Origin of the sequence: Candidatus Pantoea gossypiicola (assembly GCF_008632075.1) — a bacterium.
Classification (GTDB): domain Bacteria; phylum Pseudomonadota; class Gammaproteobacteria; order Enterobacterales; family Enterobacteriaceae; genus Pantoea; species Pantoea gossypiicola.
Map to the genome: position 1 here is coordinate 57,672 of NZ_VWVM01000015.1, position 57,232 is coordinate 114,903.

General features: G+C 55.7%; 55 protein-coding genes (2 of these 55 only partly in view). 32 read left to right on the forward strand and 23 right to left on the reverse strand.

The window, feature by feature from the left end; genetic code table 11:
- From thpR to panD, 9 genes are all read left to right on the forward strand, one after another.
- On the forward strand, window positions 1-268 hold the final stretch of the coding sequence (gene thpR, locus F3I20_RS17720) for an RNA 2',3'-cyclic phosphodiesterase (RefSeq protein ID WP_150010735.1). It extends 290 nt beyond the left edge of the window; only the last 268 of its 558 coding nucleotides appear in the window; the start codon falls outside the window, past its left edge; the stop codon is at window positions 266-268.
- Window positions 246-950, forward strand: a complete 705-nt coding sequence (gene sfsA / locus F3I20_RS17725) for a DNA/RNA nuclease SfsA (protein ID WP_150010737.1) — start codon at window positions 246-248, stop codon at window positions 948-950. Before thpR ends, sfsA begins: the two co-directional genes overlap by 23 nt.
- A gap of 247 nt (window positions 951-1,197) precedes the next feature.
- A complete protein-coding gene (gene dksA / locus F3I20_RS17730) occupies window positions 1,198-1,653 on the forward strand; it encodes an RNA polymerase-binding protein DksA (protein WP_008925615.1) in 456 nt (151 codons plus the stop codon).
- 73 nt (window positions 1,654-1,726) lie between these two features.
- Window positions 1,727-2,605 carry a tRNA glutamyl-Q(34) synthetase GluQRS gene (gene gluQRS / locus F3I20_RS17735; RefSeq protein ID WP_150010741.1) on the forward strand — a complete coding sequence of 293 codons (879 nt, stop codon included), beginning with the start codon at window positions 1,727-1,729 and terminating at the stop codon, window positions 2,603-2,605.
- An 86-nt stretch (window positions 2,606-2,691) separates the two neighbouring features.
- Window positions 2,692-4,110 (forward strand): polynucleotide adenylyltransferase PcnB, encoded by a 1,419-nt coding sequence (pcnB, locus tag F3I20_RS17740; protein WP_218832235.1) that lies wholly within the window; start codon window positions 2,692-2,694, stop codon window positions 4,108-4,110.
- Window positions 4,107-4,592 (forward strand): 2-amino-4-hydroxy-6-hydroxymethyldihydropteridine diphosphokinase, encoded by a 486-nt coding sequence (gene folK / locus F3I20_RS17745; RefSeq protein WP_150037660.1) that lies wholly within the window; start codon window positions 4,107-4,109, stop codon window positions 4,590-4,592. The genes pcnB and folK overlap by 4 nt, the downstream gene beginning before the upstream one ends.
- Window positions 4,593-4,675: 83 nt before the next feature.
- Window positions 4,676-5,470, forward strand: a complete 795-nt coding sequence (panB, locus tag F3I20_RS17750) for a 3-methyl-2-oxobutanoate hydroxymethyltransferase (RefSeq protein WP_150037659.1) — start codon at window positions 4,676-4,678, stop codon at window positions 5,468-5,470.
- Window positions 5,471-5,485: 15 nt separating this feature from the next.
- Window positions 5,486-6,340, forward strand: a complete 855-nt coding sequence (gene panC / locus F3I20_RS17755; protein WP_150037658.1) for a pantoate--beta-alanine ligase — start codon at window positions 5,486-5,488, stop codon at window positions 6,338-6,340.
- Window positions 6,341-6,387: 47 nt separating this feature from the next.
- A complete protein-coding gene (gene panD / locus F3I20_RS17760; protein ID WP_013356815.1) occupies window positions 6,388-6,768 on the forward strand; it encodes an aspartate 1-decarboxylase in 381 nt (126 codons plus the stop codon).
- A 126-nt stretch (window positions 6,769-6,894) separates the two neighbouring features.
- Here panD and F3I20_RS17765 read toward each other — a convergent pair whose 3' ends face one another.
- On the reverse strand, window positions 6,895-7,665 hold the full coding sequence (locus F3I20_RS17765; protein WP_150010749.1) for an ABC transporter permease: 771 nt from the start codon (window positions 7,663-7,665) through the stop codon (window positions 6,895-6,897).
- Complete coding sequence (locus tag F3I20_RS17770; protein WP_150010751.1) at window positions 7,662-8,591, reverse strand: ABC transporter ATP-binding protein; 930 nt, start codon at window positions 8,589-8,591, stop codon at window positions 7,662-7,664. Before F3I20_RS17770 ends, F3I20_RS17765 begins: the two co-directional genes overlap by 4 nt.
- 108 nt (window positions 8,592-8,699) lie before the next feature.
- Between F3I20_RS17770 and can the strand changes: the two genes are divergently transcribed.
- Entirely contained in the window at window positions 8,700-9,356 is a 657-nt protein-coding gene (gene can, locus F3I20_RS17775; RefSeq protein ID WP_033784496.1) for a carbonate dehydratase, read from the forward strand.
- Window positions 9,357-9,437: 81 nt separating this feature from the next.
- Here the strand turns inward: can and hpt are convergent, their stop codons facing one another.
- Complete coding sequence (hpt, locus tag F3I20_RS17780; RefSeq protein WP_105099563.1) at window positions 9,438-9,974, reverse strand: hypoxanthine phosphoribosyltransferase; 537 nt, start codon at window positions 9,972-9,974, stop codon at window positions 9,438-9,440.
- A 235-nt stretch (window positions 9,975-10,209) separates the two neighbouring features.
- Between hpt and F3I20_RS17785 the strand changes: the two genes are divergently transcribed.
- The gene (locus F3I20_RS17785) at window positions 10,210-11,493 is read left to right on the forward strand and encodes a cystathionine gamma-synthase family protein (RefSeq protein ID WP_150037657.1); all 1,284 of its coding nucleotides are present in this window, start codon (window positions 10,210-10,212) and stop codon (window positions 11,491-11,493) included.
- Here F3I20_RS17785 and cueO read toward each other — a convergent pair whose 3' ends face one another.
- The gene (cueO, locus tag F3I20_RS17790; protein WP_150059928.1) at window positions 11,494-13,089 is read right to left on the reverse strand and encodes a multicopper oxidase CueO; all 1,596 of its coding nucleotides are present in this window, start codon (window positions 13,087-13,089) and stop codon (window positions 11,494-11,496) included.
- Window positions 13,090-13,270: 181 nt separating this feature from the next.
- On the opposite strand from cueO, the gene F3I20_RS17795 reads away from it, so the two are divergent.
- From F3I20_RS17795 to F3I20_RS17810, 4 genes are all read left to right on the forward strand, one after another.
- Window positions 13,271-13,618, forward strand: coding sequence for a YacC family pilotin-like protein (locus F3I20_RS17795; protein WP_150010759.1), 348 nt, complete (start codon window positions 13,271-13,273; stop codon window positions 13,616-13,618).
- Between the two features lie 102 nt (window positions 13,619-13,720).
- The gene (gene speE / locus F3I20_RS17800) at window positions 13,721-14,584 is read left to right on the forward strand and encodes a polyamine aminopropyltransferase (protein ID WP_150037655.1); all 864 of its coding nucleotides are present in this window, start codon (window positions 13,721-13,723) and stop codon (window positions 14,582-14,584) included.
- Window positions 14,585-14,612: 28 nt separating this feature from the next.
- A complete protein-coding gene (gene speD, locus F3I20_RS17805) occupies window positions 14,613-15,422 on the forward strand; it encodes an adenosylmethionine decarboxylase (protein ID WP_150037654.1) in 810 nt (269 codons plus the stop codon).
- A gap of 175 nt (window positions 15,423-15,597) precedes the next feature.
- Window positions 15,598-16,890 carry a glycoside hydrolase family 28 protein gene (locus tag F3I20_RS17810; protein WP_150037653.1) on the forward strand — a complete coding sequence of 431 codons (1,293 nt, stop codon included), beginning with the start codon at window positions 15,598-15,600 and terminating at the stop codon, window positions 16,888-16,890.
- Window positions 16,891-16,970: 80 nt separating this feature from the next.
- Here the strand turns inward: F3I20_RS17810 and F3I20_RS17815 are convergent, their stop codons facing one another.
- The 3 genes from F3I20_RS17815 to dtnK are packed head-to-tail and all read right to left on the reverse strand — an operon-like array spanning window position 16,971 to window position 19,974.
- Window positions 16,971-17,735: a DeoR/GlpR family DNA-binding transcription regulator gene (locus F3I20_RS17815; protein WP_150010765.1), complete on the reverse strand. Its 765-nt coding sequence runs from the start codon at window positions 17,733-17,735 to the stop codon at window positions 16,971-16,973.
- 6 nt (window positions 17,736-17,741) lie between these two features.
- Window positions 17,742-18,722 carry a D-threonate 4-phosphate dehydrogenase gene (locus tag F3I20_RS17820; protein WP_150010767.1) on the reverse strand — a complete coding sequence of 327 codons (981 nt, stop codon included), beginning with the start codon at window positions 18,720-18,722 and terminating at the stop codon, window positions 17,742-17,744.
- Window positions 18,715-19,974, reverse strand: a complete 1,260-nt coding sequence (dtnK, locus tag F3I20_RS17825) for a D-threonate kinase (protein WP_150053498.1) — start codon at window positions 19,972-19,974, stop codon at window positions 18,715-18,717. The genes F3I20_RS17820 and dtnK overlap by 8 nt, the downstream gene beginning before the upstream one ends.
- A 187-nt stretch (window positions 19,975-20,161) precedes the next feature.
- Between dtnK and F3I20_RS17830 the strand changes: the two genes are divergently transcribed.
- The 5 genes from F3I20_RS17830 to F3I20_RS17850 all read left to right on the forward strand — a co-directional run bounded on the left by F3I20_RS17830 (window position 20,162) and on the right by F3I20_RS17850 (window position 25,579).
- A complete protein-coding gene (locus F3I20_RS17830; protein ID WP_150037651.1) occupies window positions 20,162-21,310 on the forward strand; it encodes an iron-containing alcohol dehydrogenase in 1,149 nt (382 codons plus the stop codon).
- An 11-nt stretch (window positions 21,311-21,321) separates the two neighbouring features.
- Window positions 21,322-22,206, forward strand: coding sequence for a dihydrodipicolinate synthase family protein (locus tag F3I20_RS17835; protein ID WP_150010773.1), 885 nt, complete (start codon window positions 21,322-21,324; stop codon window positions 22,204-22,206).
- A gap of 79 nt (window positions 22,207-22,285) precedes the next feature.
- Window positions 22,286-23,701: a sodium:solute symporter family protein gene (locus F3I20_RS17840; RefSeq protein ID WP_150037650.1), complete on the forward strand. Its 1,416-nt coding sequence runs from the start codon at window positions 22,286-22,288 to the stop codon at window positions 23,699-23,701.
- Window position 23,702: 1 nt separating this feature from the next.
- Window positions 23,703-24,899 (forward strand): sialidase family protein, encoded by a 1,197-nt coding sequence (locus tag F3I20_RS17845; RefSeq protein WP_150037649.1) that lies wholly within the window; start codon window positions 23,703-23,705, stop codon window positions 24,897-24,899.
- 8 nt (window positions 24,900-24,907) lie between these two features.
- Entirely contained in the window at window positions 24,908-25,579 is a 672-nt protein-coding gene (locus F3I20_RS17850; protein ID WP_190286171.1) for an SDR family NAD(P)-dependent oxidoreductase, read from the forward strand.
- Between the two features lie 36 nt (window positions 25,580-25,615).
- Here the strand turns inward: F3I20_RS17850 and yacL are convergent, their stop codons facing one another.
- The 4 genes from yacL to F3I20_RS17870 all read right to left on the reverse strand — a co-directional run bounded on the left by yacL (window position 25,616) and on the right by F3I20_RS17870 (window position 30,659).
- Window positions 25,616-25,993, reverse strand: a complete 378-nt coding sequence (yacL, locus tag F3I20_RS17855; RefSeq protein WP_013356797.1) for a protein YacL — start codon at window positions 25,991-25,993, stop codon at window positions 25,616-25,618.
- Between the two features lie 188 nt (window positions 25,994-26,181).
- Entirely contained in the window at window positions 26,182-28,779 is a 2,598-nt protein-coding gene (gene acnB, locus F3I20_RS17860) for a bifunctional aconitate hydratase 2/2-methylisocitrate dehydratase (protein WP_150010779.1), read from the reverse strand.
- Between the two features lie 425 nt (window positions 28,780-29,204).
- A complete protein-coding gene (locus tag F3I20_RS17865) occupies window positions 29,205-30,062 on the reverse strand; it encodes an MBL fold metallo-hydrolase (protein WP_150037647.1) in 858 nt (285 codons plus the stop codon).
- Window positions 30,063-30,149: 87 nt separating this feature from the next.
- Complete coding sequence (locus F3I20_RS17870) at window positions 30,150-30,659, reverse strand: phenolic acid decarboxylase (protein ID WP_010253965.1); 510 nt, start codon at window positions 30,657-30,659, stop codon at window positions 30,150-30,152.
- 105 nt (window positions 30,660-30,764) lie between these two features.
- Between F3I20_RS17870 and F3I20_RS17875 the strand changes: the two genes are divergently transcribed.
- Entirely contained in the window at window positions 30,765-31,667 is a 903-nt protein-coding gene (locus F3I20_RS17875) for a LysR family transcriptional regulator (protein WP_150037646.1), read from the forward strand.
- A gap of 162 nt (window positions 31,668-31,829) precedes the next feature.
- Here F3I20_RS17875 and F3I20_RS17880 read toward each other — a convergent pair whose 3' ends face one another.
- The 5 genes from F3I20_RS17880 to pdhR form a co-directional block, all read right to left on the reverse strand.
- The gene (locus tag F3I20_RS17880) at window positions 31,830-32,111 is read right to left on the reverse strand and encodes a type II toxin-antitoxin system HicB family antitoxin (protein WP_150037645.1); all 282 of its coding nucleotides are present in this window, start codon (window positions 32,109-32,111) and stop codon (window positions 31,830-31,832) included.
- A gap of 491 nt (window positions 32,112-32,602) precedes the next feature.
- A complete protein-coding gene (gene lpdA / locus F3I20_RS17885) occupies window positions 32,603-34,027 on the reverse strand; it encodes a dihydrolipoyl dehydrogenase (RefSeq protein ID WP_150011007.1) in 1,425 nt (474 codons plus the stop codon).
- A 160-nt stretch (window positions 34,028-34,187) separates the two neighbouring features.
- The gene (gene aceF, locus F3I20_RS17890) at window positions 34,188-36,092 is read right to left on the reverse strand and encodes a pyruvate dehydrogenase complex dihydrolipoyllysine-residue acetyltransferase (protein ID WP_150010787.1); all 1,905 of its coding nucleotides are present in this window, start codon (window positions 36,090-36,092) and stop codon (window positions 34,188-34,190) included.
- Between the two features lie 14 nt (window positions 36,093-36,106).
- Window positions 36,107-38,773: a pyruvate dehydrogenase (acetyl-transferring), homodimeric type gene (gene aceE, locus F3I20_RS17895; RefSeq protein ID WP_013356789.1), complete on the reverse strand. Its 2,667-nt coding sequence runs from the start codon at window positions 38,771-38,773 to the stop codon at window positions 36,107-36,109.
- A 101-nt stretch (window positions 38,774-38,874) separates the two neighbouring features.
- A complete protein-coding gene (pdhR, locus tag F3I20_RS17900) occupies window positions 38,875-39,639 on the reverse strand; it encodes a pyruvate dehydrogenase complex transcriptional repressor PdhR (RefSeq protein WP_033781878.1) in 765 nt (254 codons plus the stop codon).
- A 516-nt stretch (window positions 39,640-40,155) separates the two neighbouring features.
- Here pdhR and aroP point away from each other — a divergent pair.
- The 4 genes from aroP to F3I20_RS17925 all read left to right on the forward strand — a co-directional run bounded on the left by aroP (window position 40,156) and on the right by F3I20_RS17925 (window position 44,428).
- Window positions 40,156-41,511 carry an aromatic amino acid transporter AroP gene (gene aroP, locus F3I20_RS17905; protein WP_150010789.1) on the forward strand — a complete coding sequence of 452 codons (1,356 nt, stop codon included), beginning with the start codon at window positions 40,156-40,158 and terminating at the stop codon, window positions 41,509-41,511.
- A 173-nt stretch (window positions 41,512-41,684) separates the two neighbouring features.
- Window positions 41,685-41,882 (forward strand): hypothetical protein, encoded by a 198-nt coding sequence (locus tag F3I20_RS17915; protein ID WP_150010791.1) that lies wholly within the window; start codon window positions 41,685-41,687, stop codon window positions 41,880-41,882.
- Window positions 41,883-42,059: 177 nt separating this feature from the next.
- Window positions 42,060-43,472, forward strand: coding sequence for a glycoside-pentoside-hexuronide (GPH):cation symporter (locus F3I20_RS17920; RefSeq protein ID WP_150010793.1), 1,413 nt, complete (start codon window positions 42,060-42,062; stop codon window positions 43,470-43,472).
- Entirely contained in the window at window positions 43,469-44,428 is a 960-nt protein-coding gene (locus F3I20_RS17925; protein ID WP_150037644.1) for a glycoside hydrolase family 43 protein, read from the forward strand. The genes F3I20_RS17920 and F3I20_RS17925 overlap by 4 nt, the downstream gene beginning before the upstream one ends.
- On the opposite strand, the gene ampE is transcribed toward F3I20_RS17925, so the two are convergent.
- Entirely contained in the window at window positions 44,410-45,264 is an 855-nt protein-coding gene (ampE, locus tag F3I20_RS17930) for a beta-lactamase regulator AmpE (RefSeq protein ID WP_150037643.1), read from the reverse strand. The genes F3I20_RS17925 and ampE overlap by 19 nt on opposite strands.
- A 16-nt stretch (window positions 45,265-45,280) precedes the next feature.
- Window positions 45,281-45,832: a 1,6-anhydro-N-acetylmuramyl-L-alanine amidase AmpD gene (ampD, locus tag F3I20_RS17935; protein ID WP_033731574.1), complete on the reverse strand. Its 552-nt coding sequence runs from the start codon at window positions 45,830-45,832 to the stop codon at window positions 45,281-45,283.
- Window positions 45,833-46,029: 197 nt separating this feature from the next.
- On the opposite strand from ampD, the gene nadC reads away from it, so the two are divergent.
- The 4 genes from nadC (at window position 46,030) to hofC (ending at window position 50,118) form a co-directional block, all read left to right on the forward strand.
- A complete protein-coding gene (gene nadC, locus F3I20_RS17940) occupies window positions 46,030-46,926 on the forward strand; it encodes a carboxylating nicotinate-nucleotide diphosphorylase (protein WP_150011009.1) in 897 nt (298 codons plus the stop codon).
- Between the two features lie 172 nt (window positions 46,927-47,098).
- On the forward strand, window positions 47,099-47,554 hold the full coding sequence (ppdD, locus tag F3I20_RS17945; RefSeq protein ID WP_150010799.1) for a prepilin peptidase-dependent pilin: 456 nt from the start codon (window positions 47,099-47,101) through the stop codon (window positions 47,552-47,554).
- Window positions 47,541-48,926: a type II secretion system protein GspE gene (gspE, locus tag F3I20_RS17950; protein ID WP_150010801.1), complete on the forward strand. Its 1,386-nt coding sequence runs from the start codon at window positions 47,541-47,543 to the stop codon at window positions 48,924-48,926. The genes ppdD and gspE overlap by 14 nt, the downstream gene beginning before the upstream one ends.
- Entirely contained in the window at window positions 48,919-50,118 is a 1,200-nt protein-coding gene (gene hofC, locus F3I20_RS17955) for a protein transport protein HofC (RefSeq protein WP_150037642.1), read from the forward strand. The genes gspE and hofC overlap by 8 nt, the downstream gene beginning before the upstream one ends.
- 26 nt (window positions 50,119-50,144) lie before the next feature.
- Here hofC and F3I20_RS17960 read toward each other — a convergent pair whose 3' ends face one another.
- A complete protein-coding gene (locus tag F3I20_RS17960) occupies window positions 50,145-51,185 on the reverse strand; it encodes a GMP reductase (protein ID WP_150037641.1) in 1,041 nt (346 codons plus the stop codon).
- Between the two features lie 234 nt (window positions 51,186-51,419).
- Between F3I20_RS17960 and coaE the strand changes: the two genes are divergently transcribed.
- Genes coaE through yacG form a run of 3 tightly spaced genes read left to right on the forward strand, consistent with a single transcriptional unit; the run spans window position 51,420 to window position 52,982 of the window.
- Complete coding sequence (gene coaE / locus F3I20_RS17965) at window positions 51,420-52,028, forward strand: dephospho-CoA kinase (RefSeq protein ID WP_150037640.1); 609 nt, start codon at window positions 51,420-51,422, stop codon at window positions 52,026-52,028.
- Between the two features lie 4 nt (window positions 52,029-52,032).
- A complete protein-coding gene (gene zapD / locus F3I20_RS17970; protein ID WP_150010809.1) occupies window positions 52,033-52,776 on the forward strand; it encodes a cell division protein ZapD in 744 nt (247 codons plus the stop codon).
- An 8-nt stretch (window positions 52,777-52,784) separates the two neighbouring features.
- Window positions 52,785-52,982 (forward strand): DNA gyrase inhibitor YacG, encoded by a 198-nt coding sequence (yacG, locus tag F3I20_RS17975; RefSeq protein WP_009092117.1) that lies wholly within the window; start codon window positions 52,785-52,787, stop codon window positions 52,980-52,982.
- Between the two features lie 33 nt (window positions 52,983-53,015).
- Here yacG and mutT read toward each other — a convergent pair whose 3' ends face one another.
- The 4 genes from mutT to lpxC all read right to left on the reverse strand — a co-directional run.
- Window positions 53,016-53,411, reverse strand: a complete 396-nt coding sequence (gene mutT, locus F3I20_RS17980; RefSeq protein WP_009092119.1) for an 8-oxo-dGTP diphosphatase MutT — start codon at window positions 53,409-53,411, stop codon at window positions 53,016-53,018.
- A 142-nt stretch (window positions 53,412-53,553) separates the two neighbouring features.
- Complete coding sequence (gene secA / locus F3I20_RS17985) at window positions 53,554-56,256, reverse strand: preprotein translocase subunit SecA (protein WP_150010813.1); 2,703 nt, start codon at window positions 56,254-56,256, stop codon at window positions 53,554-53,556.
- A 73-nt stretch (window positions 56,257-56,329) separates the two neighbouring features.
- Complete coding sequence (gene secM / locus F3I20_RS17990; protein WP_369414038.1) at window positions 56,330-56,836, reverse strand: secA translation cis-regulator SecM; 507 nt, start codon at window positions 56,834-56,836, stop codon at window positions 56,330-56,332.
- 301 nt (window positions 56,837-57,137) lie between these two features.
- Window positions 57,138-57,232: the end of a UDP-3-O-acyl-N-acetylglucosamine deacetylase gene (lpxC, locus tag F3I20_RS17995; RefSeq protein WP_013356769.1), read on the reverse strand. 823 nt of this gene lie beyond the right edge of the window; 95 of the gene's 918 nt are visible here — the last part of the coding sequence; its start codon lies beyond the right edge, outside the window; the stop codon is at window positions 57,138-57,140.

Here is a 57,232-nt window from a genome sequence, read left to right on the forward strand (position 1 = left end):
CCTGCTTCAGCTCGCCAGCCTGCTGCGGGCGCAGGCCGCCCGACATGGCTGTTATCAAAGCCCACAGCCGTTTCATCCGCACATCACGCTGTTACGCCAGGCCATCCAGCCGGTTGCATTGCCACCACGCGGTTTTCACTGGCGTTTTCGCGTCTCCACCTTTTCACTGTTTGCCTCTGACTATGCCAGAGGGCGTACCCGCTATCGCGCGCTGGCCAGCTGGCCATTAACGTCTCAGGATCCGCATGCACTTCTCTCCGCCCCTTAAATCCGCCCGCCTGATCGTCCGTTACAAACGTTTCCTGGCCGATGTCGAGACGCCAGAGGGCGAAGTGCTGACGATCCACTGCGCCAACACCGGGGCCATGACCGGCTGCGCCACACCGGGCGATACCGTCTGGTATTCCACATCCGACAGCCTGACGCGCAAATATCCCCACAGCTGGGAGCTGACCGAAACGCAGCAGGGCCATTGGATCTGCGTAAATACCCTGCGTGCGAATCAGCTGGTGGCTGAAGCGCTGGACCAGGATCGGCTGCCATCGCTGGCCGGTTATTCGCATCGACAGGCGGAAGTGAAATATGGCAGTGAAAAAAGCAGAATTGATTTCCTGCTCAAAGCAGAGGCACGACGCAACTGCTATATTGAGGTGAAATCCGTAACCCTTTTACATGAAGGTAAAGGCTATTTTCCGGATGCGGTGACGGTTCGAGGACGAAAACATCTGCGCGAGCTGGCGACAGTGGCGGCAGAGGGTCATCGGGCCGTTTTGTTGTTTGCCGTTTTGCACTCGGGGATTGAGGACGTTTCTCCGGCACGTCACATTGATGCGGCGTATGCAGAACAACTGGCTCAGGCGCAACGGGAAGGTGTAGAGGTTTTAGCGTATCAGGCAGACTTATCGGCGGAGGGAATGTTTCTTAAATCGCCGATCAACGTAACCTTGTAATATCTTTTGCAATTTTATGTGGTAAGAATGTTCTGAACTAAGGGCTGATTACGCTGTTCCTCACAGGCTTGTCAAGGTGTGTTCATCAAGAATTGCCAACCCTGACTGCTTCTGTTATTTATAGCGGCCTGTTTTTTTCCCCAATGGGGGATCGATGTACCCCGCAGACGTCAGATGCAGGCCGGCAGCAACGCCCCTGCGGGACGTCAGTCAGAGGGTATAGTGCGTGTTATCCAGGAGAAGCAACATGCAAGAAGGTCAAAACCGTAAAACATCGTCCCTGAGTATTCTCGCTATCGCTGGCGTTGAGCCTTATCAGGTTAAGCCTGGCGAAGAGTATATGAACGACGCGCAGCTGACCCATTTTCGCAAGATTCTGGAAGCCTGGCGTAATCAATTGCGGGACGAAGTCGATCGTACCGTATCGCATATGCAGGATGAAGCCGCTAACTTCCCGGACCCGGTTGACCGTGCCGCGCAGGAAGAGGAGTTCAGCCTGGAGCTGCGTAACCGCGATCGCGAACGTAAACTGATTAAAAAGATCGAGAAGACACTGAAGAAAGTCGAAGACGACGACTTCGGTTATTGCGATTCCTGTGGCGTTGAGATTGGTATCCGCCGTCTCGAAGCACGTCCTACTGCCGATCTCTGTATCGACTGTAAGACGTTAGCAGAAATTCGTGAGAAACAAATGGCCGGCTGATGCCGCGTCCAGCCTGTTACCGCGCAGTGGAACAACGACTGTTTTGTCCACTGCGTGGTCACTTCTGAATCCTATGTCATCCTCCTGCATTGGTCGCTTCGCCCCTTCTCCCTCTGGTGAACTTCATTTTGGCTCGCTGATTGCTGCCCTGGGCAGTTACCTGAGCGCGCGCGCGCAAAACGGCATCTGGCGGGTGAGAATTGAAGATATCGATCCGCCGCGGGAAGTGCCAGGTGCCGCCAGCCGCATCCTGCATCAGCTGGAACACTACGGTTTGACATGGGATGGCGAGGTGCTGTGGCAGTCGCAACGTCATGAGGCCTACCGTGAGGCGCTGGCCTGGCTGCAGCAGCATCGTCAGAGCTATTTCTGCACCTGTCCCCGACGTCGCATTCAGGAGATTGGCGGTTTCTATGATGGTTACTGCCGTGAACGGCAACGTGGACCAGAGAATGCCGCGCTGCGTTTACGCCAGCATGCGCCGGTCTTTGCGTTTGATGACCGATTACGCGGGCGCGTAGAGGCGGACAGGCGTCTGGCACAGGAAGATTTTATTATTCACCGTCGCGATGGTCTGTTTGCCTACAACCTGGCGGTGGTCGTCGACGATCATTTTCAGGGCATTACCGAAGTGGTGCGCGGCGCAGATTTGATTGAACCGACGGTACGGCAGATTGCACTTTATCAGCAGTTTGGCTGGCCGGTGCCGGCCTGGCTGCATCTGCCGCTGGCGCTTAATCACGATGGCAATAAGTTATCGAAGCAGAATCACGCGCCTTCACTGCCCGATGGCGATGCCAGACCCCTGCTGGTAGCGGCATTGCGCTTCCTCGGACAGCCTGTTTCACGCGGCTGGCAGGACTTAACGCAGGACAAACTGCTGTCTGACGCGGTGTCACAGTGGAATATCGCTTTGATGCCGCAACAGAACGCCCTGAAACCGGATGCATAGACAACAGCATTCTCAAACGGTTCTCAACAGGCTATGATTAGCCGCTGATTTTACCTACACCCTTATTGCCACTGTCGAGGTGTCCCATTTTTACCCGAGTAGCTAATTTTTGCCGGAAAGTCCTGAAGCGTGATGAAGAGGAAGCCCCAGCAGAGGTTGAACCAGAGCGTCTGATGACCATCATCCCTCGTGAAAGCCATACCATCTCACGTAAAGACATCAGCGAAAATGCCCTCAAAGTGCTCTATCGCCTGAACAAAGCCGGTTATGAAGCCTATCTGGTAGGCGGTGGCGTGCGCGATTTGCTACTGGGGCAAAAACCCAAAGATTTCGACGTGACCACTAACGCCACGCCTGAGCAGATGCGCAAGCTGTTCCGCAACTGTCGCCTGGTCGGTCGCCGTTTCCGACTGGCACACGTGATGTTTGGCCCGGAAGTGATCGAAGTTGCCACCTTCCGTGGACATCATCAGGTTGAAGAGATTGCGGAAGATCGCAACAGTTCGCAGCGCGCCCAGAGCGGCATGCTGCTGCGCGACAATATCTTCGGCTCTATCGAGGATGATGCCCAGCGCCGCGATCTCACCATCAACAGCCTCTACTACAGCGTGGCTGATTTCAGCGTGCGCGACTACGTTGGCGGCATCAGCGATCTCGAACAGGGCATCATTCGCCTGATTGGCGATCCGGAAACCCGCTACCGCGAAGATCCGGTGCGCATGCTGCGCGTCGCGCGCTTTGCCGCCAAACTTAATATGAGCATTGCGCCGGAAACCGCCGAGCCGATTCCACGTCTGGCCTCGCTGCTGCGTGATATCCCGCCCGCGCGGCTGTTTGAAGAGTCCCTGAAGCTGTTGCAGGCGGGTTATGGCTACAGCACTTATCTGAAGCTGTGTGAATATCAGCTGTTCCAGCCGCTGTTCCCAACGCTGGCGCGCAACTTCACGGAAAACAGTGACAGCCACATGGAGCGGATGCTGGCACAGGTGCTGAAAAACACCGACAACCGCATTCATAACGACATGCGCGTGAATCCGGCGTTCCTGTTTGCGGCAATGTTCTGGTATCCGCAGCTTGAAGCGGCCGAACGCATTGCGCAGGAGAGTGGCCTGACCTACTTCGAAGCCTTTGCGATGGCGATGAACGATACGCTGGACGAAGCCTGCCGTGCGCTGGCGATTCCAAAACGTATTACCTCGCTGATCCGAGATATCTGGCTGCTGCAATTACGCATGTCACGCCGTCACGGTAAACGCGCCTGGAAACTGATGGAGCATCCGAAATTCCGCGCCGCATACGATCTGCTGGCGCTGCGGGCGGAAGTGGAGAACAACCCGGAGCTGCTGCGTCTGAGCCAGTGGTGGGGGGAATTTCAGGTGGCTGCGCCGCCGCATCAGAAAAACATGCTGAATAACCTGGGTGACGATCCGGTGCCGCGCAATAAATCGCGTCGTCCGCGCCGCCGCTCTTCCGCACCACGTCGTGACAATCAAAACGTGTCATGACACGGGTTTACCTCGCATTAGGCAGTAATCTGGCCGATCCGCTGCATCAGGTTGATGCAGCGCTGACGGCACTGGATGCATTACCGCAGACGCAACGCATCGCGACCTCGCCGTTCTACCGTACACCGCCTTATGGCCCGCCCGACCAGCCCGATTTTCTCAATGCCGCCGTGGCGCTGGAGACCAATCTCAGCGCTGAAGCCCTGCTTGACCATACCCAGCAGATTGAGCGGGATCATGGTCGGGTGCGTAAGGCGGAACGCTGGGGGCCGCGCACGCTGGATATCGATCTGATGCTGTTTGGCGACGCCGTAATCAACACTGAGCGGCTGATTGTGCCGCACTATGACCTGCTGAATCGCGCCTTTATGCTGGTGCCGCTGCTGGCGATTGCGCCCGATGCCCGTCTGCCCGATGGCCGCGCACTCAGCGCCGTTCTGGCCACCCTCGACAGTCGCAGCATCACGCTGTGGCATGGCTGATCAGACAAACGCACATCTCTGATTCCGCTCTTTCACGCTATCCAGTAAACTGCGCCCATCAGAATTCCTGAGTTGAGAGCGCCATGAAACCCACCACGATTTCACATCTGCGTCAGGCGAAAGCCAGCGGTAAAAAATTCGCGACGCTGACCGCCTACGATTTCAGTTTTGCCCGCCTGTTTGCTGATGAAGGCATTCAGGTGCTGCTGGTTGGTGATTCCTTAGGGATGACGGTGCAGGGGCACGACTCCACCCTGCCGGTCACGGTTAGCGACATCGCCTATCACACCGCCGCCGTGCGCCGTGGTGCGCCACAGGCCCTGCTGCTCGCCGACCTGCCCTTTATGAGTTATGCCACGCCAGATCAGACCTTTGAGAGTGCCGCACAGCTGATGCGTGCCGGTGCCAATATGGTGAAACTGGAAGGCGGCAGCTGGCTGGCTGAGACCGTACAGAGGCTGACCGAACGCGCCGTGCCGGTGTGCGGTCATCTTGGCCTGACCCCGCAATCGGTAAATATCTTTGGCGGCTATAAAGTGCAGGGGCGTGATGAGGCCGGTGCCGATCAGCTGCTGGCCGATGCGCTGGCGCTGGAAGCGGCAGGCGCACAGCTGATGGTGCTGGAGTGCGTGCCGGTGTCGCTGGCACAGCGGATCACCGAGGCGCTCACCATCCCGGTGATCGGCATCGGTGCCGGTAACGTCACCGATGGTCAGATTCTGGTGATGCATGACGCGCTGGGCGTGACCGGTGGTCACATTCCCAAATTTGCCAAAAATTTCCTGGCGGAGACCGGCGACGTTCGCGCGGCGATTCGCCACTATATCGCCGAAGTCGAGGCCGGAACCTATCCGGCGGCAGAGCACAGTTTCCAGTAATTCAGGAGAGTCACCGTGTTGATTATTGAAACGCTGCTGATGCTGCGCCAGGAAGTCCGCCGCTGGCGTCAGCAGGGTAAACGCATTGCGCTGGTGCCGACCATGGGCAACCTGCATGAAGGCCATCTGACGCTGGTGGATGAAGCCCGGTCGCGCGGCGACATCGTCATTGTCTCGATATTCGTCAATCCGATGCAGTTTGATCGTGCCGATGATTTAGCCCGCTACCCGCGCACCCTGCAGGAAGATTGTGAAAAGCTGAACCGTCACCAGGTTGACGTGGTCTTTGCCCCGTCACCGGCTGAAGTCTATCCGCAGGGCGCGCAGAATCAGACCTTTGTTGAAGTGCCGGTGCTCTCTTCCCTGCTGGAAGGGGCAACGCGTCCAGGCCATTTTCGCGGCGTGGCGACCATCGTCAGCAAACTGTTTAATCTGGTGCAGCCCGATATTGCCTGTTTCGGTGAAAAGGATTTTCAGCAGCTGGCTATCATTCGTAAAATGGTGGCTGATATGGGCTTCGACATTGAGATTGTTGGCGTGCCAACCGTGCGGGCCAAAGATGGCCTGGCGCTGAGTTCACGCAACGGCTACCTGACAGACGATGAGCGTCAGCTGGCCCCGGTGCTGAGCCAGGTGATGCATCAGATGGCTCAGCGACTTGAGAACGGCGAGCGTCACATTGAAGAGATCATCGAGGCCGCCAGCGAGTCTCTGCTGGCACAGGGATTGCGTCCTGATGGCCTGGCAATCTGTGATGCGGACACGCTGCAGCCGCTGACAGTGGACAGCCAGCGTGCGGTGGTGCTGATGGCCGCCTGGCTGGGTAAAGCCCGACTGATTGATAATCAAACTGTTGACCTGACGCTGTAACTACGCCCGCTGCAGGTTATTTTATTTCTCTGATAAGGTTTCTGGCTATGATTCGCACAGTTCTGCAAGGCAAATTGCACCGCGTAAAAGTGACGCAGGCGGACCTCAACTATGAAGGCTCCTGCGCTATCGATCAGGATTTCCTGGATGCTTCCGGCATTCTGCAATATGAAGCGATCGATATTTACAACGTCACTAACGGTCAGCGCTTTTCCACCTACGCTATCGCGGCTGAGCGTGGCTCGAAAATTATTTCGGTCAACGGTGCGGCTGCCCGCTGCGCCTGCGAAGGCGATATTTTAATTATCTGCTCATATGTGCAGGTAGAGGATGCCGTCGCGCGTCAGTGGCAGCCTAAGGTCGCCTATTTTGAAGGTGACAACCAGATGAAGCGTCTGGCGAAAGCGTTGCCGGTACAAATCGCCTGATTAATTGATCGCCTGACAAAAAAGGGCCGCCCTTAAAATGGGCGGCCCTTTTTATTTCTGCTTCTGCAATTAAACCACTAAAGCCACGCCCTTATCGCAGCGTGGCCCTTACCATTCAACCTATTGTCAGGTGCGCAGTCCGCGTCCGCGCTGAATCAGCGCATAGACCAGCCAGTAGAACACCAGAATAAAGGCCACCAGTACCGAGAGCGTAAACACCAGCGGCACATCATTAATGCCCAGGAAGCCATAACGGAATCCGCTAATCATATAAACAATTGGATTCAGTTTAGAGATAGCCTGCCAGATCGGCGGCAGCAGACTCAGCGAATAAAATACGCCGCCCAGATAGGTCAGTGGCGTCAGCACAAAGGTCGGGATCAGGCTGATATCGTCAAAGGTGCGCGCAAAGACGGCGTTGAGCAGACCGGCCAGTGAAAACAGAATCGCGGTCAGCAGCAGCGTAATCGCCACCATCGGCCAGGAGTGAACGTGGAACGGCACAAAGAACAGCGAAATAGCCGTTACCAGAATGCCGACGCAGATGCCACGCGCCACACCGCCGCCCACATAGCCGGCAATGATAATGTGGGTCGGCACGGGTGCAACGAGCAGCTCTTCAATGTTGCGCTGGAATTTGGCACTGAAGAAGGACGATGCCACATTGGCGTAGGCGTTGGTGATGACCGCCATCATGATCAATCCCGGCACGATAAACTGCATATAGCTGAAGCCGTGCATCTCACCAATGCGCGACCCGATCAGGTTGCCAAAGATGATGAAATAGAGCGTCATGGTGATGACCGGCGGCACCAGCGTCTGGATCCAGATACGGGCGAAACGGTTAACTTCTTTGGCCCAGATGCTTTTCAGTGCCACCCAGTACAAATGTGTCATGCTTTTGCTCCTGTTTTTCCCTGCGTCGTCAGGCCAACGAACAGCTCTTCCAGACGGTTGGCTTTATTGCGCATACTCAGCACCTGCACACCCTGCGCGCTCAACTGGCTGAAGACGCTGTTGAGGCCCTGCTCACGCAGCACTTCCACTTCCAGCGTTGAGGTATCGGTCAGCCGGTACTGGAACCCCTCCAGCTTTGGCAGCGGACTGCGCGGTGCCAGATCCAGGATAAAGGTTTCTGATTTGAGCTTGGACAGTAGCGCTTTCATCGAGGTGTTCTCCACCAGCTCACCGCTCTGGATAATGCCGATGTTGCGGCACAGCATCTCGGCTTCTTCCAGATAGTGGGTGGTGAGAATGATAGTCGTGCCTTTGGCATTGAGATCTTTCAGGAACACCCACATTGAACGCCGCAGTTCAATATCCACGCCAGCCGTCGGCTCATCCAGAATCAGCAGTTTTGGTTCGTGCATCAGTGCGCGGGCGATCATCAGGCGGCGCTTCATCCCGCCGGAGAGCATGCGCGCACGCTCAGTGCGTTTTCCCCACAGGTCGAGCTGCTTCAGATACTTTTCCGCCCGCTCATTGGCTTCACGACGCTCAACGCCGTAGTAACCCGCCTGATTCACGACGATCTGCATCACCGTCTCAAACGGGTTGAAGTTAAACTCCTGCGGCACCAGGCCGAGCTGGCGCTTGGCATTCACCACATCTTTTTCTAAATCGTAGCCAAACACCCGCACGCTACCTTCGGATTTATTGACCAGCGAACTGATAATCCCGATGGTGGTAGATTTACCGGCACCGTTTGGCCCCAGCAGTGCATAAAAGTCACCCGCTTCAACGTTAAGATCGATGCCCTTCAGCGCCTGCACGCCGCCGGGATAGGTCTTGGTCAGCCGGGAAAGTTCCAGTGCATAAGTCATTCTGCATCCATACCCTGTTTTGATGGCATTGCAATGCCGTTTAAATTTATCAGGCCCTGGCATATAGTACGCGCGCGCACTTTGCGCAGTAACCGGTCGCTCAACGCCATGACAGACATCAATACCCTGATCAGAAACAACCGCGAATGGTCAAAACTGCTGGTTGAAGAAGATCCCAGCTTTTTTGAGCGGCTCGCCCAGGCACAAAAACCGCGCTTCCTGTGGATTGGCTGTTCTGACAGCCGTGTCCCTGCCGAGCGCCTGACAGGACTGGAACCGGGCGAGCTCTTTGTTCACCGCAACGTCGCCAATCTGGTGATCCACACCGATCTGAACTGTCTGTCCGTGGTGCAGTACGCTATCGAAGTGCTGGAAGTGGAACACGTTATCGTATGCGGCCACTACGGCTGCGGCGGCGTGCAAGCGGCGATGGATAACCCGGAGCTGGGATTAATCGACAACTGGCTGCTGCACATCCGTGACCTCTGGTACAAGCATAGCGTGTTGCTGGGGGAACTCCCGCCGGATAAGCGCCTGGACAAACTGTGCGAAATCAACGTTATTGAACAGGTCTATAACCTGGGGCACTCGACCGTTCTGCAATCTGCCTGGAAACGTGGCAAGGATGTCTCCCTGCACGGCTGGGTTTACGGCATTCAGGATGGCTGCCTGCGTAACCTGGATGTCACGGCAAACAGCCGGGAGATCCTTGAACAGCGCTACCGTCACGGCATTGCTAATCTGCAGATGAACGGCGAGGCCTGAGCCGATCGCGGCGTAAAACGCGACATAGCCTACACCAGGCAACCGGTGCAGGCCTTGGAAGAATGTGCGGTCAGATCAGTATCAGGATTCCAGCGGCACCACTTTGCCGATGTAAGGCAGATGGCGATAGTGCTGAGCATAGTCGATACCAAAGCCCACCACGAACTCATCCGGAATTGCAAAGCCGACATACTCGACATTGACTTCAACTTCACGGCGCTCTGGCTTATCCAGCAGGGTACAGATCGCCAGTGATTTTGGCTGACGCAGTTGCAGAATCTCACGCACTTTGCTCAGGGTGTTACCGGAGTCGATGATATCTTCGACGATCAGCACATCCTTGCCACGAATGTCTTCATCCAGATCTTTCAGGATTTTCACATCACGCGTGCTGGACATGCCGCTGCCGTAACTGGACGCCGTCATAAAGTCGACTTCATGCGGCACATCAATGGCGCGACAGAGATCAGCCATGAACATGAATGAGCCGCGCAGCAGCCCCACCAGCACCATATCGCTGCCGCTGTCGCGGTAGTGCTCGTTAATCTCTTTGCCCAGTTCAGCGATGCGCGTGGCGATTGCCTGTTCAGGGATCATCACTTCAACAGTGTGTTTCATTGCGTTCAGCCCGGTTACGTCAGAAAAGCCCCGAAGTCTATCACAGACGCAACAGCGACGACTGTGCGACCCTGCATGCAAACGATTACGTCGCGAAAATTATTACCTGTGGCCTTTAAGTCACTGAAATGCGTATTACCTTAGAACATTCTGGCATTTACCAGCATGATTCGCTGCGTGGTAGCCTTTATCCAACATATCGTTACCCTACTCGCGCCGCTGGCCGGAGATCACAATGACTTCATCATCAAGCAAAAAGACGCATATCGGCGACAGGCCGCTGCACCCCGAAACCCAGATGCTGAACTATGGCTATGATCCCCGCCTCTCTGAAGGTGCGGTAAAGCCGCCGGTGTTTCTGACCTCGACCTTTGTCTTTGACAGCGCCGAAGAGGGACGGGACTTCTTTGATTATGTCTCAGGTCGTCGTGAGCCGCCGGAAGGTAAATCGGGTGGGCTGGTCTACTCCCGCTTTAACCATCCTAACAGCGAAATTGTTGAAGACCGGCTGGCGGTTTATGAGCAGGCGGAGAGCTGTTCACTCTTCTCTTCTGGCATGGCCGCCATCTCTACGGCCCTGCTGACGTTTGCCCGCCCGGGCGAGGTGATTCTGCACTCCCAGCCGCTGTATGGCGGCACCGAAACGCTGCTCAGCAAAACGCTGCACAATCTGGATATTAAAGCGGTTGGTTTCAGCGACGGGAATGATGAAGTCAAAGTGCGTGAAGCCGCTCAGCAGGCGATGGCTCAGGGCCGGGTAGCGGTGATCCTGATTGAAACACCTGCAAATCCCACCAACAGCCTGGTCAATATCCGCCTGATGGCACGCATTGCCGATGAGATTGACCAGCAGCAGGGTTCACGACCGATTATCGCCTGTGACAACACGCTGCTCGGCCCGCTGTTCCAGCAGCCGCTGACGCTGGGCGCGGATCTGTCGCTCTACTCGCTAACCAAATATGTGGGCGGTCACTCAGACCTGATTGCGGGTGCCGCGATGGGCAGTAAGGCGCTGATGGCGAAAGTCCGCGCCCTGCGCAGCGCCATCGGTACGCAGCTGGATCCGCACTCAAGCTGGATGCTCAGCCGCTCGCTGGAAACGCTGTCGCTGCGGATGGAGAAAGCCTTTCACAATGCCGAAGCGGTCGCGGCGTTTCTGCGCGATCACCCGAAAGTGGCGAAACTGCACTGGCTGCCCTATCTGGATGCGGAGAGCGCTGAAGGGAAAACGTATCGCGAGCAGTGCAGCGGCGCGGGTTCGACCTTCTCGTTCGATATCGTCGGCGATCAGCCCGCTGCGTTCCGTTTTCTCAATGCGCTGTCGCTGTTTAAACAGGCGGTTAGCCTGGGCGGCACCGAGTCGCTGGCCAGCCATCCTGGCAGCACCACCCACTCCGGCGTGCCGCAGGCGGTGCGTCAGCGTATTGGTATCACTGACGCCACGGTACGGCTGTCAATTGGCATCGAGAACGCCGGTGACCTGATTGAAGACATCAGGCTGGCGCTGGATCAGGCGTAATCAGCTTACGGTAAAGCCCAGCATCATGCCGGTATCTTCATGCTCCAGCAGGTGGCAGTGGGCCATATAAGCGTGTTCGGCGGCGGCGACATAGTTGAAGCGCACCAGCACTTCACTGCGCCAGCCGTCGACATTCACCATATCTTTCCAGCCCTGCCGATGCGGGGCGGGCGGTTTGCCGTTCTCGGAGAGAATACGGAACTGGGTGCCGTGAATGTGGAACGGATGCAGCATGGCGTCGCCTTCACCTGAAATCGTCCACTTCTCATAATCACCCAGCTTCACCGCAAACGACGGTTTGGTCATATCAAAGGCCTGGCCGTTGATCTTATTGCCGTTGCGGAAATCGTAACCTGCGGGCAGCGTATTGCCGTGCATGCTGTGATCCATCCCTTCCATGTTTTCCATCGGCTCTGCCGCCGTTTTCTGCGGCGTCTGCAGCATCGAATGATGACCGCCCTTGCCCATCGCTTTCTCGCCGTAGCGCTGCATCAGCGCCTGCATCCCCTGCTGGTCCGGCTGCGGGTCCATCATCAGCTGCAGCCAGCGTGTCGTCAGTCCGTCGGTGGCGGGAAGCGCAGGCAGCGTCGCCAGCTTATCCGGCAGCGTGGCGCTGGCCATCACCCGCAGCGGCAGGATCTGTACCAGCGGCAGCGGCTGGTCAAACGGCGGCAGCGTCATGCCCATCTGTTCGGTCGGCAGCGTCACCAGATCAAACGCTTTACCGTCAGAAGTATCGATCATCACCTCGAAACGCTCACCCGGCAGGATCGGCAGTGCGTCGAGCTTCACCGGCTCAGCCAGCAATCCACCGTCGCTGGCAATCACATAGAGAGGACGTTTATCACTGGCGGCAACGTGCAGCGAACGGGCATTACAGCCGTTCAGCAGACGCAGACGCAGCCAGCCGCGCGGCACCGCATGCTGCGGATACTGCACGCCGTTGGTCAGCATCATGTCGCCAAACCAGCCCACGGCTGCGCGCATCACGTCGAGCTGATAATCGATGCGGCTACCCTCTTTGGTCAGCTGCTTATCCTGGAAAATCAGTGGCACATCATCCACGCCCCACTGCGTGGGCAGACGCAGCGTGCCGCTCTCCTTATCTTCCAGCAGAATCAGTCCCGCGAGTCCCTGTGCGACCTGGTGCCCGGTTTTGCCATGCAGATGCGGATGATACCAGCAGGTTGCAGCGGGCTGGTCAGGGGTAAAAGAGACCTGACGTGAGCCGCCTGCCGCGATCACTGCCTGCGGACCGCCATCTACCGCGCCGGGAATTTCCAGCCCGTGCCAGTGCAGGGTTGTCGCTTCGCTGAGCCGGTTATGGATGTTCACCGTCACCGGTTTGCCACTCTGCATCTTCAGCACCGGTCCCAGCAGGCTGCCGTTATAGCCCCAGGTCGGCACCGCTTTGCCATTCCACTGCGTGGTGCCCCGCATCGCGGTAAGGCTGTAGCTGCCCCTGGCATCCGGCTCCAGCAGTGACGGAACCGGCAGCAGCGGACGGGTGGCTGCCATCAGCGAACGGCTCCAGAGTGGTAAGGCCCCGGCTGCACTCAGTGCGGCGGTGAGTTTCAGGAAGTGGCGACGTTGCATGGTGATCATCCTTGTGGCATCAGAGCGCACAGCCTAAACCCTGACCTTATGGGAAGGTCAAGTGCTAGCCGTGAGAATCTGATGAAAAAAGGCGGAGCAGCGGCTCACAGCGCCAAATTAATCGAAAACCTGAGAATAACTGTGCTAACGTCATGAGTAATATCCATTGAAGAGAACGACTATGAAGCAAAGCATCAAGATCCTGCTGCTGACGGGACTCCTTGGCTTCTCCTCCACCAGTTTTGCCCTGAGCGAATCCGAAGCGGAAGATCTGGCCGATCTCACGGCGGTTTTCGTCTATCTGAAAAATGATTGTGGCTATCAGGATTTACCGGACGCACAGATTCGCAAAGCGCTGGTCTTTTTTGCCCAGCAGAACCGCTGGGATTTAAGCAATTACAGCAACTACAACATGAAAGCGCTGGGTGAAGACAGCTATCGCGATCTCAGCGGCATCGCCATCACCAACGACAAAAAGTGCAAGTCACTGGCCCGCGATTCACTGAGCCTGCTGGCCTACGTCAGGTAATTACTCTGCCCTCTGCTGTCGGACATTGACCGTGCAACCACGGTCAGTGTTAGCTATCATGTGCCGCCCATCTTCATGGCGATGTCATCAGAGGAGAGCACCATGGCCCACAATGAAACGTGGTATGAAACCCTTCATGCTGGTTTTGGCCAGTATTTCACGGTCGATAAAGAGCTTTACCGTGAGAAGACTGCGCATCAGGATTTAATCATTTTCGAAAATGCCGCGATGGGGCGCGTAATGGCGCTGGACGGCGTGGTACAGACCACCGAACGCGACGAATTTATCTATCATGAAATGATGACCCACGTTCCGCTGCTGGCGCACGGCGCGGCGAAGAGCGTCCTGATCATCGGCGGCGGTGACGGCGCAATGCTGCGTGAAGTGTCACGTCATCCGGAAATCGAAAAGATTACCATGGTGGAAATCGATGCAGGTGTAGTGACCTTTTGTCGCCAGTATCTGCCGAACCACAGCGCAGGCGCCTATGACGATCCGCGCTTTACGCTGGTGATCGATGACGGGGTTAACTTCGTTAATCAGACGCAGGAAAAGTTCGATGTCATTATTTCCGACTGCACCGATCCGATTGGTCCGGGCGAGAGTCTGTTTACCTCCGAATTTTATGCCGGCTGCAAAGCGGCCCTTAATGAAAATGGCATCTTCGTGGCACAGAATGGCGTCTGCTTCCTGCAGCAGGATGAGGCCGTAAACAGCCATCGCAAGCTGGGCCATTACTTTGCGGATGTCAGTTTCTATCAGGCGGCGATTCCGACCTATTACGGCGGTATCATGACCTTTGCCTGGGCGAGTGATAATCCGGTGCTGCGCCAGCTCGATACCGCCACCCTGCAGGCGCGTTTCGAGGCCGCTGGCCTGACCTGCCGTTACTACACACCAGCGATCCATACCGGCAGCTTTGCCCTGCCGCAATATCTGTTAAATGCGCTATCGGCCGCGTGCTGATAGGGCATTTTTAAGGGGGTGAACGAAATTGCAAAAGCTAAAACTACATGGCTTCAACAACCTGACGAAAAGCCTGAGTTTTTGTATTTACGATATCTGCTATGCGAATACTGAAGCTGAACGCGATGGTTATATCGCCTACATTGATGAACAATATAGCGCCAACCGTCTGACGGAAATCCTGACCGAAACCTGCTCCATTATCGGGGCTAACGTGCTTAATATTGCACGCCAGGATTATGAACCGCAGGGAGCCAGCGTCACGATTCTGGTCAGCGAAGAGCCTATCGATCCCAAAGATATCGATAACTCCGAGCATCCAGGCCCGCTGCCCAACTCGGTGGTGGCGCATCTGGATAAAAGCCATATCTGCGTGCACACCTATCCGGAAAGCCACCCTGAAGGCGGGCTCTGCACCTTCCGCGCGGACATTGAAGTCTCAACCTGTGGCGTGATCTCACCGCTCAAGGCGCTGAACTACCTGATCCACCAGCTGGAGTCAGACATCGTTACCGTCGATTACCGGGTGCGCGGTTTTACCCGTGACGTGAAAGGGATGAAGCACTTTATCGATCACGAAATCAATTCGATTCAGAACTTCATGTCTGACGATATGAAAGCGATGTATGACATGGTGGATGTGAATGTTTATCAGGAGAACATCTTCCACACCAAGATGTTGCTGAAAGAGTTTGACCTGAAGCACTACCTGTTTAACACCCGCCCGGAAGATCTCAGCCCGCAGGAGCACAAACGCATCACCGACCTGCTGTGGAAAGAGATGCGTGAGATCTACTACGGCAGAAATATCCCCTCAGTGGGCCTGAAGACCCTCTGATGATCCGGCGCGCAGCGTGACACCCCATAACCTGCGCGCCTCTTCCCGCTTATCCCTGCGACTTTTCATCACGGTAACCGCCGGTATTCCCTGATCGCCAGCAATAATTTGCCTGCCAGAGCGTGCTACTTTCAGCGCTGAACGCTTATTTCTTCATCTACTACAGGCAAAAAAAATGGCAAGAATTAACATTATTGATTTCGCTGCCGTCCCGGACGCCACCTCACTTTCCACTCAGGCGATACAGCGCGCGATTGATAGCGCATCAGCAGGCGACACGGTGCTGATCCCGGCTGGCCGTTTTCTGACCGGCGCGCTGTTTCTGAAAAGTGAGATGACGCTGGAGCTGGCGAAAGATGCTGTACTGCTTGGCAGCGAGCGGCTGGAGGATTATCCGGACATCGTTACCCGCGTCGCGGGGATTGATATGGTCTGGCCCGCGGCGATGCTTAACATCAATCATTGCCGCAACGTCACCGTCTGCGGCAGCGGCACGCTCGACGGACAGGGTGCCGTCTGGTGGCATAAATTCTGGGGCGACGACGAAAACAGCGGAATGCTGGCGGACTATACCCGTCGCGGCCTGCGCTGGGTGGTGGATTACGACTGCAAGCGTCCACGTAACGTGGTGGTTTATCAGAGCGAATGCGTGACGCTGGAGGACTTTACCTCACAGGATTCCGGCTTCTGGAACCTGCACGTCTGCTATTCGAAACAGGTGAATTTGCAGCGGCTTCGTGTGATGAACGCCACCGGACCCAGCACCGACGGCATTGATATTGATTCCAGCCAGCTGGTTCGCGTTGAAGGCTGTACGGTCTCCTGCAATGACGACAATATCTGCGTGAAATCGGGTCGCGGCGCGGAAGCACAGCAGCTCGGCAGAACCGCACGCGATATCATTATTCGCGACTGCACCCTGCTGAAAGGTTCGGGCATTACCCTGGGCAGCGAAACCTCTGGCGGTATCGAAAATGTCATCATCGAACACAACCGTTTCTCCGGCACGGGTGTCGGCTTTCGCATCAAGTCCGCCCGTAATCGCGGCGGCTGGATCAAAAACATCGTGGTCCGCCATCTGAAGATGGAAGATGTCTGTTATCCGTTTATGCTGCAGCTGAACTGGTTCCCGCAATACAGCTACAGCGAGCAGACCGCCGACACCGAACAGCCGCCACACTGGCGTAAGCTGGCATCAGGCGTCACAGGTGATGCTGGTCTGACGCGGGTTGAGAATATCAGCATCAGTCATATTCGCAGCAGCCTGACTGAGCCTGCGACATTTTCTCGCGCCTTTTTTATTGAAGGCACGCCGGAAAATCCGATTGAACGGCTGAGTTTCAGCGATATCACGCTGCAGGCGCAGGAGTTTGGCAAAATAGCGGGCGTAACGAATCTGAGTTTTGAACGGGTTACGGTAGACGCGCCAGCCATGACGCGCGAAGAGCATGACGCCTACGCACGCTAGCGGCAATTGCAGAAGATAAACGCGCGGTGCTGCTCTCGCCCAGCTTTACGATAAGGTTGGAAAAGCATGGCGCGTTTGGTTCAGGCAGAGGTCAGCGCGAGCGTAATACCACGCTCGCGCAGCGTGCGGCAGACCTCTTCATCTAACCGGCTGTCGGTCACCACGTCGGTCAGGTCATCCACCGGTGAGGCGCAGAACAGCGACCAGGAGCCATATTTACTGCTGTCCGCCAGCAGGACCCGGCGCGCCGCATTGGCCAGCAGATCGTGTTTCAGCCCCGCTTTCTCTTCAGTCGGCGTGGTAATGCCGCGCTCAAGGCTCCATGAGTTACAGCTGACAAAGGCGATATCAGGATTGATGCTACGCAGCAACCGCCGTCCATGTTCGCCCACGCACGACTGACTGGAGTCATCAATCCGACCGCCAATAATCGTCACTTCGATCTGCTTAAACTCAGACAGAAACAGCGCAATGTGCAGGTCGGCGGTAATCACCCGCAGCGGCAGATGCGTGAGCTGCCGCGCCAGCTCGAGCATAGTCGTACCGGCATCCAGCACCACCGCGTCCCCCGCCCGGACAAAGCTGGCAGCGCACCCGGCGATCGCCTGCTTCTCGGCCAGGTTCCGCTGCATTTTCTCCAGCGTGGTCGGCTGGGCAGGAATGAAACGATTCAGGGTGACGCCGCCATGACTGCGGCTGATTACGCCCTCTTTATCCAGCTTAATTAAATCACGTCGAATCGTGGCGGGTGAGGCGGAAATCGCACTGACCAGTTGCTCAACAGTCACCAGATTATGGCTTTTCAGGTAATCCATAATCTGGTCAAGACGGCTCTGTCCCTTCATATTTCCCTATGCGAGCTGCATCGCGAGTTTAATTGAGATCGCCATGCTGTCAGACTTCGCTTTACCTGTCCAGGCGATATCAAATGCCGTGCCGTGGTCAGCAGAGGTGCGGATAAACGGCAGGCCTGCAGTGATGTTCACGCCATCATAGAAACCCAGCAGTTTAAGCGGGATATGCCCCTGATCGTGGTACATCGCCACCACCATGTCATAGCGTCCATCCTGGCACTGCAGGAACACCGTGTCCGGCGGGCAAGGCCCGGAGACATCAATCCCCTGCGCTTTCATCGCCTCAATCGCGGGAGCAACGGTGGTGATCTCTTCATCGCCAAACAGCCCGTTCTCACCGGCGTGCGGATTGACACCCGCGACGGCGATACGCGGGGCGCTGTAACCGACACGACGCAGGAAGGTGTCCGCCATACCAATCACCGTTTTGATGCGGGTCTGGTTCAATGTGTCGAGGAACTTACGCAGCGCAATGTGGGTCGTGACATGAATCACCTTAAGCTTATCGGTATAGAGCACCATGGCGTAATCTTTGGTGTCGGTAAGGTGCGCCAGCAGTTCAGTGTGACCCGGATAGAGATGACCCGCCGCATGCATCGCCTCTTTATTTAGCGGCGCGGTAGCCATTGCATGCACTTCACCGGCCAGTGCCAGTTCGGTGGCACGCTTCACGCAGCGCCACGCCAGATCCCCCGCCTCTTTCTGCACCACGCCAGGTTTCAGCGCATCGGGATCGGCCAGCGGTTCATCGATCACATTGATAATGCCGGGCGCAAACCGCGCATCGGCTACCCGATCCAGCACCCGCAGCTCGGCCTGTGGGGTGATGTTCATCGCCATAATGCGGCGCAGCGTACTGGCACAGCCAATCACTACGGCAGGGATGCCATTCAGCTCACCTTCAGAGAGCGCTTTGATGATGATTTCCGGGCTGATGCCCGCCGGATCGCCCATGGTGATCGCAATAATTTTACTCACTCGACTTCTCCTCAATAAAACCAATGGCTGCTACCAGGGTATTTTCATCACCAAAGCCACCCGCTTTGGTCATCACCGGCAGAGTAAATTCACTGTTAAGCAAGACCCCGTGCGGCACACAGCCCGCCACCAGACCCTGAATTTTAAAGCCGCTGGCCCCCAGTGCCTGCGCGACGGCAATCGCCACGTCGCCGCCTGACAGATAGAGCGCATGCGGCAGCTGTGCCCGGCACAGACTCAGGGTCATTTCGCCCAGCTGCTGACAGATCGCCTCGCCCAGCTGCTGGCGCGTCACGCGGTGCTGCTGGCAGAGATCCTCGATCGCGTGCCGCTGGGATTCATGCTGGCAGGTGCGAATCACTGTATGGCGACCGGCACGCAGGGCAGCAGCCGCCTGTTCGCGCCAGCGCTCCCGCTCGGACCAGGCGGGCTGCTGAAACAGCTGACGGATATCAACATCCACGATCTCAACCGCGTGCTGGTTAACCAGCGCGGCGATCTGCTGTTCTGCCTGGCGGCTCATCGATCCCACCACCGCCAGCACGGGCCGCGACGGGCGAACTGAGAGCGCAGCGCCCAGCGCATCACTTAATCCGGCCGCCCCCACCAGCAGGGGCGTCTCACTCAGCCGCGACGCAGCGCTTATGAGTCGCGCCAGGTCGGCCTCCGTTTCGGCATCCACCACCACGACGCCGTGTGCTGCGGCTAACACGGCATCCAGCCGATCGCTGCGCAGCGTGGCGAGATCGATCTCCGTGCCGTCGATCTGCATCTGATCGAGAATGCGGGCGCTGAGGATCGGGGTTTTGGGATCGCTGGCAAATTCGGTATCCGTCAGTAACCGCTGATTGACCCACACGCTGCCCTCACGTGTGGTGCGTCCCAGACGCGGCAAGGCCGGTGCCACCAGCGCCAGCCTTTTGCCGCTGGCGCGCAGTGCCGCCACCGTTTCGGCCCCGACATTGCCGCGCAGCGTGGAGTCGATCTTTTTAAACAGCCAGCCCTGCTGAAGCTGTGCCGCGTAATGCTGCACCACCTGCGTAACATGCTCTGCGGCCTGAGTGGCGCTGGCAGCCCGGCTGTCGGTGCTGATCACCAGCACATCCGCTGCTTCGTCTTGCAGCGATGCTCCGGTGCCGAACAGCACATGTACACGGGCTCCGGCCTGTGCCAGCCCGCTACCTGCATCGTTGGCACCGGTAAAGTCATCGGCGATGACCAGCACCGGGGTTTTCCATACTGATACGCCCATCCTCACTCCTGTCAGGCTATTGCCTCTGCATTTGATTATATTCAATCATGATTGATTATATGTGAGCAAGTTCAAATTAATCGAAATCGATATGCCTTATAAAATTAGCCACAGAGAGTGATGGACTTCGCATTGCGCTGAGCAAAATTAATCATTTACTCAGACATGACAGAAATAAGGGTATGAAATGAACATTAACAGCACGGTGATCAGCGGATATCAGGCGTTAAACGACATGCGCTATCTGCTGAATGGGGTAACGACAGCGGTAGTGGTGACTGACCGGAACATTGAAGCGATTCCGGCGGTACAGGCGCTGATGGGGCAACTCCGGGATCAGATCCCGCGTATCAGCGTGGTCAACAGCGTCCCGCCTGAGCCGAGCCAGCATGATGTGGCAGCCATTATCGCATCGCTCTCGCAGCGCCAGGCCGACATGGTGATTGGCATCGGCGGTGGCAGCGTGCTGGATGTGGCGAAGCTGCTGTCAGTGCTGTGCATCGACTGCGCACCGTCACTGGACGCCCTGCTGGCAGGGGAAAAACCGCAGCGCCGCATCCGTTCAGTACTCATCCCGACCACTGCCGGCACCGGCTCTGAAGCGACGCCCAATGCGATTCTGGCGATCCCGGAGAAAGAGACCAAAGTCGGCATTATTTCACCGGTGATGCTGCCCGATGTGGTGGCGCTGGTGCCGGAACTCACCACCAGCATGCCTCCGCACATCGCCTCGTCGACCGGCATTGATGCGCTTTGCCATCTGATTGAGTGCTTCACCGCCAACGTGGCCAATCCGGTCAGCGACAACTATGCGCTGATTGGGATGAAGAAACTGTTCGCTCATCTCGAAACGACGCTGCGCGAGCCGGAGAATCTGCAGGCACGGCTGGAGATGCTCTGGGCCTCATATTATGGCGGCGCATCGATTGCGCATGCCGGGACGCATCTGGTGCATGCGATGTCCTATCCGCTTGGCGGCAAATATCACCTGCCACACGGCGTTGCCAACGCCATTCTGCTGGCCCCCTGCATGCGCTTTGTCCGTCCGGCCGCGGTGAGCAAATTCGCTCAGGCCTATGACCTGCTGCCCGACGCCGACGTGCGTTTAAGCGATGAAGAGAAATCACACGCGCTGGTCGACTACTTCACCGCGCTGGTTGCGCGGTTGCAGTTGCCTGCCAGCCTGGAAGCACTGGGCATCGGCCCGGATCACCTGCCTTATTTAGTGGAAGCGGCACTCGACGTGCAGCGCCTGATGAAAAACGTGCCGATGGCGGTCACCGCCGACGATGTGCGCGCCGTCTACCTGGCGCTGTTCCCTTCCTGCCAGGCGTAATGAGGATTGTCATGAATAAGAAAATCAACGGCGTACTGACCGCCATCGTCACCACCTTTGACCGTGAAGGTGCCTTTGATCCGATGAGACAGCGTGAGCAGGTCAGACGCCAGATCAACGCCGGTAACGGCATCTTCTGTGGCGGCACCAACGGCGAATTCTTTGTGCTGAACGAGCAGGAGAAGATCGCCGTCACCACCACCTGCGTCGATGAGGTCAACGGTCGCGCGGCCGTCGTGGCGCACATCGGCGAGATTTCGACCCGTGAAACGATCCGGCTCGGCAAACAGATTGCCCGCCTGGGCGTGGATGCCGTCTCGGCGATCACGCCATGGTTTGTGCCGCTGAAACAGCAGGAGCTGATCGACCATTATCAGCGCGTAGCGGACGCGCTGACGGTGCCGCTGTTCCTCTACAACATTCCGGCGCGAACCGGCAATACTCTGCAGCCAGAGACCGTTCGTACGCTGGCCGCGCACCCGAACATCATCGGTATTAAAGACTCCGCAGGCAGCTATGAAAGTCTGAGCGGATTTCTGCAGGCCACCGCCGACTGTGAGGGCTTTGATGTGCTGAACGGCCCTGACTCGCTGATTCATCAGGGATTTGTCGATGGCTGCTCCGCCTCCATTTCCGGGCTGGCAAACGTGGCACCGGAGGCGATTAACGCCATCTGGGCGCGCTTCAGTGCCGGTGACATTGCCGGTTCGCATCAGGCACAGGAGAACGTCACCGGCCTGCGCACTGCGCTGTACAGCATCGGTTTCTCACCGGCCGCCGTGAAAAAAGCGGTCAGCCTGCAGGGCTTCGAGGTGGGTGAAAGCCGCTATGCGGTGCAGTTCAGCGCCGACGAACAGCAGCAGATCCGTCAAATTGTGAACCACTACCTGCAATAACGTCCATCGCCTTTGCACCCTATCGGTCAGATGAGAACGAACCTGATGGTCGCCATCTGCCAGAACAATCGAGGTTACGATGAAAGCATTCTCAACTGAGAGCACCTTACTGATCGTCGGCATGGTGGTCGCCTATATCCTGTTCACCACCTGGCTGACCTGGCGGTTACGCAGTAAAACCAGCGGCGACTTTATGGAAGGCTCTCGCGCCATGCCGGCCTTTATCGTCGGCATCATGCTGATGTCAGAGTATATCGGGGCAAAATCGACCATCGGCACCGCCCAGGCAGCCTTTGAGGATGGCTTCGCCGCCTCCTGGTCGGTCATCGGTGCCGCAATAGGTTTTCCGCTGTTTGGCCTGATTCTGGTCAAACGCATTTATAACACCGGGAAGATCACTATCTCTGGAGCCATCGCCGAGAAATATGGCAGCTCAACCAAGAACATTATCTCGCTGATCATGATCTATGCACTGCTGCTGGTAAACGTCGGGAACTACATCAGTGGTGCGGCGGCGATCTCCACCGTGCTGAAGATCAACCTGACGCAGGCGGCCTTTATCACGGCGGTGGTCAGTACCTTCTACTTTGCGTTTGGCGGCATGAAAGGCGTTGCGTGGGTTACGCTGCTGCACAGCGCCATCAAGTATATGGGGATCCTGATCATCCTCTATGTGGCACTGAAGATGACCGGCGGCATATCCCCGATGATCGAGAAAATGCCGGCGTTCTACTGGACGTGGGATGGTCACGTCGGGGCCAGTACCATTGTTGCGTGGCTGATCGGGACCGTGGGATCGATCTTCTGTACGCAGTTTGTGATCCAGGCGATCTCATCCACCAAAGATGTGAAGTCCGCGAAGCGCGCCACCTGGGTCGCCTTCATCTTCTGCCTGCCGATCGGCCTGGCGATGGCGTTGATTGGCGTGGCGGCGAAGTTTGCGCATCCTGATATCAAGAGCCTCTATGCGCTGCCGGTGTTCCTGCAGGATATGTCACCGTGGCTGGCAGGCATTGTCACCACCTCGCTGGTGGCATCGATTTTCGTCAGCGTCGGCACCGTTGCGCTGGCCATCGCCTCGCTGGTGGTGAAAGACTTTTACGTGCCCTGGCGTAACCCGACGCCGGAGCGCGAATTTAAAGTGACGCGCTGGATCTCCATTGGCATCGGCTTCTTCCCGCTGCTGTTTGTCCTGTTCTTCCCGGAAGTGCTGAAGCTCTCCTTCTTTACCCGCGCGATTCGCCTGTCGATCACCGTGGTGGCGATCATGGCGTTCTATCTGCCTTGGTTTAAGAGCACGCGCGGTGCCAACGCCGGTCTGATTGGGGCCTGCGTGGTCACGTCCGTCTGGTTCCTGATGGGTAATCCGTTCGGTATCGACAATATGTATGTGGCGCTGATTACGCCGGCCATCATTATGGTGATTGACCGCTGTATCCCGTCACGCCAGTCTCAGCCTCAACCGCAACACAATGCACAAAATAGTGGAGCCTAATATGACTCAGGAAACCGTCACCGCAGAACGCACCGGCCTGGTTGCGCCGCACCCGCAGGATAGCGCTCAGCAGATTGCGATGCTGCCCTCCTCCTGCCCGCAAAACCATGCGGCTAACCTGCTGCCGCTGCCCGATGGCGATCTGCTTTGCGTCTGGTTTGGTGGCACGCAGGAAGGGATTGCCGATATCTCGGTCTGGTGTTCCCGGCTGTCAAAAGGCAGCGATCGCTGGAGTGACGCGCAGAAGCTTTCTGACGATCCGGGTCGCTCAGAACAGAACCCGGTGCTGTTTCTCGATCCCGATCAAGTCCTGTGGCTGCTCTGGACGGCGCAGAAATCGGGCAATCAGGACACTGCAATCGTGCGCTATCGCCAGTCTCACGATTTCGGCAAGCGCTGGGGCGAGATCAAAACCCTGCTGGATAAGCCTGGCACCTTTATTCGTCAGCCGATTGTCGTGCTGCCCAACGGCAACTGGTTACTGCCGGTGTTTTACTGCCTGACGCAGCCCGGCGAAAAGTGGGTCGGCAGCTATGACGTCAGCGCGGTAAAAATCTCAGAAGATAAAGGCCAGAGCTGGCGCGATGTCAGCGTGCCTGACAGCACCGGCTGCGTTCATATGAACGTCACCCTGCTGGATGATGGCTCGCTGCTGGCGCTCTACCGCAGCCGCTGGGCCGACCACATTTACCAGAGCCGCTCGTTTGATCAGGGTGAAAGCTGGAGTGCGCCTGAGCCGCTGTCGCTGCCCAATAATAACTCGTCCATTCAGGTCACGACGCTGCGCAACGGTCATCTGGCGCTGGTGTTCAATGCCATGAGCGCCGAAGGGGCCAGCGAGCGCCGGTTGTCGCTGTATGACGAAATTGAAGATGATGAAGAAGACGGTGACATTGCGGTTGCCGCCGAGCCGGTAGTGCATAGCGGGCGAACCGCCTTCTGGGGCGCGCCACGTGCGCCAATGACGCTGGCTATCTCAACGGATGGCGGCAAAAGCTGGCCGCTGCAGCGCAATCTGGACGAGGGCGATGGCTACTGCATGACCAATAACTCTCAGCAGAAGTTAAACCGTGAGTTCTCTTACCCCAGTATCAAACAGGGTGTGAATGGCGAACTGCATATCGCTTACACCTGGTATCGCCAGGCGATCAAGTATGTGCGGGTCGATGAGTCCTGGGTGCAGGGAGGTGATGCGTGATTGAAAAGATGGCGCTGGTGACCGGAGCCAGTTCCGGCATCGGCCAGGCGATTGTGGATCGCCTGCTGGATAAGGGCTGGCAGGTGATTGGCCTGAGCCGCTCGGCGATAAACCGGGCAGACACGGGCTGGCAGAGCCATCAGATCGACATCAGCGACAGCGCGGCATTGCAGGCTTTACTGGACAAACTGCCGGTGCCGCAGGCGGTGATCCATGCTGCGGGAATGATGCAGGCCGCGCCGCTTGGGGAGCTGGATCTGAACGCCAGCACACGGCTGTGGCAGTTGCATGTTGTCGCTGCTGAACAGCTGGCCAATCATTTTGCGCCCCGGATGAGCGCGGGCGGCCGAATCGTGCTGCTGGGCAGTCGCACGTCAGGCGGTGCGGCGGGCCGCAGTCAGTATGTGGCCACCAAATCGGCGATGATCGGCATGGTGCGCAGTTGGGCGGCAGAGCTGGCACCGCGCGGCATTACGGCCAATATTGTAGCGCCAGGAGCGACCGAAACGCCGATGCTGCAACAGCCGGGCCGGGCCAGTTCACCGCCGCGCTTGCCGCCAATCGGGCGCTATATTCAGCCGCAGGAAGTGGCCGGGCTGGTTGGCTTCCTGCTTTCGTCTGCGGCAGCAGCGATCACCGGTCAGCAGCTGGTGATGTGCGGTGGTGCGTCGCTGAGTTAATGGATGGGCCGGGCGGCTCAGGTGGCCCGGCCTGTATTAGCGTACGGGTTTACCGTACTGGTTCACAAACTGGCGATAAGCGGCGATCACCAGCTGAAAATCTTCAATACCGCAGAAGGAGAGGCTCTCTTCGTCGTAGTAGTTCATCCCCTCTTCCATCCCGTCATCTTCCAGTGCCAGCAGATTAGCGCGAATCATCACCTCTTCCTCATCCAGCAGGATGGTGTACTCGCTGCCGATGCGCTGCCACTGACGCACGCTGCCTTTGACGTCTTCGATTGCGGCTTCCACTTCATCCAGCAATCCTGGATCGTTTTTCACCTCTTCGTTGAACCAGTGGCCGACCGCTTCATGATCCATCGACATACGAACCTTAATCTGTCCGGTCACATCGCGTAAAAATTCATATTCCATCGCCAGTTCCTCTTAACGTCATCGCGTCACTCAATGAGTGTCAGCGCTGCCTGCACGGCATAGTGTGATACGTCGCGCATTATTACAGGCTGTCTGGCGAAATCCAGCTTTTGATCGAACCGTCCTCAATGCACAGATGTAAAAAAGGGGCGAATCATCGCCCCTTTCGGTTACTGCCAGGTGAGGAATCAGACTGCGGTCTGGAAAATCACGCCGTCAGCTTTGTCGGTGTACTGCGCCAGCTGGTCGAAGTTGAGATAGCGATAGGTGTCGCTGGCCGTTTTATCGACCTGCGCCATAAATTGCTGATACTCATCCGGCGTTGGCAGACGGCCTAACAGTGAAGCCACTGCCGCCAGCTCTGCAGATGCCAGGTAGACGTTAGCACCGGTACCCAGACGGTTCGGGAAGTTACGGGTCGAAGTGGACACCACCGTCGAACCATCCGCCACACGGGCCTGGTTACCCATACAGAGTGAACAGCCCGGGATCTCGATACGCGCACCGCTTTTGCCGAATACGCTGTAATAGCCCTCTTCGGTCAGCTGCGCCGCATCCATCTTGGTTGGCGGAGCCACCCACAGACGGGTTGGCAGCTGGCCTTTGTGGCTATCCAGCAGTTTACCGGCAGCGCGGAAGTGACCAATGTTGGTCATGCATGAACCAATAAACACTTCGTCGATCTTCTCGCCCTGAACGTCTGAGAGCAGACGGGCATCGTCCGGATCGTTTGGCGCACAGAGAATCGGCTCTTTGATGTCAGCCAGATCGATTTCGATCACGGCGGCGTATTCCGCATCCGCATCGGCTTCCAGCAACTGAGGATCGGCCAGCCATTTCTCCATGCTTTCAACGCGACGCTCCAGCGTACGGCGATCGCCGTAGCCTTCTGCGATCATCCACTTCAGCAGCACGATGTTGGAGTTCAGATATTCGATAATCGGCGCTTTATCCAGCTTGATGGTACAGCCCGCAGCGGAGCGCTCGGCTGACGCATCGGATAATTCAAACGCCTGCTCGACTTTCAGATCCGGCAGACCTTCAATCTCAAGAATGCGGCCAGAGAAGATGTTTTTCTTACCTTTCTTCTCAACGGTCAGCAGACCCTGTTTGATGGCATACAGCGGAATGGCGTGAACCAGATCGCGCAGAGTAATGCCTGGCTCCATCTTACCTTTGAAGCGCACCAGTACCGATTCCGGCATGTCGAGCGGCATAACGCCCGTCGCTGCCGCAAACGCCACCAGGCCTGAACCCGCCGGGAAAGAGATGCCGATTGGGAAACGGGTATGGGAGTCACCGCCGGTTCCTACGGTATCCGGCAGCAGCATACGGTTCAGCCAGCTGTGAATAATGCCGTCGCCCGGACGCAGTGAGACACCGCCACGGTTCATGATGAAGTCTGGCAGCGTGTGGTGCGTGTTCACATCCACCGGCTTAGGATAGGCCGCGGTGTGACAGAAGGACTGCATCACCAGATCGGTCGAGAAGCCCAGGCAAGCCAGATCTTTCAGCTCGTCACGGGTCATCGGACCGGTGGTATCCTGCGAGCCAACCGAGGTCATCTTCGGTTCGCAATAGGCACCCGGACGAATACCGGCGACGCCACAGGCACGGCCAACCATTTTCTGCGCCAGTGAGAACCCACGGGTGCTCTCCGCAACATCTTTCGCCTGACGGAACACGGTGCTGTGCGGCAGACCCAGCGATTCGCGCGCTTTGGTGGTCAGACCGCGACCGATGATCAGTGGAATACGGCCACCGGCGCGCACTTCGTCAATCAGCACTTCGGTTTTAAGTTCGAAGCTGGCCAGCAGTTCGTTGGTTTCGTGGTTGCGGACTTCGCCTTTGAACGGATAGATGTCGATGACATCGCCCATATTCAGAGCATTAACGTCCACTTCAATCGGCAGTGCGCCCGCATCTTCCATCGTGTTGAAGAAGATGGGTGCAATTTTGCTGCCCAGCACCACGCCGCCGCCTTTTTTATTCGGCACGTTCGGGATGTCGTCGCCCATAAACCACAGCACCGAGTTGGTTGCGGATTTACGTGAAGAACCGGTTCCGACCACGTCGCCGACATAGGCCAGTGGGAAGCCTTTGGTCTTCAGTGCTTCGATCTGTTTGATCGGGCCGATATTGCCCGCTTCATCCGGCTCAATGCCTTCACGGGCATTTTTCAGCATCGCCAGAGCGTGCAGTGGAATGTCAGGACGTGACCAGGCATCCGGGGCCGGAGAGAGGTCGTCGGTGTTGGTTTCGCCAGTGACTTTAAACACCGTAACGGTGATCTTCTCAGCCAGCTCAGGGCGTGACAGATACCACTCCGCATCGGCCCAGGACTGCATCACCTGCTTCGCGTATTCATTACCCGCTTTCGCTTTTTCTTCGACATCATAGAAGTTGTCGAACATCAGCAGCGTGTGTGAAAGGGCTTTCGCCGCGATGGGTGCCAGTTTGCTATCGTCCAGCGCTTCAATCAGCGGATGAATATTGTAACCGCCCTGCATGGTGCCGAGCAGTTCAACCGCTTTTTCAGGAGATATCAGAGGAGAGGTTGCTTCGCCTTTGGCGACAGCCGCCAGGAAACCGGCTTTGACATACGCCGCTTCATCGACGCCAGGTGGGACTCGGTTGACCAATAAATCGGTCAAAAATTCTTCTTCACCCGCAGGTGGATTTTTCAGCAGTTCAACCAGCGCGGCCATCTGGGAAGCCTCTAAAGGCTTAGGTACAATTCCCTGGGCAGCACGCTCGGCAACGTGCTTACGGTATTCTTCTAGCACGACGTTATCCTCGCTCTCATTATGTAGGGCTTTCCGACCACCTTGCTCACTTATGGAGAACACACTTCCCTTTCTCGTCCAGGTTGAGGTGCCCGGTTTCGCGGAGGGCAGAATAGCAGGATTTCGTCTGTTTGTTAATCTGTTTACAAAAATACAACATAATCCTCTGCGCTCGTTCTGCCCGCTTATTATCCTGGATCAGCCAGCTAAGCTGGCTGATTGAGTCTCTTTGCAGCGTAACGGATTTCACAGAAGAAACGGCAGGGTTAATTCAGCCTTGGCGCAGTTTTAGTGAAGTGATTCAGGTAAATAGATAACTGGCAGGAATAGAAGTGAACGGGCTTCGGGGTTACCACAGAGGTGAATGCGGGCAGATATCAACACCAGGCCGGAGACAGGCCTGGTGTTAATGACGCCAGAGACGATTACAGCGTGGTTTTCATTTCCCGCAGTGATACCGGCCAGTCACCCGGCCAGACGTAGTGATCTTTCAGAATCCGTGCACTGTAGTCGAGACAGATTTTCACCGGCAGGTTGGGATAGATTCGCTCCATCTCCTGCACCAGCTCTTCGCTGTTTTTGACCTTATGCAGCGTCCTGATGAAATCGTTGATATAGGTGCGGGTAAAGCCAATCGCTGAGGGGCTGAGGGTTGGTGTGGTTCGTGAGTGGCCAGGGATCAGCACTTTCGGCTCCAGCGCTTCCAGCTTGTCCAGGCTTTCCATCCATTTCTCTATGCGCTCCGGCGTGCGCATATCGGCAATCCAGACGTGTGCATCAGCGAAGACCACGTCGGAGGCGATGAGCGTTTTCGTCGACGGGATCCAGAGCGGTGTCACACGAATACAATCGCCACTGAGATCGCTCAGAATTTTAATCTCCTGCCCTTCCAGCCAGATCGTATCCTCTTCCAGTTCGGTAATTGTAAACTTAGTACGGGCACCATTCTCTTTTAATACCTGCTTGCCCCAGTAATCAATTTTGAAGTCAAAGGCGTCATTAACGTCTTCGGCGACCTGCTTATAAGAGAAGATTTCGGCATCCGGAAAGACGGATTTAATCACTTCAAGACCCATGAAATGATCGGGATGCAGGTGGGTAATAAAAATGCGTTTCAGGTCGAGACCGGTTTCGATAATTTCAGCGACTAATCGATGCGCATTCGACAGCGTGAACTGGGCGTCGACTAACATCGCCTCTTTCTCACCTATGATGATGGTGGAACTGACACCGAAACCGTCATGCTGGTCACTGCTGATAAAAACCTTCGTCGATAAATCCATTTTTTCGTCCTCATACGATACACATAAGAAGCTACAAGTCATAAATAGCTAAGCAGAAGAGGTCATCATGACCTCTTCTGTTCACTCTTAATTTTTCAGGTTTTCCGGAAAATTGGCGGGCAGCTGATCAGGCGGGCAGTCAATCACGCTTTCGTTGTTTTCACCCACATCACGAATCACGGTCAGCGTCGCGAACTCATCAATCACTTCGGTTGGATAAGCCGGACCCGCTTCGCGGAATTTCGCCATCTCTTCCAGATGATCATTCTGGAAGCAGACGGTTTTTTCCGGATTGTTCATGACCCAGCGTGGGAAGAAAATGGTGCCGTGGAAAATTTTATCCGCCAGATTAACGGCCAGGCTGACATCAGTGCCGGTTGGTTCAGTCCAGGAAACTTTATAGACATCCTGCGCCAGGCGAACCACATAAACATGCTGATTTTTAACCCAGCGATTGCCGACCATGCCACTGTGAATGCGATAGTCGATGGTGCTGGCATTTTTAATGTAGAGCTCGTAGTTCCAGCCGTTGTCATAGGTGTAAACCAGATGTTTGCCAACGATGCCAGACAGGTCATGTTTATCAAAAGTGCTCATAATGCATTCCTCATTTGTTTTCCTTGAGGTGATTATTGCGCGTTACAAAAGCGATTAATAACGCTATTTTTAGCACTAAATTATTCAATTTTTAGATGGATTGCCATGTACAAAACAACGCTTGAACAGTGGTATCTGCTCGACGCCGTCGTAAAGGAAGGGAGTTTTGCGCTGGCCGCGGAGAAGAATAATCGCAGTCAGTCCTCATTAAGCTATCAGTTGAGTCTGCTTCAACAACGGCTCGACATGGAACTGCTGAAGCAGGTGGGACGCCGTGCCGTTCTGAGTGCTGAAGGACATCAGTTACTTGCGCAGGTACGTCCACTACTGGAAGGATTTAGCGCGCTTGAAGCTAAGGCCAGTGCTCTGCGAAGGGGGGAACGTTCGCGCATTGATTTAATGGTGGATGCTACCTTTCCAAAACCTCTGCTGTTTGATGTGCTCAATATATTTCAGCAACGCTATCCACATGTGCGCATCTGGTTCAGCGAAATTGTCCGCAGCGAAACACCAGACAGGCTGGCAGAACAACAGGCCGATCTCTGGCTGGTGGCGCAATATGGCGCTGAGCCATTGGCTGGTGAAAGCCTGATGAGCGTCGATTTCGTTGCCGTCGCGCATCGCGATCACCCGCTGCACAGTGAACCTGCCCCGCTTAATGCTGCCACACTGGCGCGCTGGCCCTGCATTACCATTCTGGATCGCCAGCAACAGCAGCAGTCAGAGGTGAGTGGCGATCAGGCAGAAAACTGGTCCTTCACTACCCTGTCGGCAGCAATTGAAGCGGTTCAGCACCAGCTGGGCTATGGCTGGCTGCCGGAACAGAATATCGCGGGGCTTTTAAAGAGTGGTGAACTCCGTCCCCTGCCCCTGCTCCAGGGTCGCCGACGCAGTAGTACGCTGGTGATGTATATCAATGAAAAGAGGCTGCCCGGCAACAGCGCCATTGCTGAACTGGCGCAGATGTTTGTTGAGCGGGTGGCGCAGGAGAAGAGCATAACTCATTAATTGATTTGTATTTATTTTTAAAATTACGCCGGATTTTGAAAAACACCATAAGTAGCAAACTACCAGTATGTTCCCTGCTGAAGCAGGGAACATACTTACGCTGAGACATGTTTTTTAACAGCTCATCAGCTTTTTACCGCTGACGCGGGGAACACGTAATATTTAGTTTACAGACCGGCCATCATACTTGCTCAAATCGACATCGATATAGGCCCAGGTGCCGCCCTGACAGTCCGGATCATCTGCATAAATTTCGAACGTCCGCGCAACGGGTATACGGCCACCTTCATTAACGGTGAACTCTACGTGTGCATCTATAGCGCTAGCCGCATCCTCTATCGTTTTGTTAAACGTATCACCAGCAAAAAAACAGCCCTGAATGTCCGGCACAAATCCGCTATAAGTTCCTGTGTCAGTTCTGTGAATGTAAATCGGATATCTCATATCGTGGTCCTCATTGATGTGGCTCGCTATTTGTCCTGGCCCGCTATGTACGTCTGTTCTGTATTCCCGCTGGCGCGGGGAATACCGGCATGGGTCAACTGCAATTGAAACGATACGCGGTTTATCCCCGCTGGCGCGGGGAACACTAGAGCCGTGACCACGCGATTGCCTGCTTGACCGGTTTATCCCCACTGGCGCGGGTAACACTGCATGGGCAGGGTATTCCGCAAATTGCTTGCCGGTTTATCCCCGCTGGCGCGGGGAACACATGATCGCCACGACGACGCCTGCTGCGCCGCGCGGTTTATCCCCGCTCACGCGGGGAACACTCTAAAAACATCCCTTTGATTTATATAAGCTTTTACACACCCTAAAATTTCACCAGATTTTACACCCTGAATCATCCCAAATGCACACATAATATCCAACACCAAATCCAGACCAAAAAAAAGCCCCCGTAACGGGAGCTTTCTCTTTGCAGCAGCAGAAACTTACTTCTTCTTCGCTTTCGCGTTAGGCAGATCGGTGATGCTACCTTCGAAGATTTCTGCAGCAAGGCCTACTGACTCATGCAGGGTCGGGTGAGCGTGGATGGTCAGCGCAATATCTTCCGCATCACAACCCATCTCAATGGCCAGACCGATTTCGCCTAACAGCTCGCCGCCGTTAGTACCGACAATCGCGCCACCGATAACACGGTGCGTCTCTTTGTCGAAAATCAGCTTGGTCATGCCGTCTGCACAATCTGAAGCGATAGCACGGCCAGAGGCAGCCCACGGGAAGGTGGAGGTCTCGTAGCTGATGCCCTTCTCTTTCGCTTCTTTCTCGGTCAGACCGACCCAGGCAACTTCTGGCTCAGTATAGGCAATCGAAGGGATCACTTTCGGATCGAAGTAGTGCTTCAGACCAGAGATCACTTCTGCCGCTACGTGGCCTTCATGCACGCCTTTATGCGCCAGCATCGGCTGACCGACGATGTCGCCGATAGCATAGATGTGTGGCACATTGGTACGCATCTGCTTGTCGACGCGGATAAAGCCGCGATCGTCCACTTCCACGCCCGCTTTACCGGCATCCAGACCTTTACCGTTCGGCACACGACCGATAGCAACCAGCACCGCGTCATAACGCTGCGCTTCGCCTGGTGCTTTTTTGCCTTCCATTGAAACGTAAATGCCATCGTCTTTTGCTTCAACGGCGGTCACTTTAGTTTCCAGCATCAGGTTAAATTTCTTGCTGATTTTCTTGGTAAAGACTTTCACCACGTCTTTATCCGCAGCAGGGATAACCTGGTCGAACATCTCAACCACATCGATCTCTGAACCCAGCGCGTGATAGACCGTCGCCATTTCCAGACCGATGATACCGCCGCCCATGACCAGCAGACGCTTCGGCACTTCTTTCAGTTCCAGCGCATCGGTAGAGTCCCAGACGCGTGGATCTTCATGTGGAATGAATGGCAGTTCGATTGGGCGTGAACCCGCAGCGATGATGGCGTTGTCGAAATTGATGGTGGTCGCGCCGCCTTCTCCTTCCACCATCAGGGTGTTAGCACCGGTGAATTTGCCGAGGCCATTCACCACGGTGACTTTACGACCTTTTGCCATACCTGACAGGCCGCCAGTCAACTGGTTAATAACCTTCTCTTTCCAGCTGCGAATCTTGTTGATATCAGTAGATGGCTGGCCAAACACAATGCCGTGCTCTTCAAGGGCTTTTGCCTCTTCAATCACTTTAGCAACGTGCAGCAGCGCTTTAGATGGGATACAACCGACGTTCAGACAAACACCACCGAGGGTGCTGTAACGCTCTACCAGTACGGTTTCCAGACCTAAATCCGCACAACGGAAGGCTGCAGAGTAACCTGCAGGACCTGCCCCAAGTACCACGACCTGGGTTTTAATCTCTGTACTCATCATGACCTCTTAATTGATATCCGGCGGGTCAGACGTTCTTATAATGCCCTTGTTCCACCGGGACTTTCACCGCAAGAGTTTACAGAATTGTTAACAAACTGCCAACAGCGGCGCGACGAATCGTTAAAGGAAGGCCGGCATCCGCCGGCCTTCTTCACATTTACATAACTAAACGACGAATGTCAGACAACATATTGCCGATAATGGTGATGAATCGCGCACCATCAGCACCGTCGATCACGCGGTGGTCGAAGGAGAGAGAAATCGGCATCATCAGACGCGGCGTAAACTCTTTACCATTCCACACTGGCTCCATCGCCGATTTAGAGACACCCAGGATAGCCACTTCCGGCGCGTTAACGATCGGCGCGAAGTGTGTGGTGCCCAGGCCGCCCAGGCTGGAGATGGTGAAACATCCACCCTGCATGTCGCCCGCTGTCAGCTTACCGTCACGCGCTTTCTTCGAAATCGCCATCAGTTCACGCGACAGCTCGGTGATGCCCTTCTTATTCACGTCTTTGAAGACCGGAACAACCAGGCCATTTGGCGTATCAACCGCCACACCGATGTTGATATATTTCTTCAGCGTCAGTTTCTGCGCATCTTCAGACAGCGAGCTGTTGAAGCGTGGCATCTGCTCAAGCGCCGCAGCAACCGCTTTCATGATGAACACGACAGGCGTGTATTTCACATCCAGCTTACGCTTCTCTGCTTCAGCATTCTGCTGCTTACGGAACGCTTCCAGATCGGTGATATCAGTTTTGTCGAAATGCGTAACGTGCGGGATCATCACCCAGTTACGGCTCAGGTTCGCGCCAGAAATTTTCTGGATACGACCCAGTTCGACTTCTTCGATTTCGCCAAACTTACTGAAATCAACTTTCGGCCATGGCAGCATGCCCGGCAGACCGCCGCCGCTTGCAGCAGCAGGTGCTGCTTCAGCGCGTTTCACGGCGTCTTTCACGTAAGTCTGCACGTCTTCTTTCAGAATGCGACCTTTACGACCGGTGCCTTTGACTTTCGCCAGGTTCACACCGAACTCGCGCGCCAGGCGACGGATCACCGGGGTCGCGTGAACGTAAGCGTCGTTCTCTGCGAACTCACCTTTGCTGTCGGCTTTAGCTGCTGGTGCCGCGGCGGCTGGCTTAGCATCAGATTTGGCAGCAGGTGCCGGTGCGGCTTCCTGTTTCGCTGCCGCAGGGGCGGCCGGAGCAGCACCTTCGACTTCGAACACCATGATCAGTGAGCCAGTGCTGACTTTATCGCCAGTGGCAACTTTCAGCTCTTTGACAGTACCTGCAAACGGCGCAGGGACTTCCATTGAGGCTTTGTCGCCTTCAACCACGATCAGTGACTGCTCAGCGTCAACTTTGTCGCCAACTTTGACCAGGATCTCGGTGACTTCGACTTCATCACCGCCGATATCCGGAACGTTAACTTCTTTTGCGCCTGCCGCAGCGGCGGGTGCCGATGCTGCTTCTTCTTTCACTTCTGGCTTCGCGTCAGAGGCCGGTGCTGCGCCTTCTGCTTCAAAGACCATGATGGCTGAACCGGTGCTGACTTTGTCGCCGGTCGCAATGGTGATCTCTTTGACCACACCCGCGAACGGAGCCGGGACTTCCATTGAGGCTTTATCACCTTCCACCACAATCAGTGACTGCTCGGCTTCGACTTTGTCGCCAACCTTAACCAGAATCTCAGTGACTTCGACTTCGTCACCGCCGATATCCGGAACCGCCACTTCTTTGCTGGCAGTGGCCGTAGCAGCGGCTGGCGCTGGTGCCGCATCCGCTTTTTTCTCTGCGGCCGGTGCTGGTGCTGCTTCAGCAGCACCTTCAGCGTCAAACACCATGATCAGTGAGCCGGTCTCAACTTTGTCACCGGTTGAGATCTTAATCTCTTTCACTACGCCCGCCTGCGGCGACGGCACTTCCATTGAGGCTTTGTCGCCTTCCACGGTGATCAGCGACTGCTCGGCTTCCACCTTGTCGCCAACTTTCACCAGAATCTCGGTGACTTCAACTTCGTCAGACCCGATATCCGGTACCTTAATTTCGATAGCCATTACTCTATTACCTCTTAAGCCAGACGCGGGTTAACTTTATCGGCATCGATATTGAATTTGGTGATCGCATCGGCCACCACTTTCTTCTCGATCTCGCCGCGTTTAGCCAGCTCACCCAGCGCGGCAACCACCACATAAGATGCATCAACTTCAAAGTGATGACGCAGGTTCTCACGGCTGTCAGAACGACCAAAGCCATCGGTACCCAGTACGCGATAATCGCTGGCCGGGACATAGCTACGAACCTGCTCAGCGAACAGTTTCATATAGTCGGTTGAAGCAACAGCAGGTGCGTCATTCATCACCTGAGCGATGTAAGGTACACGCGCTTCTTCAGTCGGATGCAGCATGTTCCAGCGCTCACAATCCTGACCATCACGCGCCAGCTCGGTGAACGAGGTCACGCTGTAGACATCAGAGCCAATACCGTAATCTTTCGCCAGGATCTGCGCCGCTTCACGCACGTGACGCAGGATAGAACCTGAGCCCAGCAGCTGCACTTTACCTTTGCTGCCCTCTACCGTTTCCAGCTTATAGATACCCTTACGGATACCCTCTTCCACGCCCTGCGGCATGGCTGGCATGTGGTAGTTTTCGTTCAGCGTGGTGATGTAGTAGTAAACGTTCTCCTGCGCTTCGCCATACATACGCACCAGACCGTCATGCATGATGACAGCCACTTCATAGGCATAAGATGGATCGTAAGAGATACAGTTCGGGATAGTCAGAGACTGAATATGGCTGTGACCATCTTCATGCTGCAGACCTTCGCCGTTCAGCGTCGTACGACCGGAGGTGCCGCCGACCAGGAAGCCGCGCGCCTGCTGGTCGCCCGCCAGCCACATCAGATCGCCGATACGCTGGAAGCCGAACATCGAGTAATAGATGTAGAACGGAATCATCGGCAGGTTGTTGGTGCTGTAAGAGGTCGCCGCAGCCAGCCAGGATGAACCTGCGCCCAGCTCGTTGATCCCTTCCTGCAGAATCTGGCCTTTCTCGTCTTCTTTGTAGTAGGCAACCTGCTCGCGGTCCTGCGGTGTGTACTGCTGACCGTTCGGGCTGTAGATACCGATCTGACGGAACAGACCTTCCATACCAAAGGTACGCGCTTCATCGGCGAGGATCGGAACCAGGCGATCTTTGATCGACTTGTTCTTCAGCATCACGTTCAGGGCACGTACAAAGGCGATAGTGGTCGAGATCTCTTTGTTCTGCTCATCCAGCAGCGCACTGAACTCTTCGAGTGCTGGCATTTCCAGCTTCTCAGTGAACTTCGGCTGACGCGTTGGCAGATAGCCGCCTAACTTCTCACGCTGACCGTGCAGATAAGCATGCTCTTCTGAGCCTTTCTCAAAGGTGACGTACGGCAGTTCTTCGATTTTATCGTCAGCAACCGGCACGTTGAAGCGATCACGGATATAGCGCACGCCATCCATGTTCATCTTCTTCACCTGGTGAGCAATGTTTTTGCCTTCCGCGGTGTCGCCCATACCATAACCTTTGATGGTATGCGCCAGGATCAGTACTGGCTTGCCTTTGGTGTCCTGCGCTTTTTTCAGTGCCGCGTAGATTTTCTTCGGATCGTGGCCGCCACGGTTCAGTGCCCAGATTTCATCATCGGACATGTCTTTAACCAGCGCGGCGGTTTCCGGATATTTACCAAAGAAGTGCTCACGCACATAGGCACCATCACGGGATTTGAAGGTCTGGTAGTCACCGTCAACGGTTTCGTTCATCAGTTGAATCAGCTTGCCGCTGGTATCTTTGCGCAGCAGCTCATCCCAGCGTCCGCCCCAGATGACCTTGATCACTTCCCAGCCAGCACCGGCAAAGATGCCTTCCAGCTCGTTGATGATCTTGCCATTACCGGTTACCGGGCCATCCAGACGCTGCAGGTTGCAGTTGATGATGAAGACAAGGTTATCCAGTTTTTCACGAGTTGCGATGGTGATCGCACCTTTTGATTCCGGCTCATCCATCTCGCCGTCACCCAGAAAGGCATAAACGGTCTGAGCAGAGGTGTCTTTCAGGCCACGGTGTTCCAGATACTTCAGGAATTTCGCCTGATAGATCGCTGACAATGGACCCAGACCCATTGATACGGTCGGGAACTGCCAGAATTCCGGCATTAATTTCGGGTGCGGATAAGAAGAGAGACCTTTACCGTCAACTTCCTGACGGAAGTTGTTCATTTGATCTTCAGTCAGGCGACCTTCAAGGAACGCACGGGCATAGATGCCTGGAGAGATGTGGCCCTGGAAATAGACCAGATCGCCGCCATCCTTGTCACTACGGGCGCGGAAGAAGTGGTTGAAGCACACTTCATAAATCGTCGCAGAAGACTGGAAGGAGGACATGTGACCACCGAGTTCCAGATCTTTCTTCGACGCGCGCAGCACCGACATGATGGCGTTCCAGCGGATTGCGGAACGGATACGACGTTCAAGAGAGGTGTTGCCCGGATAATCGGGTTCATCTTCAACGGCAATAGAGTTGATGTAGTTGCTGATTGCAGACGAACCTGCAGCCACTTTTACGCCGCCTTTGCGGGCTGCACCCAGTACCTGATCAATCAGATACTGTGCACGTTCAACACCTTCTTCACGGATGACCGATTCGATCGCCTGTAGCCAGTCACGAGTTTCAATCGGATCCACGTCATTGTGTAAACGTTCTGACATGGGTGTGTTCCTTATCTGTGTCTAATACGTTGAATAATCGGGAGCCTGTTTAAGCAGATGCAGGCAGGCTCGTCTGATGTCCGTACGATCTTTGTCGCACGTTATTCCTTACGTTGCTGTAAACGACGCAGGGAGCGTTCACGACGGCTCTGCTCCCGACTTCTGTCCAGCAAGATTTCCTCTATGAACGCCAGGTGACGGTGTGAAGCCTCGCGCGCTTTTTCTGGCTCACGAGCCACAATCGCCTCAAAGATTCTGGCGCGGTGACCGCTCACTTTTGCCAGCATTTCCCGGCGCGAGTAGAGCAATTCGAAATTCTGACGGACGTTTTGTTCCAGCATAGGGCCCATTGAGCGTAGCAAATGTAAAAGCACAACATTATGGGCCGCTTCTGTGACAGCGATCTGATACTGCATCACGGCGTCCGCTTCGGCGTCTAAATCGCCGCTGTCCTGCGCCTGCTGGATGTGCACATGGCAGTCGCGAATGCGCAGCAGGTCTTCTTCCGTGCCGCGCAGCGCCGCGTAATAGGCCGCGATGCCCTCTAAGGCATGACGCGTTTCCAGCAGGTCAAACTGTGATTCCGGATGGTCAGCGAGAAGCTCAACGAGTGGGTCACTCATGCTTTGCCAGAGATGCTCCTGTACGAATGTTCCGCCGCCCTGACGGCGCAGCAATAATCCTTTCGCTTCTAAGCGTTGGATCGCTTCGCGGAGAGATGGACGTGAGACATCGAATTGTTTAGCGAGTTCGCGCTCAGGGAGCAGCTTCTCTCCCGGACGCAGGGTCCCTTCCATAATCAGGGATTCGAGCTGTTGCTCGATAGCGTCGGAGAGCTTGGGTTGGCGAATCTTACTGTAAGCCATCATCCCTTCTTATTAAGCCAATCGTCCGGAGTAAATTGGTAATACCAATTGCAAAGAGGTGCCGGTAAAGTAACAAAGTATTCACCTTGTGTCTATATGGTGTCTGCGACATTCACATATCCCGCAAGCCTGTGCTGACGCTAACTCGCGGTTAAAAAAATGAAAAATCCATGCTCCTGTAGATGTTAAATAAATGCACTTTTACCAAACCTTACACCCGCCCAGGGCCTGAGCGCAGCGGTAACCATAAGTGAAAGCTATTCGTCATTAACGGCATTTCATGGCAGAAGTTTGCGGGGGACAGACGTGACCGCGACGGCGTTTTTTCAGTCAACTCTCAGCACGAAAGGCGAAAGCAGGTGCAAAGCGATTCGCTTATCACTATTCTTGTCGCCAGGGTAGCAGATGGCAGCATTCAGCACGCCGGATACCGTAAAATAATCAATACGTTATTGTAACTACTTCATTACAGCGGACTGCGCTGCAAAAGAAGAATAAAAACATCACGAGGTTTGTATGGAACAACAGCAAGGCGAAGCGCTGAAACGTGGTCTTAAGAACCGCCATATTCAGCTCATCGCGCTGGGTGGTGCAGTGGGAACTGGCCTGTTTCTGGGCAGTGCATCGGTCATTGAATCCGCCGGACCGGCCGTTATTCTGGGCTATGCGATTGCCGGTTTTATTGCCTTTTTAATCATGCGTCAGCTGGGTGAAATGGTGGTTGAAGAGCCGGTTGCCGGCAGCTTCAGCCACTTCGCCTACAAATACTGGGGTAACTTTGCCGGCTTCGCCTCAGGCTGGAACTACTGGGTCCTTTACGTGCTGGTCGCCATGGCCGAGCTCACTGCCGTCGGCAAATATATCCAGTTCTGGTGGCCCGACTTTCCGACCTGGGCCTCGGCAGCCATCTTCTTTGTCATGATCAACGCCATCAACCTGACTAACGTGAAAGTGTTCGGTGAGATGGAGTTCTGGTTTGCCATTATTAAAGTGGTCGCGGTCATCGGCATGATCCTGTTTGGTGGCTGGCTGCTGTTCAGCGGTCACGCGGGTCCTCAGGCGACCGTGCGCAACCTGTGGGATCAGGGCGGCTTTTTCCCGCATGGCATCGGCGGTCTGGTCGCGGTCATGGCAATTATTATGTTCTCGTTCGGCGGACTGGAGCTGGTGGGTATCACCGCAGCAGAGGCTGATAACCCGGAAGTGAGCATTCCAAAAGCAACTAACCAGGTGCTGTGGCGTATCCTGATTTTCTACATTGGTTCGCTGGCGGTGCTGCTGTCACTGATGCCGTGGAGCCGTGTTACGTCAGAAGTCAGCCCGTTTGTCTTTATCTTCCACGAGCTGGGCGATGCCATGGTGGCGAATGCGCTGAATGTGGTGATCCTGACGGCGGCCCTGTCGGTCTATAACAGCTGCGTTTACTGCAACAGCCGGATGCTGTTTGGTCTGGCACAGCAGGGCAATGCGCCAAAAGCGCTGCTCAAGGTCGATCGTCGCGGTGTGCCGGTCTTAACAATTCTGGTCTCGGCTGTTGCCACTGCACTGTGCGTGCTGATCAACTACCTGATGCCGGGTCAAGCATTTGGCCTGCTGATGTCGCTGGTAGTCTCCGCACTGGTGATTAACTGGGCGATGATCAGCCTGGCACACCTCAAGTTCCGTCGTAAGAAAGATCAGCAGGGCGTCACAACCCGCTTTAAAGCGCTGCTCTATCCGGCGGGTAACTGGATTTGCCTGATCTTCCTGGCGGGAATTCTGGTGCTGATGGCGACCACGCCGGGTATGGCGATCTCAGTCTGGCTGATCCCGGTCTGGCTGGTCATTCTGGGTATAGGTTACTTTATTAAGAACCAGACGCAGAAAGCCTGATCTTTTTGCTCATCCGGTGCGCGCAGTCAGGGCGCACCGGCCACTTTAGCTCTATTACTATTTTTATTACCGGCTTGAGATGGTAATTTTTTCCTGCTTCTAACCTGATTAAGGAAAAAATTATTATGCGGGAACTCGCACCATCAGAAATTTTGGCCGTAAGTGGCTGTGGCATGATTCAGGATATTACTACCACTGTGGGTAAGCAGGCCGGTTCATTAATCGGTAATATACTCGGCTCCCTGATCCCGGTGCCATTTATTTCCGGTTTAGTAGGTTCTGTTGCCAGCACTCTCTTTGGCAATATTGGTGGCTGGCTTGGCAGCTTCGTTGGCGGACTGGTTGAAGGCCAGAACAACAGCGCTGCGTAAACCCCCTTTCGTTAAAAATACCCTCTATAAAGTAATGTGAACTGGCTCGCTGGTGCGTATCAGTTCACATTTTTTTGCGCCCGCCTGTTTTGTCCATCTCTGTAACCAATTGCTGCTGCGTCACAGACGGCTTCAACCCTAATAATCACTGGCTTCACGGTTTGCAGGAGAAGCAAAATGAAGCCCGCAGCACTCTCATTTAAAGAAAAGCTGGGTTATGGCATGGGCGATGCCGGATGCAACATGATTGGCGGTGCCATCATGCTGTTCCTGAACTACTTCTATACCGATGTTTTCGGACTGGCCCCGGCGCTGGTAGGAACGCTGTTACTCTCGGTCAGAGTACTGGATGCGGTCACCGATCCGATTATGGGTGCCATCGCCGATCGCACTCAGAGTCGCTGGGGCCGTTTTCGTCCCTGGCTGCTGTGGGTTTCCGTGCCCTATGTGGTCTTCAGCGTATTGATGTTCACCACGCCCGACTGGACTTATCACAACAAGGTAATCTGGGCCTTCGTCACCTACTTTCTGATGTCGCTGACCTACACCGCGATTAACATTCCTTACTGTTCTCTGGGCGGCGTGATTACCAACGATCCCGGTGAGCGCGTCTCCTGCCAGTCTTACCGCTTTGTCATGGTCGGCATCGCGACGCTGATACTGTCACTGTCGCTGCTGCCGATGGCGGAGTGGTTTGGTGGTGAAGACAAAGCACGCGGCTACCAGATGGCGATGGCGGTACTGGCCACCATTGGTCTGGCGATGTTTCTGTTCTGCTTTGCCACGGTACGGGAACGTATTCGCCCGGCCGTGCCGAGCAATGATGACCTGAAGAAAGATCTGCGTGACGTCTGGAAGAATGACCAGTGGGTGCGCATTCTGCTGCTGACCTTCTGTAACGTCTGTCCTGGCTTTATCCGCATGGCGGCCACCATGTATTACGTGACCTGGGTCATGGGCCAGTCAACGCACTTCGCCACGCTGTTTATCAGCCTGGGAGTGATTGGCATGATGTTCGGCAGCACGCTGGCAAAACTGCTCACCGATCGCTGGTGCAAACTCAAAGTTTTCTTCTGGACGAATATCGTACTGGCCCTTTTTTCCAGCGGCTTTTACTGGATCGATCCGCACGCCACCCTGATGGTCGTGGTGGCTTATTTTGTGCTGAATATTCTGCATCAGATCCCCTCCCCCCTGCACTGGTCGCTGATGGCTGATGTGGATGACTACGGCGAATGGAAAACCGGTAAACGCATTACCGGCATCAGCTTCTCCGGCAACCTCTTCTTCCTTAAGGTAGGACTGGCGGTCGCCGGTGCGATGGTCGGTTTTCTGCTCTCAATATATGGCTACAACGCGGGCGCAAAACAGCAGTCAGCCGAGGCGATTGACGGCATCATGCTGCTGTTCACCGTTATTCCGGGTATCGGCTATCTGATTACCGCAGGTGTGGTGCGGCTGATGAAGGTTGACCGCAAAATGATGCTCACCATCCAGCAGGATCTGGCGCTGCGTCGCGAAAACTTCCACGACTTACACACTGTTCGTCTGCACAACCGTGCTGCCACGCCAACCGGAGATGTTAAATGACTTCAATCCTGCCAAATCCTTTTATTGAGCAGCGCGCCGATCCCTTTATTTTGCGCCATGAGCAGCACTACTATTTTGTGGCATCGGTGCCGGAGTATGACCGGCTGGAGATTCGCCGCGCCACCACGCTGGCTGACCTGCGCAGTGCCAGGCCGGTGGTGGTCTGGCACAAGCCCGAGAGCGGTCCCTGCAGCGAACTCATCTGGGCACCGGAGCTGCACTATATCGACGGGCTGTGGGTGATCTATTTCGCGGCGGCACCGACGCGCGACATTAAAGAGGGATTATTCCAGCATCGGATGTACGCACTGGTGTGCGAGGCCGCAGATCCATTGCAGGGCGAATGGCAGCCCTGCCGCAGGGTCTTCACCCATTTAGACAGCTTCTCTCTGGATGCCACCCACTTCGTGCATCAGGGCAAAAACTGGTATCTCTGGGCGCAGAAAGATCCCGTCATTCCCGGTAACTCCAACCTCTATCTGGCTGAGCTGCTGAATCCCTGGACGCTGAAAGGCACGCCCGTAATGCTGAGCCGGCCGGAATATGAGTGGGAGTGTGCCGGGTTCAGCGTTAATGAAGGACCGGCGGTCATTCGTCACGGCGATCGGCTGTTTGTGACCTATTCCGCCAGCGCCACCGATGAGAATTATTGTCTGGGGATCCTGTCGATTACCGCGGATGCCAACCCGCTTGATGCCGCGGCCTGGCAGAAATCAGCACGGCCGGTATTTGTGTCCAGCTGGGACAACCACCAGTACGGGCCGGGCCACAACAGTTTTACCCAGGATGAGACAGGACGCGACGTGCTGGTTTACCACGCACGTAATTACACGGAAATTGAGGGCGATCCGCTCTGGGATCCGAACCGCCATACCCGACTAAAATATTTCAGCTGGCGGGATGATGGCACGCCCGATTTCGGCGTGCCACCTGCTGATTACACCAGCGTGCCGTAAATCGTCAGCAACGCGACGGCAACAACCAGCACCAGCGAAGTCCGTTTCGCTAACGCCACGGCCACCCGTGGCGTTTCAACTTTATCGCTGTGCGGATCGCGCGACAGTGAGAACTGCGCCAGCGTCGTCAGCACGTGATACTGAGAACGGTGACGATCGGTCAGCGAGGCAAACCAGGCGGGCAGCGCTTTTTCGCCATGGCCCAGCAGTGCGTAAGCGACACCCGCCAGCCGCACCGGGATCCAGTCGAGCAGATGCAGAATCGCATCCACGCCCGATTGTGCACGCGCCATCGGTGTGCCGTGTCTGGCCAGCCAGCCTTGCCAGGCGCGCAGAAACGCGTAACCCACCAGCAGCACCGGTCCCCACGGTCCACCCACCACCAGCCAGAACATCGGGGCGAGATAGAAACGGAAGTTTATCCAGATCAGCGCATTCTGCAGCTCGCGCAGGAACTCACGTTCGCTGCACTCCACCGGCACACCATGGATTAGCGTCAGCTCAGCTGCCATCGCCTGATGTGCCGCGTCATTGTCATGGCTGGCCGCTTTCAGGTAGTTATGGTAGTGCTGACGTACTGAGCCGGCACCGATGCAGAGCAGTCCGGCAACGATCCAGAACAGCAACTGCAGTACGCCAAACAGTAATCCTTTCAGACTCCAGACCACCAGCGCGGTCAGCGCCATCGCCAGTACGGTCATCAGCAGGGTTCGCATCATGGAGTAATGGCGGCGATGGCGAAAAATCGGCTCCAGCCGGTGTTCGAGTTGCCAGTGCTCGCCCAGTTTAAACAGGCGCTCCCAGCCTAAAACCAATAACAAGGTAAACAACGTCATACTGACTCCGCAAAAATCACGATTTTTGCTGCGTTAACAGCTGTTTGTAGTAGTCCCAGTCAAAAGCAGGTCCGGGATCGGTTTTGCGTACCGGCGCGATATCGCTGTGCCCCGTGATACGTGAAGGCGTTACCGGGTAGTGTTGCAGCAGTAACTGCGTGACCTGCTGCAGGGCCCGATATTGCGCCTCGCTATACGGCTCGCTGTCAGTTCCTTCCAGCTCAATACCGATGGAGAAGTCGTTGCAGTTTTCACGTCCTTCAAACTGCGAAATGCCTGCATGCCAGGCGCGTTTGTCAAAGGGGACATACTGCACGATCTCCCCATCACGACGAATCAGGCAGTGTGCTGCCACTTTCAGCGCGGCGATATCCGCAAAATAGGGATGGGCATCGGGCGGTAATGTGCCGGTAAATAGTCTGTCGATCCAGGGACCGCCAAATTCACCGGGTGGCAGGCTGATATTGTGGATCACCAGCAGTGAAGGCGCCTCATCGTCAGGGCGTTCATTACAATGCGTTGACGGCACGTGACGCACACCGGTCAGCCAGCCCTGTTTGATTTTCATACCGCTTTTCCTTGTTTCACCAGGCTGAGAATAGCATGAATAATAAAGGATTCTTGCCTCTTAGTGTGTCGGTCTGGTGACATTAAATTGCCCTTTGTTAAGGATACTAAACAAAATACTATCCGTTGCTGGAACCTGATGCCGGTTCAGGCTATTGTGACCGCCTCTGTCCTTCCTGTTTCTGGAGTAAAATGCTTATGTCATCCCGTGGTTATGATCCCGACAGCCGCCGTCAGGCCCTGATTAAACGCATTGAAAGTGACATCCCGGATGCCGTTGCGCTGGCGTTAAAAGAAGACCTCGGTGGTGAGATCGATGCTGACCGCGATATTACCGCACAGCTGTTACCTGCCGATACCCAGGCCCATGCGCAGGTCATCACCCGTGAAGCCGGTGTTTTCTGTGGTAAACGCTGGGTTGAAGAGGTATTTATTCAGCTTGGCTCGCATGCGGCTCTGAACTGGCATGTTGAAGATGGTGATCGGATCGAAGCGGATCAGTTGCTGTTTGAAATTGAGGGGCCTGCCCGCCTGCTGCTGACCGCCGAGCGGACGGCGCTTAATTTTGTACAGACGCTCTCGGGTGTTGCCACCGAAGTCAGCCGCTATGTCGCACTGCTGGCGGGAAGTCAGACTCAGCTGCTGGACACGCGCAAAACCCTGCCAGGACTGCGGACTGCGCTGAAATATGCCGTACTGTGCGGCGGAGGCAGCAATCATCGCCTGGGCCTCTCTGACGCCTATCTGATCAAAGAAAACCATATCATTGCCAGCGGATCGATTGCTCAGGCAGTCGAACGCGCGCAGTGGCTGCAACCCGATGTGCCGGTTGAAGTGGAGGTGGAATCATTGGAAGAGTTACGTCAGGCGCTGGAAGCGGAAGCCGACATTGTGATGCTGGACAACTTCAGTCTGGAAGCGATGCGTGAAGCCGTTGAACTCAACCAGGGGCGGACGCTGCTCGAGGTCTCCGGCAACGTCACCGAAACCACTCTGCCGCAGATCGCCTTGACCGGCGTGGACTACGTCTCGGTGGGCGCACTGACCAAGCATGTGCGGGCGCTGGACCTCTCGATGCGATTCAAACAAAAATAGCCTGAGCCGTCCTCCAACACGGCGATTTTGCGATCCCGCTTCCGGCGCAGTTTCGACTGCGCTGCAATTCTGAAATCTCTTCACATCACGCTTTCCAGTTCGCCGATCTCTGACTGTCTTTCACCGCCCCCGATTTTTACCCTGTCGCCTTCTTAAATCAGGAGACGAAGTCATGAATTATCAACGTGGATTTACGCTGGTTGAACTGATGATTGTGGTGGGTATTGTGGCGATCTTAAGTGCCATTGGCCTTCCCGCTTATCAAAATTATCTGCAGCGCGCGGCCCTCACCGACATGCTGCAGACGATGGTGCCCTACAAAACGGCGGTTGAGCTTTGCGCCATGGAACGCGGCGGCCCGACGCAATGCCAGGCCGGAGAAGCCGGTATTCCGGCAGCCAGAGGATCGCGCTATGTCTCAGCACTGAGCGTGACCAACGGAGTGATTACGCTGACTGGCCAGGAGAGTCTGAATGGCCTGAGCGTTGAAATGCTACCGATCTGGGACAGCACAGAGGGCGGCATCAGCTGGCAACGTAGCTGCACCAGCAGTAACACCAGCCTGCAGGACAATTGCCGGGAACAATTCCGCTTTGCGGATAAAGGAGCCAGCGATGAGCAAGCCTGATGAGACGATTGCGGCATTATGCCAGCACTATCGCGCTCTGGTTCTGCACCATGATGCCAGTCTGCTGCGCGTTGCAGTCGCGGAGAGCGTGCCGCCCGGACTGACTGAAGCACTCAATTTTGCCAGCCAGTGTCAGATTGAGATCGAATGCTGGCCGCAGGCCCGGCTTGACCAGCTCCAGCATGCTGATAAACCGCTGGTAGCGCGCGAAGAGACACCTGCCGGGTCAGCCATTGAAGCGACACAACTCATCCTGCGTCAGGCACTGGAACGACGGGCCTCCGATGTGCATATCGAACCCTGCCGCGAGGGTCTGCGTGTACGACTGCGCATTGATGGCGTACTGCATCCGCTCTCTTCACTGCCTTCCACTCAACCTGCGGCGTTGCTGGCACGACTGAAAATCCTTGGCGGTCTGGATATCGCCGAACGCCGGTTACCGCAGGATGGTCAGTTCAGCATGGAGATTGCCGGTAAACCCGCCTCTTTCCGCCTGGCGACCTTACCCATCTATGGCGGCGAGAAAGCCGTGGTCCGTCTGTTGCAGAGTGAAAGCGCGGCGCTGTCTCTGGATAAGCTCGGCTTACCCGCTGCCCAGTTGCGTCTGTTCTGCGCCGCACTGGCCCAGCCACAGGGACTGATCCTGGTCACCGGCCCCACCGGCAGCGGCAAGACGTTTACGCTCTATAGCGGGCTTAGTGCCCTGAATAAACCGGAAAAAAATCTGTGCAGCGTTGAAGATCCGATTGAGATCCCGCTGCCCGGCATTAACCAGACGCAGATCCACACCAAAAACGGTCTCGATTTTAACCGCGTGCTGCGGGCGCTGCTGAGACAGGATCCGGATGTGATCATGGTGGGCGAGATCCGCGATGCCGAAACAGCGGAGATTGCGGTGAAAGCGGCTCAGACCGGGCACCTGGTGCTGTCGACGCTGCACACCAACTCCACCGCCGAAACGCTAACCCGGCTGCGGCAGATGGGGATTCCCGGTTATCTGCTGGGGTCGGCGCTGAAACTGATTGTTGCGCAGCGTCTGGTGCGGCGCCTCTGCCCCCATTGCCGTCAGCCTGCTGAGGCGGTGGCGCACTATCCTGCGGAACTCTGGCCCGGCACCCTGCAAACCTGGCGGGCGCCCGGTTGCGATCACTGCTTTTCCGGTTATTTTGGCCGGCTGGCACTGTTTGAACTTCTGCCGATCAATGCCAGGCTGCAGAATGCGATTGCAGCCGAGATGCCGCTTGAGAATCTGCTTAGTCTGGCCAAACAGCAGGGATTGCGCACTTTACTGGTTTCCGGCCTGGAAGCGGTAAGCCGGGGCGATACCTCGCTGGAAGAGATGCAACGGGTGATTGGGCTGGACGATGGCTAACGCAGCTTTATTTAGCTGGCAGGCGGTCGACTGCCAGGGCCAGTTACTCAGTGGTCAGCTTCTGGCTGCCAACACTGACAACCTGCTACTCATCCTGGCGCAGCGCGATCTTCTGCCAGTGAGCTGGAAGCGGGAAAAAATCCTGCGTCAGAGGGACTGGACGTGGCAGCACAAAACCGATCTGATTCGTCAGCTGGCTACCCTGCTCAAAGCGGGCCTGCCACTGGCAGAAAGTCTGGCTTTGCTGGCGGAGGGGCACCCTCATGCAGGCTGGCGGGCTCTGATGCTTGCCCTGCATCATCGGGTACTCAGCGGTGCCCCTTTTTCACAGGCTTTGCGTGAATGGCCGCAGATTTTTCCGCCGCTCTATCCGGCGCTGATGGAAGTGGGCGAACTGACGGGGCAGTTGGATGTCTGCTGCAGTGAGCTGGCTCAGCAGCAGATCCGCCAGCAGCAGTTATGGCATCAGGTGGCAAAGGCGTTACGCTATCCGCTGTTCATTCTGCTGGTGGCGATAGCGGTCACCTGCGGTATGCTGCTGTTCGTGCTGCCAGAGTTCGTTGCGGTGTATGACTCCTTTGACGCGCCCCTGCCCGCGTTTACAGCCGCGGTCATGCAGTTATCTGCCGCGCTTCAGGAATGGGGCGCTGTGCTGGCCTTTGGTGTTTCGCTGATGCTGGCTGGATGGCATCAGCTGCGACGACGCTCTCCAGGCTGGCAACGTCGTGAACAGACGCTTTTCCTGCGCATCCCGCTGCTTTCCGGGTTGTGGCGAGGCACGCAACTGACGCAGATCTATACCATCCTGAATCTCACGCAACGCGCCGGATTAACCCTGTTCCAGGGGCTGGCGGCCGTTGAAGTCACGCTCTCCTCATTGCTCTGGCGGGAAGCGATAGCCGGACTGCAGCAGCATATTGCTCAAGGCAGTCCTCTGCATCAGGCGCTGATGCAGCATTCGCTTTTCACGCCCTTGTGTGGTCAGTTGATTCGGGTGGGTGAAGAGGCGGGCGCACTGGATTTGATGCTGGCCCGCCTGGCAGAATGGCACGAGGCAGAAACGCGAGAGCGCGCTGACACACTGGCGGCGTCTCTGGAACCGATGATGATGGTGGTGATTGGCGGCATTGTCGGCACGCTGGTCATTGCAATGTATCTGCCGGTGTTTGGGCTGGGTGATGCAATGCATTGAGGGGGCGCAGAGTGCGCCCCGAAAGACTATCGATTAAAAACGCGGTTTTCCTGCTCGTTAACCCGGATAAAGGTCGTGCGCTTGGTCAGCTCTTTGAGGCGCTCAGCCCCGACGTACGTACAGGCGGAACGCAGTCCTCCCAGAATATCACGCGCGGTGTCAGCGACCGCCCCCCGCAATGGCAGCTTCACGGTTTTACCTTCCGCTGCACGGTATTGCGCGACACCGCCGACATGACGCTTCATTGCCGATTCGGAACTCATGCCGTAAAAGAGCATGAAGCTTTCGCCATTCTCCTCGACCACCTGCCCTTCACACTCATCATGCGCCGCCAGCATGCCACCCAGCATCACGAAGTCAGCGCCGCCGCCAAAGGCTTTGGCGATATCGCCCGGTACCGAACAGCCGCCATCACTGACAATCTGTCCGCTTAAGCCATGCGCCGCATCAGCACACTCAATGACTGCAGAAAGCTGCGGATAACCCACGCCGGTTTTCACCCGCGTAGTACAGACCGAACCCGGGCCAATACCGACTTTGACGATATCCGCGCCGGAGAGGATAAGCTCTTCCACCATTTCGCCCGTGACCACGTTACCGGCACAGATGGTTTTAGCCGGGAACATTTCACGCGCGCGCTGCAGGAAATCGACAAAATGCTGTGAGTAGCCGTTAGCCACATCAATGCAGATAAACTGCAGATCGTCGGAAAGCGCCATAATCGCGACCAGTTTACTGAGGTCTGTTTCTGACGTGCCGGTTGAAACCATCACATGATTCAGGACTGTCGCAGGCACGCGCTGAATAAACGCCCGCCAGTCGTCTGCGCTGTAATGCTTGTGGACGGCAGTGAGGATATTGAAACTGGCCAGCGCCTCGGCCATCGAAAATGTGCCGACGGTATCCATGTTGGCGGCGATGATCGGTACGCCGCTCCAGCTGAGGCCTGAATGTCTGAAGGTAAAGCTTCGCTCCAGCTCAACCTGTGAGCGACTTTGCAGCGTTGAACGTTTGGGGCGGATCAAGACATCTTTAAAGCCCAGTTTCAGATCTTCTTCAATACGCATAAACAGTGTCCTGGTAAGTGGCAATGAATCGTCATTCACGAAGTAAGCACAGCTCCAGTGACGTTATGATACGCGCCTCTCGCTGCGCGACAAGACTGCGAATTTCACTTTATTTACGCTACAATCCGTTAAATTTAGTTGTGCTTTATCGGTGTGATCTGCCGCGCATTTTTGCCTTTTTTATCCAGATCATTACCCTGAACCTATGTCGGAATATGAAGTCAGGTGAGAAACATGCCCTATACCGTCGCGCTTACAGGGGGAATCGGCAGTGGAAAGAGTACGATTGCCCAGGCATTCGCCGCGTCTGGCGTGGAAATTATTGACGCTGACCTGATCGCCCGTGAAGTTGTTGAACCTGGCACGCCCGCTTTGCAGGCTATTCAGGCACGCTATGGCGCGTCAATCGTGACGGATCAGGGAATGCTCGATCGTAAACAGCTTCGCGACATTATTTTTCAGCAGCCTGAAGAGAAAAGCTGGTTAAACGCGCTACTGCATCCGCTGATAAACGCCCGGACACGAGAACTGATCGCCCAGGCCACCTCACCTTATGTGCTCTGGATGGTGCCATTACTGGTGGAAAATCAGTTACAGCACCAGGCTGATCGGGTACTGGTGGTAGACGTTGATGAGGCAACGCAGTTAGCGCGCACCCAGCAACGTGATCATCTTTCCGTCGAACAGGCGAAACGTATTCTTGCCGCACAGGCCACGCGCCAGCAGCGCCTTGCCTGTGCCGATGACATTATTGATAACAGTGGCGAGCCCGACGACGCCTTGCCACAGGTAGCCGAACTTCATCAGCGCTATCTCAGGCTGGCGGCAACGAAACAGGATTAATACCATGAGTACACCCGTTCTGTTTGAACACCCACTGAATGAAAAAATGCGAACCTGGTTACGGGTTGAGTTTTTGATTAATCAGTTAGATGAAACGACACCCCTGGATAAAACCGTTAATGCGCTGACCTTTTTTCGCCTGACTGGCGAGTTGCTCGATATTTTTGAGCGCGGCGATATGCGGACAGAACTGTTGAAAGAGCTTGAGCGCCAGCAGCAAAAATTACGGGCGTGGGCTGACGTGCCCGGCGTCGATATGACGCTGGTGGATGCCCTGCGCGATAAACTCAAAATTCAGTCAACGCAGTTGATGAACGCACCGCGTATGGGCCAGCAACTGCGCGAGGATCGTCTGATTGCCCTGGTGCGTCAGCGACTGAGTATCCCCGGCGGATGCTGCAGCTTTGATTTGCCGGGACTGCACATCTGGCTGCATCTGCCACAGGAAGTCCGCGATGCACAGGTTGAGGCCTGGATGCAGACCCTGGAGCCACTCCATCATGCCCTGGCGATGGTGCTGGATTTGATCCGCCAGTCGGGTTCGTTCCATACGCAGACCAGCCTCAATGGCTTTTATCAGGATAATGCGGAGGATGCCGATCTGCTGAGACTGCAGCTGTCGCTGGACGATGCGCTCTATCCACAGGTGTCCGGACACAAAAGCCGCTACGCCATTCGTTTTATGCCGCTGGACAGCGAGCGCGGCGAAGTGCCCGCCCGTCTTAACTTCCAGCTGGCCTGTTGTTAGAGGTAACTATGCAGCAAGAAGTCATGACCGTCTCCTGTCCGCAGTGTGGCAAAGAGGTGATCTGGGATGAACTCAGCCCGTTTCGGCCGTTTTGCAGTAAGCGCTGTCAGCTTATCGATTTAGGGGAATGGGCTGCCGAAGAGAAACGCATTCCCAGCAGCGATGATATGAACGACAGTGAAAACTGGAGCGAAGAAGATCGCTGACAGAATGATGATGGGGCGAACTGCCCCATCCGCTCAGAGCTCGCCGGCGACCAGACGCGCAATCAGCTGATGATTCGCGGCCGGAAATTCGTCGGCGACCAGCGCCTGCTGATCAACCCAACGCTGCGGCTGCCCCTCTTTACCCCACGGCTCTCCCTTCCAGCCTTCGACCAGAAAGAAATGCAGCGTCACGCGCAGATCATCATAGGTATGGTCGGCATGACCAATCGGGCGCGCATCGGTCACTTCAATACCGGTTTCTTCGTGGAGTTCTCTGACGAGCCCCTCTTCCGCGCTTTCGCCCGCTTCAATCTTACCGCCGGGAAACTCCCATTTGTTCGCCATGTAAGACGTTGACGCGCGCTGGGCAAGGAAAATTTGTTTACTGGCATTGCGAATGATGCCAACCGCAACCTGCAGGTGCTTCATGGAAACTGTCCGGTCGTAATGAGTGAGGGCTGATTTTAGAACATGCTCTAGCGGAAGTTAACCGCTTTACGTCTGCTCTGGCGAGATGGGCCGCGGGCATAAAAAAAGGAGCCAGCGGCTCCTTTTTCATCAGCATTGCGTATCAGGCGATACGGCCATGACACTGCTTGTATTTCTTACCGGAACCACACGGGCAGGGATCGTTGCGGCCGACTTTACGTTCACCGCTCTGCTCTGCCGCCGGTTCTGCCAGCGCATCCTCTTCTACGTGGCTCAGCTGCTGCTGCTGCGCCAGACGCTCGGCTTCTTCACGACGCTGCTGCTCCATCGCTTCAACCTCTTCAGGCATGCGCACCTGCACTTTGCTCAGGGTACTGATCACTTCATACTTCAGTGATTCCAGCATCGCAGCGAACATAGCGAAGGACTCACGCTTGTACTCCTGCTTAGGATCTTTCTGCGCATAGCCACGCAGATGGATGCCCTGACGCAGATAGTCCATCGCAGCCAGATGCTCTTTCCACAGCGAATCCAGCGTCTGGAGCATCACGCCTTTTTCGAAGTTCCGCATCATCTCTGCGCCAACGATCTGCTCTTTCTCAGCGTAGCTTTCCGTAGCATGGGTCATGATACGCTCACGCAGCACTTCTTCGTGCAGGTCAGGCTCTTTATCCAGCCACTCTGCAATTGGCAGGTTCAGATCGAAGTCAGCACGCAGACGCTCTTCCAGACCCGGCACATCCCACATCTCTTCCAGCGACTGTGGCGGAATATAGGTGTCGATGGTGGCTTTATAGACATCGTGGCGAATACTGTTGATGGTTTCGCTAACGTCAGAAACATCCAGCAGCTCATTACGCTGACTGTAGATCGCGCGACGCTGGTCATTCGCCACATCATCATATTCCAGCAGCTGCTTACGAATATCGAAGTTACGGCTTTCAACTTTACGCTGTGCGTTAGCAATCGCTTTGGTGACCCATGGGTGCTCAATCGCTTCGCCTGGCTTCATGCCCAGTTTACGCATCATATTCGAGACGCGGTCTGAGGCGAAAATACGCATCAGCGCATCTTCCATCGACAGGTAGAAGCGTGAAGAACCGGCGTCACCCTGACGACCAGCACGACCACGCAGCTGGTTATCGATACGACGCGATTCGTGACGTTCAGTGCCGACGATGTGCAAACCACCGGACGCCAGCACCGCATCGTGACGAATCTGCCATGCCGCTTTAATCTCTTCGATTTGCGCTTCAGTCGGCTCTTCCAGTTCAGCCACTTCAGCGTGCCAGCTACCGCCCAGCATAATATCCGTACCACGTCCGGCCATGTTGGTGGCGATAGTGACCGCACCCGGCTGACCGGCCTGCGCCACGATATCCGCTTCGCGGGCGTGGAATTTGGCGTTCAGGACGTTATGTTTGATACCAGCACGGGTCAGTTCGTTAGAAACCACTTCTGATTTTTCAATCGAGATGGTTCCCACCAGCACTGGCTGACCGTTGGCAGTACGCTCACGGATATCCTCAATAATGGCATCGATCTTCTCTTTCTCGGTCATGTAGACCAGGTCAGCCAGATCTTTACGTACCATCGGACGGTTGGTTGGCACCACAATGGTGTCGAGCTTGTAAATAGAGCTGAATTCGAACGCTTCGGTATCGGCAGTCCCGGTCATACCGGCCAGCTTCTCGTAAATACGGAAGTAGTTCTGGAAAGTGATAGAGGCCAGCGTCTGGTTCTCGTTCTGAATCTCAACGCCTTCTTTCGCTTCAATCGCCTGATGCAGACCATCGGACCAGCGACGGCCCTGCATGGTACGGCCGGTGTGTTCATCGACAATCACCACTTCGCCATCTTTCACGATGTAATCAACATCGCGGGTAAAGAGTGCATGCGCACGCAGCGCCGCAGTGACGTGGTGCATCAGCATGATGTTGGTCGGTGAGTAGAGAGACTCGCCCGCTTCCATGATGCCCTGGCTGACCAGCAGCTCTTCCACTTTCACCAGACCACGCTCAGACATATGAGCCTGACGCGCTTTCTCATCGACCCAGAAGTCGCCTTCACCCTGATGGGTTTCGGTATCTTCTTTATCCTGGCGAACCAGATGAGGGATGATCTTGTTCACTTTGGTGTAAAGCTCAGAACTGTCTTCTGCCGGACCGGAGATAATCAGCGGCGTACGCGCTTCATCGATCAGGATGGAGTCGACCTCATCCACCAGCGCATAGTGCAGTTTACGCTGTACGCGCTCTTCCGGGCTGAAAGCCATGTTGTCGCGCAGATAGTCAAAGCCATATTCGTTGTTGGTGCCGTAGGTAATATCAGCAGCATAGGCTTCACGCTTCGCCACAGCCGGCAGGCCCGACATGTTGATACCGATGCTTAAACCCAGGAACTCAAACAGTGGACGGTTATTTTCCGCATCACGCTGGGCCAGATAGTCGTTGACGGTCACCACGTGAACGCCTTTGCCGGATAGCGCATTCAGATAGGCTGGCAGGGTCGCAGTCAGAGTTTTACCTTCACCGGTACGCATTTCAGCGATGCAGCGGTCGTTAAGGACCATGCCGCCGATCAGCTGAACGTCGAAATGACGCATGCCGAACACACGTTTACTCGCTTCACGCACGGTCGCAAAGGCTTCAGGAATCAGGCTCTCCAGCGATTCACCTTTTTTCAGGCGCTCGCGAAACTCGTCGGTTTTCGCTTTCAGTTCATCATCAGAGAGCTTCTCGAAATCAGGCTCCATCTTGTTGATGACGTCCACCACTTTGCGCATGCGGCGCAGTGTACGATCGTTACTGCTACCAAAAACCTTGGTCAATATTTTGCTTAACATAGTAAATATATTCTCTTTCAGCCGGAGCATTCCGGACTGCGAAATCTAAACAGAGTGAATAAAACCAAAAATATTAGCAGAACAATCGGGTGGGTCCGGCGCGAATGCCATGCACGCTGGCATGCCATTCTACCCATGAGCGGGTAGTCGCCGTGAAAAGAGGCGGTGCAGATATCTGCTGCGGTGCAGTGTGCAGCGCAGAATGTGATGTCAGTAAATTATGCAGTGAGTCGATCAGCGCCAGCTTTTGTGCCGCCAGCGGTAATTGCTGTTGCTCCGCCTGAACCTGCGGTGCCAGCGTGAAAGAGAGGTGACGAATAACGGTGCGGATGGCGTGCTGATGCCAGTAATCCACGCTGAAGCCTGGACGTCGGGACGCGTCCTGAAGCCGGATTAAATGATCAAAACGGTTAGCATTGCCCAGAAAGAGACTGCTGGCCGGCGATTCAGGCGAGGCGCTGAGTTCGGAGCTTTGCGCACAGGCTGGCAGGCCAAAGCTGGCCGCGACCATCCCTAACAGGAGATGGGGCCAGAAATAGCGTCTACCCAATTGTCGCCAGCGCAGAAGAATCCCGATCACAACCTTTCCATCGCGCATGCTCTGTTGCGCTCTTGATTTCGTGTACCCGCCGCGAGCCGCAACGGATTTCGGCCTGTAAAAGCGCCACAGATAGTAACATTAATGTGGGGCATCCACACCTGGGATTAAAGAGGCGGCGTGAGAAAACGCGTGTGATTGTTCAGCAATTCAGCAGAACTCACAGCACTTTGCGGGTAAGGTCGCAGTTATCCGGTGTATTACGGAAGGCAATAAAAAAACGGCTGGTACCGCTGACCGGAGAGGGTGTCAGCATAACCAGCCGTTTCGCGTTCTGGAGCCGTTAAGCCAGAACCAAATTCGGTGCTTTGAATGCCACTGGCAGTTCAGCTTCGTCTTCGAAGGTTGCCCATTCCCAGGCTTCCTGCTTAGCCAGAA

Excerpts from the sequence above, each read along its gene's own strand:
- lpdA (WP_150011007.1), bottom strand. The coding sequence starts at position 34,027 with ATGAGTACAGAGATTAAAACCCAGGTCGTGGTACTTGGGGCAGGTCCT.
- nadC (WP_150011009.1), top strand. The coding sequence starts at position 46,030 with ATGTCATCCCGTGGTTATGATCCCGACAGCCGCCGTCAGGCCCTGATT.
- gspE (WP_150010801.1), top strand. The coding sequence starts at position 47,541 with ATGAGCAAGCCTGATGAGACGATTGCGGCATTATGCCAGCACTATCGC.
- folK (WP_150037660.1), top strand. The coding sequence starts at position 4,107 with ATGACACGGGTTTACCTCGCATTAGGCAGTAATCTGGCCGATCCGCTG.
- dksA (WP_008925615.1), top strand. The coding sequence starts at position 1,198 with ATGCAAGAAGGTCAAAACCGTAAAACATCGTCCCTGAGTATTCTCGCT.
- aceF (WP_150010787.1), bottom strand. The coding sequence starts at position 36,092 with ATGGCTATCGAAATTAAGGTACCGGATATCGGGTCTGACGAAGTTGAA.
- F3I20_RS17845 (WP_150037649.1), top strand. The coding sequence starts at position 23,703 with ATGACTCAGGAAACCGTCACCGCAGAACGCACCGGCCTGGTTGCGCCG.
- hpt (WP_105099563.1), bottom strand. The coding sequence starts at position 9,974 with ATGAAACACACTGTTGAAGTGATGATCCCTGAACAGGCAATCGCCACG.
- F3I20_RS17925 (WP_150037644.1), top strand. The coding sequence starts at position 43,469 with ATGACTTCAATCCTGCCAAATCCTTTTATTGAGCAGCGCGCCGATCCC.
- mutT (WP_009092119.1), bottom strand. The coding sequence starts at position 53,411 with ATGAAGCACCTGCAGGTTGCGGTTGGCATCATTCGCAATGCCAGTAAA.
- zapD (WP_150010809.1), top strand. The coding sequence starts at position 52,033 with ATGAGTACACCCGTTCTGTTTGAACACCCACTGAATGAAAAAATGCGA.
- gluQRS (WP_150010741.1), top strand. The coding sequence starts at position 1,727 with ATGTCATCCTCCTGCATTGGTCGCTTCGCCCCTTCTCCCTCTGGTGAA.
- F3I20_RS17785 (WP_150037657.1), top strand. The coding sequence starts at position 10,210 with ATGACTTCATCATCAAGCAAAAAGACGCATATCGGCGACAGGCCGCTG.
- F3I20_RS17815 (WP_150010765.1), bottom strand. The coding sequence starts at position 17,735 with ATGAAGGGACAGAGCCGTCTTGACCAGATTATGGATTACCTGAAAAGC.
- dtnK (WP_150053498.1), bottom strand. The coding sequence starts at position 19,974 with ATGGGCGTATCAGTATGGAAAACCCCGGTGCTGGTCATCGCCGATGAC.
- panB (WP_150037659.1), top strand. The coding sequence starts at position 4,676 with ATGAAACCCACCACGATTTCACATCTGCGTCAGGCGAAAGCCAGCGGT.
- F3I20_RS17835 (WP_150010773.1), top strand. The coding sequence starts at position 21,322 with ATGAATAAGAAAATCAACGGCGTACTGACCGCCATCGTCACCACCTTT.
- secA (WP_150010813.1), bottom strand. The coding sequence starts at position 56,256 with ATGTTAAGCAAAATATTGACCAAGGTTTTTGGTAGCAGTAACGATCGT.
- yacG (WP_009092117.1), top strand. The coding sequence starts at position 52,785 with ATGCAGCAAGAAGTCATGACCGTCTCCTGTCCGCAGTGTGGCAAAGAG.
- pdhR (WP_033781878.1), bottom strand. The coding sequence starts at position 39,639 with ATGGCTTACAGTAAGATTCGCCAACCCAAGCTCTCCGACGCTATCGAG.
- aroP (WP_150010789.1), top strand. The coding sequence starts at position 40,156 with ATGGAACAACAGCAAGGCGAAGCGCTGAAACGTGGTCTTAAGAACCGC.
- F3I20_RS17865 (WP_150037647.1), bottom strand. The coding sequence starts at position 30,062 with ATGGATTTATCGACGAAGGTTTTTATCAGCAGTGACCAGCATGACGGT.
- can (WP_033784496.1), top strand. The coding sequence starts at position 8,700 with ATGACAGACATCAATACCCTGATCAGAAACAACCGCGAATGGTCAAAA.
- coaE (WP_150037640.1), top strand. The coding sequence starts at position 51,420 with ATGCCCTATACCGTCGCGCTTACAGGGGGAATCGGCAGTGGAAAGAGT.
- aceE (WP_013356789.1), bottom strand. The coding sequence starts at position 38,773 with ATGTCAGAACGTTTACACAATGACGTGGATCCGATTGAAACTCGTGAC.
- F3I20_RS17920 (WP_150010793.1), top strand. The coding sequence starts at position 42,060 with ATGAAGCCCGCAGCACTCTCATTTAAAGAAAAGCTGGGTTATGGCATG.
- F3I20_RS17915 (WP_150010791.1), top strand. The coding sequence starts at position 41,685 with ATGATTCAGGATATTACTACCACTGTGGGTAAGCAGGCCGGTTCATTA.
- yacL (WP_013356797.1), bottom strand. The coding sequence starts at position 25,993 with ATGGAATATGAATTTTTACGCGATGTGACCGGACAGATTAAGGTTCGT.
- ampD (WP_033731574.1), bottom strand. The coding sequence starts at position 45,832 with ATGAAAATCAAACAGGGCTGGCTGACCGGTGTGCGTCACGTGCCGTCA.
- F3I20_RS17810 (WP_150037653.1), top strand. The coding sequence starts at position 15,598 with ATGGCAAGAATTAACATTATTGATTTCGCTGCCGTCCCGGACGCCACC.
- F3I20_RS17960 (WP_150037641.1), bottom strand. The coding sequence starts at position 51,185 with ATGCGTATTGAAGAAGATCTGAAACTGGGCTTTAAAGATGTCTTGATC.
- speE (WP_150037655.1), top strand. The coding sequence starts at position 13,721 with ATGGCCCACAATGAAACGTGGTATGAAACCCTTCATGCTGGTTTTGGC.
- F3I20_RS17870 (WP_010253965.1), bottom strand. The coding sequence starts at position 30,659 with ATGAGCACTTTTGATAAACATGACCTGTCTGGCATCGTTGGCAAACAT.
- F3I20_RS17765 (WP_150010749.1), bottom strand. The coding sequence starts at position 7,665 with ATGACACATTTGTACTGGGTGGCACTGAAAAGCATCTGGGCCAAAGAA.
- sfsA (WP_150010737.1), top strand. The coding sequence starts at position 246 with ATGCACTTCTCTCCGCCCCTTAAATCCGCCCGCCTGATCGTCCGTTAC.
- F3I20_RS17875 (WP_150037646.1), top strand. The coding sequence starts at position 30,765 with ATGTACAAAACAACGCTTGAACAGTGGTATCTGCTCGACGCCGTCGTA.
- hofC (WP_150037642.1), top strand. The coding sequence starts at position 48,919 with ATGGCTAACGCAGCTTTATTTAGCTGGCAGGCGGTCGACTGCCAGGGC.
- ppdD (WP_150010799.1), top strand. The coding sequence starts at position 47,099 with ATGAATTATCAACGTGGATTTACGCTGGTTGAACTGATGATTGTGGTG.
- panD (WP_013356815.1), top strand. The coding sequence starts at position 6,388 with ATGATTCGCACAGTTCTGCAAGGCAAATTGCACCGCGTAAAAGTGACG.
- F3I20_RS17850 (WP_190286171.1), top strand. The coding sequence starts at position 24,908 with ATGGCGCTGGTGACCGGAGCCAGTTCCGGCATCGGCCAGGCGATTGTG.
- F3I20_RS17880 (WP_150037645.1), bottom strand. The coding sequence starts at position 32,111 with ATGAGATATCCGATTTACATTCACAGAACTGACACAGGAACTTATAGC.
- cueO (WP_150059928.1), bottom strand. The coding sequence starts at position 13,089 with ATGCAACGTCGCCACTTCCTGAAACTCACCGCCGCACTGAGTGCAGCC.
- F3I20_RS17830 (WP_150037651.1), top strand. The coding sequence starts at position 20,162 with ATGAACATTAACAGCACGGTGATCAGCGGATATCAGGCGTTAAACGAC.
- F3I20_RS17770 (WP_150010751.1), bottom strand. The coding sequence starts at position 8,591 with ATGACTTATGCACTGGAACTTTCCCGGCTGACCAAGACCTATCCCGGC.
- F3I20_RS17840 (WP_150037650.1), top strand. The coding sequence starts at position 22,286 with ATGAAAGCATTCTCAACTGAGAGCACCTTACTGATCGTCGGCATGGTG.
- ampE (WP_150037643.1), bottom strand. The coding sequence starts at position 45,264 with ATGACGTTGTTTACCTTGTTATTGGTTTTAGGCTGGGAGCGCCTGTTT.
- F3I20_RS17795 (WP_150010759.1), top strand. The coding sequence starts at position 13,271 with ATGAAGCAAAGCATCAAGATCCTGCTGCTGACGGGACTCCTTGGCTTC.